We start from the raw sequence: 57,671 nt of genomic DNA, 5'->3' as shown, positions 1-57,671 counted from the left end.
CTCGCAAGCACATGTTTCAGAGAAGTTTAATTTGCCACACAATAGCCTAAATTTTGTATTCCATGGTGGTTCTGGTTCAGAACCTCAAAAAATTGCAGAATCATTGACCTACGGTGTGGTGAAAATGAATATTGATACCGATACGCAGTGGGCCAGTTGGCACGGTATTTTGGGTTATTACGAAAATAAACAAGATTACTTACAGGGCCAAATTGGCAATCCTGACGGCGACGATAAACCAAACAAAAAATACTATGATCCACGTGTGTGGTTGCGTAAAGCTGAAGACTCTATGGTCACACGACTTGAGCAATGTTTTGCTGAGTTGAACTGTTTAAACCGATACGTGTAGCTTTAAGGAATAAAATGAAACGTCTAGTTCCAGTGTTAAAGCAAGATGGGGTCGATACAGACCTAATCATGTTAATTCGTACTATATTGGCTGCATCGAAAGAAATTGCGTTCAGAGTGAGCCAAGGCGCACTTGCCGGTGTTTTAGGTTCAACCCTTGATGAAAATATTCAGGGTGAAGTTCAAAAGAAACTCGATGTATTGTCTAACCAATTGTTAAAAGACATGCTATTGGATGACGATACTGTTCGAGCAATCGCCTCTGAAGAAGAAGACTACGTTGTTGGTGGGCATCCAGATGCACAGTATATTGTAGCCTTTGACCCTTTAGATGGTTCTTCAAACATCGACATTAATGGTCAAATAGGAACGATTTTCACTATCTATAATGCCCGAAACGACGTGCCATTTGATAGTGAGCTGCAATTTGCTCAGGCTGGTTCGGAGCAAGTTTGTGCCGGTTATGTCCTGTACGGTGCATCTACTATGTTAGTAATGACAACCGGTGGGCCAACTCGTTGTTATACATTGGATCTGACTCATGGTGGTTATTTGTTAACGGAAGATAAAATGACAGTGCCGGTCGACAGCAACGAGTTTGCAGTGAATATGGCTAACTATCGTTTTTGGGATAACCTCATTCAGAAATATTTTGATGATGTATTGTATGCCAGCGACGATTATAACAGCGCATCAATTCGATGGAATGCAGCTATGGTCGGTGATGTTCATAGAGTAATTAGCCGCGGTGGCGTATTTGTTTACCCAGGTGATAGTCGACCGGGTATCGAAAACGGCAAAATACGTTTGTTATATGAAGCAAATCCGTTGGCAATGTTAGTGGAGAATGCCGGTGGGTTAGCAGTAACGAGTGGCCAGCAACGTATATTAGACATACAACCAATAACCTTGCATCAGAGAGTACCGGTTTATATGGGCTCGACAAATTTAACTAAAAAACTCAATTTTAGTTAATTGAATATTAAATCGTTACTGTGATTTATTGGCTAGTGATTAATCTGATTGGTCACTAGCCAATTGTCTTGTACTACGTAATAAATGTTAGCAATACATAATCCCGTAACTGCATTTAGCCTTTGCCTTGAATAACTTGAGTTAGGCAACTGTATTGATAATTGATTTTCCCTCGTCAATGCCAAACTTATCGTATAACTGAGCCAGAATAGATTGTTTATCATTGTCACTTAATTCAGTTTCCCCACTTTCCGCTAATTTTTCTTCCATTAATTCAGTAAAATACTCAACTAATGAACTCAGTTCATCGCTCGATTGCGCACTACCAGAAGGTGGTGGCGGCGGAGGGGGCCGATTACCTTGCTGCTCTACATTAGCTAGATCGCCAACGGTTTTGGCGTCATATCCTAACTCACCCATAGCACTTGCTAGGCCTGAACCCGGTGTAATTCCTGCCTCAGAAAACGCTTCAACAATACTTTTTGCGTCTGACTCGGTTAGATTTTCTGGGTCAAATTGACCAAGAACGTCAGATATTTGAGTTTTTTGATCTGCCGTGAGGCTTTGCTCCATTCTGCTAGGTCTGGACATTTCTCCAGAAGAATTGATACCACTAATCATTAGCGTTGTCCTTTTGGTTTTTTACCGTGTGGTGGTTTGTGATCGGTAAACTCTTGTTCACTAATCACGCCGTTTTGGTCGGCGTCAATATTATTGAAAACCGTTTCATGGTCGCCATGAGGAATGTCATGGGAAGAAAATTCGTCAAAACTAATGTCGCCATCGGCGTTTAAATCGAGAGTTGAAAACTGCGGACGTCCTTTGCCTTGGCCGCCCTTATCGCCGCGTCTATCGTTATTTTCGGCAGCTTGACTTGTTGCTGAAATGATAGACATCAATCCAACGATTAAAAATGATTTTGCATAATATTTCATGAGAGTTTTCCTGTTGTTAATCTCAAGTACCAAACGAGAATAACAAGGGAAATTGCAAACATTGTGCAAAAAAAGAGGAAGTGTTTCGCTCTTTGTCCTTTGTGGTTTATTACGGTTTTAAGTGAAATACAACTGAGTTTTTTTTGATCTATAATACTAAGCGGTAGCCTGTACCGTACACCGATTGTACCCAGTCTTTTCCATCACTTATATCAGACAGCTTCTTTCTGAGTTTTTTTATGTGACTGTCAATCGTTCTATTGTTCACGATTCGGTGATCAGAATACATATTTTGCATTAAGTGCTCCCGCGTAAAAATACGCTCAGGCTTTTCTGCAAGGGGTTTGAGGAGTTGGAACTCAACGGATGTTAGCGTCACTTCCTGTTGATTAAACGCCACTACAAGACGGCTTTCATCAAGAATTAAGCCATTGCTCGGTTTGGACTCGGTTAATGTCCGACGTAATACCGCTTTCACTCTTGCGACAACTTCTCTAGGGCTGAAGGGTTTGCAAATGTAGTCGTCTGCGCCAAGTTCGAGACCTATCAGTCGGTCTATTTCATCGACTTTCGCGGTGATCATTAAAATTGGAACATTTGAAAACTGGCGGATCTCCTTGCAGATATCGATGCCATTTTTCCCCGGTAGCATTATGTCGAGCAAAATGGCCTTGGGTTCATGTGTTTTTACCCAGTCAATCACTTCACTACCGTCGTGCAACATATAGGGTATGTAGTCAGTAAGCTTAAAGTAATCGGCGAGTAGGGTTGCCAATTTTATTTCGTCTTCCACAATGAGGATTGAATGTTGCATTTTTGTTCTCTAGTTTTAATTGGACTGATAATTAAATAAGGTGCTATTACACTATGTTGCTAGTTGTCTTAATTGCTGGTTTGCTGTCACGTAATAGGAAGCTTAATCATAATACTTAACCCACCGGAAGCCGCTTTTTCTGCAAAAATGTCACCTTGGTGTCCGGTGACAATATGACGACAAATTGACAATCCTAATCCTGACCCGCCGGTTTTTCGGTTTCGTGAATTATCAACACGATACAAGTGTTCAAACAGGTTTGGCAAATGAATTTCATCTACGCCTATTCCGTTATCTTCGAAGTTGATAACAACAAACTTGTTACCACCCTCGAGTTCTCGACTCACATTCAGACTAATGCTCGTTGCGCCTGAGTACTTAATGCAATTATTGATAATATTTTCAAATAACTGACACAATCGCGTTTGATCTGCATACAAGGTGATGTTTTTATCTTCGACATTGGTGACTAACTTAATGCCTGAATCGGCCAAATAACCACGGTATTTTTCAACTTCACTTTCGATTAGGTCATTTAATTCAATCTGCTCTTTACGATAACGCATACCGCCGATGTCGGCACTGGCCAATAGATTTAAATCGTCGATAAGGCGTTGTAGGTGTTTCACTTCATCGTTTACCGACACTATATTAAACTTTGTTAAAGGCCGAACATCGTCCAACATGGCTTCTAATTCGCCGCGTAAAATGGCGACTGGGGTTCTAAGTTCGTGAGATATATTAGCTAACCAACGTTTTCGTGCTGATTCATTTTCACTAAGTGTTAATGCAAGTTCATTAAAATGTTCACTTAGCTCGCCAAATTCATCTTTACGCTTCAATTGTATTTGCTGGTCGTATTCGCCTTGCGTTAAACCGTGCATGCCATTTTTTATTTGTTTGAGTGGTTGTACTAAATGTCGAGTTAGCGGCAAAGTAATAAGCGCCACTAAGGTCAAAACAAAGGTGGCGATGAGCCAAAAGTAACTTTGTTGTTGATTCACAAAGTCGACTTCATATCCTTTAGTTAGATGACTGCGCTTAGATACGGCAAATTGGCCAATGACAACATCGTCAATGATCATCGGGGTTTTGCTATAGTCTAAATCTGACAAATATTGGCCAACCACAACTTCGCCGGTTGCATTGAGTATAGCGTAATGGATTTGTTTACTTTCATTAGGCGGTGGGGGTTGTCGATCAAATTGTTGTCTAGGGCCACCTTGTGCAATTGGTCCTTCTGCTGCATCGCGAGCGTCGCGTTCATGCGGCGGGGGTGGGCGTCGTGATGGACGCGAACGATCATCCTGTCTATTTTCCTGGCGGTTGCCCTGTCGATTGCCCTGTCGATTGTTAGGGGGCGAGAACTCGCTGTCACTAAGTTGTTCTGATATTAAGCGGCGGAATTTATTGTGTCGGTTGGTCATCGACGACCAGCTGTCGTTTTTCTTGTATTCGACAATTAATTGGGCCACTAAAGGTTGCAAAGCCTGCACTTCTTTGGTGTTTACATATTCCACCATTCCACGACCTAGGCTCCATTGCATAAGTGTTACTAAGCTAGTCACAAGTAAAATACTAAAGCCAAATAGGATGAGAAAAAGCTTATTTTGGATCTTCATAGATAAAAACAACAACCTTTAGATAATAATAATTTCAAATTTACAGCCATAGGATAATGCAAAATTGTGTAAACATTGTGCATATTCTAAGGTTCTACCGTTAAATTTATCATTGCATTCAAACTCTAATCTGAGATTATAGGTATTATTAATAAAACTTATTATTTAAACCACTTATATTAATGTTTACCTCCACTTTCCCATTAACCTCAAAGTTATTAAACAATAAAAATATTGTAACAATTAAATAGGGAAAACGTTTGCCCTTTGTTTTTAGTTCTGTTATTTTTTTGTATGTCTACAATCTAAAAAATACAAACGGGGCAAAAAATGAAACTTGAAATGCTGGATATCGGGATATTTATAACCTATGTATTGGGGTTATTAATATTGGCGTTATGGATCTCTCGAGAGGAGAAACAAGGGGGAAAGAATACAGAAGATTATTTCCTAGCCTCTAAATCATTACCATGGTGGGCAATTGGTGCTTCACTTATCGCGTCTAATATTTCTGCAGAACAAATCATTGGAATGTCTGGGTCTGGCTTTGCTATCGGCCTAGCAATCGCATCTTATGAATGGATGGCGGCAATCACTTTGATTATTGTTGGTAAATATATGTTACCGATTTTCCTAAAAAACGAAATTTATACAATGCCTCAGTATCTTGAGCAACGTTTTGACAGCAAAGTCAAAACAACATTAGCTTTGTTTTGGTTAGCGGTTTATGTCTTTGTTAATTTAACAGCCGTACTGTGGTTAGGCGGCCTCGCAATAGAAACAGTTGCTGGCGTTGATTGGATGTATGGCATGATGTTCTTAGCGATATTTTCAGTTGCCTATTCATTATACGGAGGTCTAAAGGCGGTAGCTTATACTGATATTTTACAAGTTGTGTTGCTTGTATTTGGTGGATTGTTCCTAAGTTACCTAGCGCTTAATGAAGTTTCTGGTGGGGAGGGTGTAATTGCTGGCTTTGGTGTATTAACGACTGAACTGCCTGGTCACTTTGATATGATACTGAGCTCTGATAATGAACATTACATGAGCCTTCCAGGGATTTCAGTTTTGGTTGGTGGCATGTGGATAATGAACTTCAGCTATTGGGGTTTTAATCAGTACATTATCCAACGAGCGCTTGCAGCTAAAAGCCAAAAAGAAGCCCAAAAAGGCATCGCATTCGCGGCTTACTTAAAACTTCTAATGCCTATCATTGTGGTTTTACCGGGCATAGCAGCGGTTGTACTTTATCCTAACTTGTCATCACCTGACCAAGCTTATCCGTCAATGATGGCATTAATGCCTGTCGGGATTAAAGGGCTCGTTTTTGCAGCACTTGTTGCGGCAATTGTTTCGTCGTTAGCTTCGATGACAAATAGCATTTCAACTATTTTCACGATGGATATCTACGCTAGAATAAAACCTGGAAAGTCGCAAAAGCATTATGTGACAACCGGTCGAATCGCTGCGCTTGTTTCACTAGCTATTGCTCTAGTTGTTGCAGAGCCGCTACTCGGTAAATTCGACCAAGCATTTCAATATATTCAAGAGTTCACTGGGTTCTTTACTCCAGGCATTGTGGTCATTTTTGTTATGGGTATGTTTTGGTCTAAAGCAACGTCAGCAGGTGCGCTTTCAGCCGCAATCGGTTCGGCCGCGTTTTCAATATTGTTAAAGGTAATGTGGCCTGAATTGCCATTTATGGACCGAGTAGGTCTGGTGTTTCTATTATGTTTAGCATTGTGTGTTGTGGTGTCATTAATGACTAAAACGACAAGCACAAACAGCAGTGTGAGCTTAGATGAAGTGAGTTTCGAGACAGACAAGAACTTTAATATTGCAGCAATAGGTATCATTTTAGTGCTCACCGGGTTTTACGCGACTTGGTGGTAATACCTTCCCTCATGCTCCTCGCTTAATGAGGTAATTATTATGAGGAATGAGACCAACTAAATTAGAAAAGGCCGATTGTTCGGCCTTTTTTTGTAAACTTTTGCACTAGTTTGGAATGTTATTAATTGAAATTGTTAATTTTATTAAGGAACAATATTGAACAGAGGTGACTCACTGCACTGCAGTGATTGCAAGTCGAATACGAGTTAGGGTTGCGCAACATTATTAACAAGATGTTCACTTTGGTCATATTGTCTTATTAGAATATAGCCAATTCCCGCTGATATAACGGTTCCAACCACTAAAAATATTCGCATAGCCAGAATCGAAAAGTTGCTTTGTTCTGGGCCATTCAACGCTTGAAAGCCAATTGCGTTAAGTGCAATACCAGAGCTTATCACTGCGATGACACTCGACATTGATATGATCCAATTTTGCAAAGAAACAAACAGACCCTCGCGGCGAATGTTATTGTTTGTCTCATCGACGTCTATTTGGTCAGCAATCATTGAGCTAATTATTACCGCCATCGACCCCCATATCGCAGTACACAAAATAGCGTCAACTATCAGCCAAAGTCCAGAACCAGGTTGATAAATAAACCATTTACATAGCCCACCGATAATTGTGATCCGGTAAACCCATTTCATAGTAGCAATTTTACCAATTTTGCCAGACACTTTAGTTAAGATTCCGATGGCGATAATGCCGGTAATTGCATAAGACGAAGACAACACCCCTTTCCACGTCGCGCCAGCACCGACATCACCATCATTCATATAATAAACAAGAACATAATAATCCATGCTCGCAGCAAAACTACCTAGGGTTAACTGAGTGAATATGACGGCTAATAGAATTTTCATATTCTTGTTTTTGATAATGGCTCTTAGACTTTTAAACAATGGTAACTTTTGGTCTGTGTTGGCTGGCTCAAACTTTCGCTCTTTCAAAAATAAACCAGGCAACATGCCACAAAGCCCCAGAAAAATAAGAGCAACACCCCAGCCAACAAATTTCATTCCAATGATGATGCCACCAAAAAAACTCAATTGAGCAATGGGAAATACCCAATGATATAAAATGGCACCAAATTTTAAGAAGTAAGTGACAAAGCCCATCACGCGAGTCCGTTCATGGTAATCCCGTGTTGCTTCGTAAGCCAAGCATTTCATTGGCACTGTCCAAAAAGTATTAAACAAGTAAAACGCCAACACCATCGCGGCAAAATACATCAACTGTGTATCACTACTCCAATGTGATGGAACCATCCAAATCAATCCAAAAAATACACAGGATAACCACGGGAAAACAAACAAAAAGGGACGGCGTCGACCATATGGTGAATTTAGTCGGTCTGACCATTGGCCAACAAACGGGGCAACAAAACTAGCAATAAATACCGGTGCTTTCATCGCAAAAGCCAACAAAAACGGGTCTACCCCTAAGGTCATCTGGTAATACGGGATTGCTAAGATCCCGATGCCTTGATTGGCAAAAAAAATGGCAAAAAAACCGATGCCTAAAAATATTTTTTGTTTGAGTAAGACACTATCTGGAGTGTTATTTGTAGAAAGTAACATATCACTTTTCAAATTTATCTTTTGTTAATTATATTGGGTGAGAGAGAAGGGATAGTAAAGGGAAATAATTTACTTTTGTTTTGACCTTGTTTTACGGCGGCACTGATTGAAATGGACTTGTATTTGGGATAACGTTACATCATATATAACGTATAGCATTTTGGCTTATTAAGAGTTTATTTAAATGGTTACTATTAAAGATGTTGCCCGTGTTGCAGGTGTTTCTCCCTCTACGGTTTCCCGTGTTGTTCGTGGGCAAGGTAAAGTCGGTAAAAAATGTCGTGCCAAAGTACAAAAAATAATCGAAGAAATGGGCTACCGTCCAAATACCAACGCTCGAGCATTAGTAAGTCAACGTGCTGAATTGGTTGGCATTGTAACCCCCGCGTTACATAAACCATTTTTTGGAAGCATTGCATTTGGTGCAGAAAAAGCATCACGACTAACTTCATATCAAGTCATGATGCGTAATTCACAAAACGACCCAGATCTCGAGGTCGATGCAATAAACTCATTACGAGAGCATGGATGTGAAAACATGATTTTGCACAGCAAGTTTGGAGACGCTGATACGTTAAAGTCACTTGCGGACAAAATTCCAGGCTTAGTTTTTATTAATCGTTTTTTACCTGAAATGGCATCACGTTGTGTCTGGTTAGATAATGTTTCTGGTGGTCGTTTGGCGGCAGATTACTTATTTAAGCAAGGCCATAGAGAAATGGCCATTGTTAGTTTTAATAGCAACAACGAAGATCAGATAGACAGGATAAATGGTGTTAAACAAGGGTTAACGGCGCGTGGTTTAACATTGCCTGAAGCCAACATAGTTTTGCGAGAAGATGCCGGTCCAGATGTTAATAACATGCAAGAGTATTGTACTCACGCGGTTAATGAATTGCTTTCTAGAGACGTAAGTTTTACCGCTATCATTGCCTATAATGACGAAATGGCCATCGGTATTATGAATGCCTTATTTGATTTAGGTAAAAATGTACCGGAAGATATCTCGGTAATTGGTTTTGACGACCTAGATATTGCGCAAAAGTGTCGTCCTGCATTAACAACAATTCACTATCCAATTGTAGAAATGGCTGAATATGCCACTAAGTTGTCTTTGCAAATGACCTTAGAAAAAGAAGAAGTAATAGGTAGAACTCATTTATTTATGCCTACAATTGTTGAGCGCAAGTCTGTTAAAAAAATAGATGTTGTCTAGTTTGTAAATTGGCTTGAGTATTGTAATTGCGTAGATAAAGCGTAGATAAAGCGTAGATAAAGCGTAGATAAAGCGTAGATAAAGCGTAGATAAAGCGTAGATAAAGCGTAGTTATATACTTGAGCTAGTCTTTTTTATTCATTTTGATAATTGGTTTTATTCAGCTTAACTGACATTGCGTCAACACCCGATAACACCCGATATTCAACATAGAGTATCATTAGTGCCACTCACACCATTCACTATTTAAACCAAATCCTTTTAGACACTATGTCTGTACCTTTAATTCGTGCAATTAAACTGGCACTTTTGTAGTTACTTCCCGTAGTAATAAGCGCAGTGCTAATACCCCTAGTAGATTTAACACCAATATGATTTTCTGGGTTAACAATAGTAATGTCACCGTCACTGACAAATTCAACCATGATGTCATTAGCTATCGTTTGATTACCATCTACATCCACAATTATCGCGTCAACAAATACGGTATCACCTATAACTAGCGGTACGTTTTGGTGTTTTATTTGCAATCGTAATCCTGCGATACGTTTTGCTGTAGTAACGCTGTGTTGAGCAACTTGTTTTTGACCTATATAGGCTTTGGCGGTCAATGTCCCAGCAATAAATTTGTCTAGTGTAAACATCGCAGGTGGGTGGATTAGCGTATTGTTATTATTTGTTAGGATGTTACTTGTTACTGGGTTTGAAGTAATATTTACCGTGTCGATTAAAATGTCATTAAGAAAAAGCTCAATGCGTTCTGCATTGTGAAAGACTTGCACGGTTAGACTAGAATGTTTATCCCAGTTTGATGCGATATACACCATAGGGCCAGCATCAAATTTGTTTGTTGTTTTTATTGGCGAACGTTGACTTTGAAAAAAGTAATAACTGGGTTTAAGTTGTCGGTCAATACTTGCAATACCCGATGACTCTAAATCTGTAAACTTACCCCTATTATAATCAAACATTGCCCAGTAACCGTCTGCAACTGGGTGCTTTGTTCTGTTGTCGAGGTAGGCTTCTTTTATATTGGTGACCTGTTGCAATAGTCGTGTTTCACCATTGCTGATCAACTGGCGACTGTCCCTATGGTCCGGTTCAATATTGTGCCAATTAGGTTGTGCGACTCCCGCATCAAGTCGGAAGTATTCCCAATCACCATATTCTGATATCAAATAGGGCTTGTTTAATGCTCTGTCATGTGGATATTTAAAAGCATGTTGACGCGATTGAATATAGATATCGTAATTTGGTTGCCAGCCTGCGGAATAACTGCCGGTTATTTCTTGTTTTACAATCGAGTGCAGTTTATTAGCAAACTCCTCAGGCATTTCTGTTTCGTTGAGCGAACATTCCCACCCAAGAACACTTGGATGGTTTCTATCGCGTCTAATTAGGTCACGGCAACGCTGGTATGCATTATTTTTAAATGACTCATCTTCTTGATAATACTGCCATCCCAAGATCGGATTCAAGAGAACCAATCCTAACTTATCCGCTGCATCCAAAAATGCTGGGGAATGCGGATAGTGCGATAAACGAACAAAGTCAAATCCAGCTTCTTTTATTAATTTGGCGTCACGATATTCGGCATGATCAGATTTTGCGTAACCAATGTATGGATAATCTTGATGGTAATTAACCCCCCTTAAAAAGGTTTTTTTACCGTTAATGAGTAATTCGTTTTGTTCGTTAAATGTAAATTCACGAAATCCAAAGGTATTTTCCTGTTGCTGGAGAAGCATATCGCCATGCCACAATTGAGTGCGAAGAGTATATAAATTTGGTTCCTGTGGTGACCATAATTTAGCATGGGAAACTGTAATATTAACAGGTGTTGTTATATTCATTCCCGCATTTAGCTGCGATACAAGGTTCGTTGATGGATAAAGTTGAGGTGGTTTAGATAAGTCGTTATTAGAGCCACTATGGTGCACTATTTCACCATCAAAAAGTAGGGTATGTTTAACAGCGAAATCAACATTTTCTAAACTGGCATTATTAATATGTGTGTTAATACTTACTACTGACAAATCTTTAGATACAACAGGTGTTGATATAAATATTCCACCACCTGAAACAATATCAGCGGCTATTGGATCGGTGACATGAACTAAAGGTTTAGAAACCAATTTGACTGATCGATAGAGCCCACCATACATATTAAAGTCGAGACTTTTTAAAGGCTGTGGTCCTGTAATAGCACTGTCTGTGTTATCGAGTTTAACAAGGATAATGTTGGCCTGACCAAATTTAAGTGCTTGAGTTAAATTGACAACAAAGGGCAAATATCCACCATTGTGCTCGCTAAGTTTTGTGTCGTTCAACCAAACCTCGGCACGATTCATTGCGGCACCAAAATGCAGTTCGAGAATTTTATTGTGTTGATCCTTGGGTATGAAAAACTGCTTTTTATAAAAAGATATTCCTTGCCATTGGTCATTCTCTGCGGATATCACTTTGTTTTCAATTTGAGTCGTATGGGGAAGCGATATCGGCTTCCAATTATTCGAATCTGGTTCAAATTTGATAGATAGCTTAGGTCCTTTTTGGAACATCCAATTGTCATCAAAATTGGTCTCGGCGTATTGCTGTCCAGTCTGCTGGGCTTTATTTTGGCAGCCAAAAAGCATTAAACAAGTTACAACAACAATGGTGAACATTTTAATCATTATTACTAAGCCTCAACTTTTGATATATCAATCTTCCTATCTATATCGTTTATCGTTTTCCTTGGCAAGACCAAATAATTAATTGACAGATAAACTAACTATGGTTATCTTTTAGGGATAACGTTATCCCTAATACTGGTTGGTGTGGATATCTATGTTGAAACAGGAATACATATGACTCTATTTAATTCTTTATATTTTAGTAGGTTAGCTAAATCTATTTTGATTTTGGTGACCTTGGTAAGTACAAACTTGTGGGCGAAGGTTGACCGTGAAAGTTTTAATAATGATTGGTTGTTTTATAAAGGGCAGCAACATGGAGCAGAGCTGGCTAACTTTTCAGATGATAAATGGCGAAAGCTCGATTTGCCACACGATTGGGCAATAGAAGGACCATTTGATAAGGCTTATAGCGCTAGAAATGGAGGCCTACCGGTTTTCGGTACCGCCTGGTATCGTAAACACTTTAAGCTACCTACAGACTTAAGCCGGAAAGTAGTGTCTCTTACATTTGATGGTGTTATGGCGAATAGCCAAGTATTTGTTAACGGTCATAAAGTTGCTGAGCGCCCGTTTGGATATATCGCATTTCAAATCGATATTACACCTTATATTAACTTGCATGGAAAGGATAACGTTGTCTCAGTTAAGTTGTCACCAGAAAACTTCTCAGCGCGTTGGTATCCCGGTGCCGGAATTTACCGCAATACCTGGTTAGAAATAAATGACGAAGTACACGTGAAACAGTGGGAAACCGTCGTATCCACGCCAATAGTTAAGCCATCAATTGCAGTTGTCGATTATAAAACAACTATTGCAAATAGTGGTTATTCAGACCAAAACGTTGAAGTTATTACTGAAATAGTCACGACCGAAGGCAAAGTCATTACCCGGGCTAATAAAGCGATTGCCATTGCCGGAAAAAGTGAGCTAAACGTAAGTCACAAACTTGATATTAGTAAACCTCGTTTGTGGGACATTAACGACCCTTACCGTTACCGAGTTGTCACTAAAATTATGCGAAATGGCGCTATTATCGAACAGGAGTCTGAGCCTTTAGGTGTTAGACAAATAGAATATAAAGCCAATGACGGATTTTGGTTAAATGGTCGACGTGTACAGATCCAAGGGGTATGTTTGCACCATGACAATGGCCCACTAGGGGCAAGTGTCAATACGCGGGCGATTGAACGTAAATTTGAAATTATGCAAGAGATGGGCGCTAACTCAGTTCGTACCTCTCATAATCCGCCGTCACCTGAATTAGTCGAACTTGCCGATAAAATGGGTGTATTACTTCAAGTTGAAGCATTTGACATGTGGGAAATTGAAAAACCAAGTGTGATTAATGGCTATAACAAAGACTTCCCTAAATGGCATGAAACAGACTTACGAGATATGGTGAAACAATATCGCAATAACCCATCAGTTATAATGTGGAGCTCTGGAAATGAAGTACACGAACAAAAAGAAAAGGATGGGTGGAAGTTAGCCAAACGACTAAACGACATTATCCACGATGAAGATCCAACTCGACTCGTAACCCATGGGATCAGCATGTATCCATTTCCGGTAGAAAATGGGTTTGCCGAGCAAGTCGATATCAAAGGCTTTAATTATAAGGCTTATAAATACGGCGAGTTAAAAGAAAAACATCCTGATTGGATCATGTTAGGAACAGAAACTTCGTCTGTTGTGAGTACCCGTGGCGTGTATCATTTTCCAATTGAAAAATACCGTAAACACGTATCAAAATATGTAACTAGTTTTGATGTCGTCACACCTCCATGGGCCTATGTACCTGACCTTGAGTTTGAAAACTTAAAAAATACGCCTGCGGTGATGGGCGAATATATCTGGACAGGCTTTGACTACCTTGGCGAGCCTACCCCCTATGGTGGTCGTGACCATGGTAATAAGTTTTATTGGAACCAGGATTGGCCAGCACGCAGTTCATCGTTTGGTGCTGTTGATTTAGTTGGCTTTAAGAAAGACCGATTTTACCTTTATCAAAGTCAATGGACCGACACACCTATGGTGCATGTGTTACCACATTGGAATTGGCCAAACAAAATTGGTGAATCAATCCCAGTAATGGCTTACACCAATGCTGAAGAAGTCGAGTTATTTGTGAATGGCAAATCAATGGGGAAAAAAGTGAAAGGTGTTGATACAGTTCGCTTGCCCGTGAGTTTAAAATATGACAAATCAGTGAAGCATTTTGATTCTCCTTACCGTTTACGTTGGGATGTAAAGTACCAACCCGGTACAGTTAAAGTCGTTGCATACAATCAAGGTAAAGTGGTTGCAGAAAAAACTATTCATACCGCAGGTAATGCAGCAAAACTATCACTTACACCTGATAGAACTGAAATAGATGCTGACGGTTATGACGTTTCTTATATTACCGTAGAGGTCCAAGACAAAAACGGCAATATGGTCCCAAATGCAGATAACAAGATTCAATTTAATGTAAGCGGCGCAGGTGAAATAGCTGCGGTTGGGAATGGTGATTCAGCCACGGAGGAACCGTTTATTGCAGACTACCGTCGAGCGTTTTATGGCAAAGCGATGTTAATTGTTAAAAGTAAGAAAAATACTGCTGGTGAAATCAAAATAAGTGCTTTTGCAGACGGCCTAGATTCTCAGCCTATTAGCATTCAAGCTAAGGCTTTAAAAGCGTTTAGTGAGTAAGAGTTGATTATGTTTAATGTCAATAGATTGGTGCTGAGTATAGGCATATGGGCGGGAATTTCCGCCTGTTCTGTCACTGAAAATTCGATACAACAAAAGCGGGATGTAAGTGTTAAGCCAAATGTTATTTTCATCTTAGTTGACGATATGGGGTATGGCGAACTGGGAAGTTTTGGTCAGACCATAATCAATACGCCAAACTTAGACCAAATGGCAAATGAAGGTATGAAATTGTCGAATTTTTATGCCGGTAGTGCGGTTTGTGCCCCATCTAGAGCGTCATTGATGACAGGGCAACATACTGGGCACAGTCAAATTCGCGGTAATTATGATATGGGTGGTAATTTTGAAGACGAAACTGAATACGGCCAATTACCGCTTAAAGCAGGAACAACCACTTTAGCAACGTTGATGAAAGATGCGGGTTACGTAACGGGCGCGGTTGGTAAATGGGGCCTGGGAGGACCGGGCTCTCAGGGCGAACCTAATAAACAAGGGTTTGATTATTTTTTCGGTTATCTAGATCAGAAACAAGCCCATAACCATACACCTACACATTTATGGCGAAATACCGAATGGGTGAAGTTGGATAACGAACCGATTAAGTTGCATAATTTAATGCTGGAAAACTTTGATTATGATAACCCATTGAGTTATGAACAGTTTACAGGTGGAGACTTTGCTCAGGAACATCTAAATGCAGCCGCATTAGATTTTATCGACAGTAATAAAAACAAACCTTTCTTTTTATATCTTTCATATGCAATGCCACATGCTGCATTACAAGCGCCGGACGAAGAAATCGAAAAGTACTATTTTGAAGTCGACCCACCAAATAAAGGAAGTTATTACAATCCAACTTTCAAGCCGCGAGCAACACGTGCTGCAATGGTAACTTATACCGATAAACACATTGGCAAAGTAATGACTAAATTGAAAGAACAAGGTTTAGACGATAATACCTTAGTCATATTTACTAGCGACAATGGTGCGGCGCAAGAAGGGGGTGTTGACTTAGAGCTTTTTAACGCGAATGGGTCTTTCAGAGGCCAGAAACGTCAGCTTTATGAAGGAGGTATTCGCATGCCTACTATTGCATGGTGGCCAGGCAGAATCGAGCCAAGTACAGAATCCAAACACATTGGAGCTTTTTGGGATGTTATGCCAACACTTGCCGAACTTGCAGGGCAACCAATCGTTGAAAAAATAGATGGTATTTCTTTTTTACCAACATTAATCGGCGGCAAACAAGTTGAACACGATTACCTTTATTGGGAATTTCCACATGGTAAAAAATCTGCTCAAGCCATTCGTGATGGCAAATGGAAAGCGCTCCGACTGTTTAAAGGCGACAGAGTCAAAGGTTATAAAGAAATTGTTGAGTTGTACAACCTATCTGTTGATGACGCGGAGAGCAATAATCTTGCAAAACAATATCCAGAACTAATGAAAAAATATACAACTCTAATGGACAAAAGTCGTTCACGTTCAGAAATTGATAAATGGAATTTCGACTAAAAATATTCAAGTCTCTTGAGGTTCAAGAAACTTGTTACTTTATATTTCGAAGTAATACCGTGTTAAATCTAGTAAAAATAAGGTCGTCACAATGTGGTCAAAATTAATAATTAGTACAACGATAATATTGTTAGCAGCATGTGCCAATCAAGATGTACAAAATGAAGTACAATCGGTTGATGCTAAAACGATAACCGAGCCTCACTCTAAACCAAATATTTTGTGGATCTACATTGAAGACCAAAATGCATGGAACAATGCGTATGGTGATTTTACCGTCTCGACGCCAAATATAAAAAAGTTTGCCGAAGGTGGTGTACGATTTACAAATGCTAATCAACCTGCACCTGTCTGTTCAGCTACGCGCTCAGCACTTATTACAGGTAAGTTTCAAACGACATTAGGCGTACATGAACATCGTTCAAACCGCAGCAGCTATAATGGCTTATTTCTCCCTGAAGGATACAAAACTGTACCTGAGGTGTTTATAAACGCAGGTTATCAAACGTTTAACATTGGTAAAGACGACTATAACTTTAAATACGACAGGAGCAAATTATATAATGCTCATCGCGGTATTAAAGGGTTTCAAGGAAGTCACGACGGTGAAAAATTTGATTGGGCAACAAAGCTTAAAGATAAACCGTTTTTTGGTCAAATCCAATTAAAAGGCGGTAAACATAACAGCATGAAGAAAAAGAATATTGCTGACGTCGATTCAACAAAATTGATACTACCCCCATATTATGCCGACACGCCAGCGACTCGCCGCGAATGGGCAAAACATTATCAAACGCAAATCATGTCTGATAATGAACTTGCTGAAATTTTGCAACAACTAGAAGTTAATGGCATTTTGGAAAATACAGCGGTATTTTGGTTTTCAGATCACGGCATGGGTCTGTTGCGCCATAAACAAGAGTTATACGAAGACGGTGTTAAAGTACCACTTATTATTAATTGGCCAGCGGGTCAACAAGCACTGCAACAAAAAGGCAAGGTACGTAACGACCTTATTAGTGGTTTAGATATCCCAGCAACGTCATTGGCCTTGGCTGGAATATCAATACCTGAATATTACGATGGAAAAAATATATTTGCTGACGACTTTAAAGGTCGTGAATATGTTATTTCAGCAAAGGATAGAATGGACTTTACCTTTGACCGTTCAAGAACAGTTCGATCGGAACGATTCCGCTATATTCGTCAGTTTCATCCAGAGTTATCGCGATCTCAACCGCAATTCCGTGATAAAAAAGACTTCTCCATTGAATTTCGTGAACTATTTGAACAAGGCAAACTAACACCTGTACAGGCTGAATACTTTGCTCCAACTAAACCTGAAGAAGAATTATATGATTTAGTTGCAGATCCACATCAGATAAACAACCTTGCCTCCGATAGCAACTACAAAGAAACGTTATTGCAACATAGACAGGTTCTTAATCGTTGGATTAAGGAGACCGATGACAAAGGAGCTTACCCAGAATCTGAAACAGCAATTAAAGAAACGTTAGACTTGTGGGGGCGCTACTGCGTTAGTGTCCAGTGTGAATCCTATCGTAAAGCGCATTCGGATACTTTGAAGATCCGAGGCGATAAGCTGTATCAACCTGTTGAGTGGCCAACATGGATGCCAAAACCACAGGATAGTTATTATGAAGAAATTGAAGATGTTTATCGTAAAAAATTTCAATAGGTTACCGCAAAGGTTTTACTAAAATTACGAGTTGTTATTCAAAACAGTATTTGCCGCGATTATTTGTGGCAAGTACTTTTTGAAAGCGATTGTTGAGTGTAGCCATTTAGTTGAAGTTGATACTTCTCACCCAATTCCCCATCATATTTAATCTAAACATCGCTAAAAAATTCCATTTCTGACTCTCATTAGTAAAAAGTTGATTAAGCAGTAGACATTCACTAAACCTATCGTTATATTTAGGGATAACGTTGTCCCTTTGTTTTAAGGTTTAAAAAATTGCTAAGGCAATTGTCCTCTCATAAAGCGTAAACAACTGTAAATGTGAGCTAGGTGATGTAAACGGCAAACGCTTGATAAAAGCCTTAGGATTATGAATGTAAGAGCTAAGCGAGCAATTAAAATAACAATTCTGAAAAAGTACTACCGCAAATGGTCGTAGTACAAAAATAACTATAAAAAGATTCGAGGATCGACAGATGAAAACACGATGCAGTTTAAAGTTAACGTTAATTGGCTTACTAGCGTTATGTTCCACAAGCGTAATGGCCAAACAAACATTAGTGTTTGAACCAACCTCAAATGACATGACACCAGTGGTTCGTGCAGCATTAGAAAAGGTTAAAGACGATGAAGTTAAGATTGTTTTCAAAAAAGGCATCTACAAATTTCTACCTGATTTCGCGACTTCGCGATACAGCAAAGTAACTAATCATGGTAATGGTGTAAAAAACGTTATTTTTCCGTTAGACAACTTTAAGTCGGTAGAAGTTGACGGTGGAGGTTCTGAATTTATTTTTCACGGCCAGTCAGCGCCTTTTCAGCTATACAATAATGACAATGTTACAATCCGAAACATCATTGTTGATTGGGACATACCGTTTACCTTTGTATCAGAAATTGTCGCTGTAAATGAAAAAAAAGGTTACCGCGACGTAAAACCTTGGTCTAATTCGCATCAATGGTCTTTGGAAAAAGGACAAATAAAATTCCCCAACGTAGATGGTTTTAGCTTTACTGAGTTGGGTTCAACGTTAGCTTGGACTAAAAAGGAAAAACGACCAGTTCATGGCGCGTTGGATAGTAAAAGCAAACCTCAAAAAGTTGAAAAGCTTGCTAATGGTCTATTACGTATCCACGAAAAATTGAAAAGCTATCCACCAGTTGGTTCATTAACAAGCTCTAAAGGTGATCGCCACCTTCATCGTTATGCACCGGCCTTTCAAACCAAAAATTCTAGCAACGTGATATTTGACAATGTCGTGGTATACCACGCTTTGGGCATGGGGTTTTTGTTTGAGCGTAGCGACAATATTCAAGTACTAAACTCAGGCGTGCATTTACGTGACGACGCACAGCGGCTAATTTCTACTATTGCAGACGCCACGCATTTTGCAAACTGTAAAGGTAAAATTTTAATTGAAAATAGTCGTTTTGAGAACATGTTGGACGACGGTACAAATGTGCATGGTACATACACCATTGTTGATAAAGTGATTGACGAAAAAACACTACGCATTAAGTTTGGTCACTTTGAGCAAACAGGATTTGATTTTGTCGGCAAGGGAGACGAAGTTTGGTTTATTCACCAACCAAACGTCGAAAGAGCCAGTGTCGCTACAGTTGATTCTGTTCGTGTAATAAACGAAATGTATACAGAGATCCGCTTCAAGCATAACCTTCCAACACAGTTGGCTAAAGGGGATTTACTAGAAAATAAAACATGGAATCCGGAGTTCACTATGCGTGGCACCGTAATTCGTGATCATAGAGCTCGCAATGTAGTGGTGAAATCGCCGTTAAAAACGATTATCGAAAACAATCAATTTTCGTCAATGATGTCGTCAATCCTATTGCGCGGAGAAACGTATTTTTGGTATGAATCCGGCAGCGTTGAAGATGTCACTATTCGCAATAATTCCTTTGAGTATGTTGCTTCATCTGGCAAAGAACACGCAGTTTTATATATCACACCAAGACTTGGTAAAAGCTTTGATCAATCCCAAAGTTATGACAAAAACATCAAGTTTATCGATAATACAATTAGTAACTTTGGGACTCGAATTGTTTGGGCTGACCGAGTTGATGGCCTTTTAATCAAAGACAATGTTATTGATCAAAGTTTACCGCAACAACAGTTACATCCAAAAGCCGCTTTATTTGAATTTGCTAATAGCCACAACGTAACATTAGAAAACAATACTTATACAGGCAAACCACGTACGGCAGTTAAGGCTGATTTGGTTTCAAAACAAACTCTAAATAATGACGATTCCATTCGTTAATTAACTTTTTACTCAAGTGGTAAGGGACGACAACGACAGTCTCCTTTTCCACCTGAACAAAGTTAGTTCTTAACTTACAATCCAACGGATAATAACAAATTACTTATGCCCACAGTAATTGCAATCAATAGGAAAAGGTTAATGTTGAAATTAGCAACACAAAAAACCGTAGAGTTTTGTTTTGCCATAGGTATCTTGTTTTTCAGCAATCTACTGTTGGCCGATTCAGTCCTCAATGTATCTGAGTTTAATGTTGAAAAAAATAACGGTACGGACAGTACTTATGGTGTCTACCAGGCGATTATAGCCGCTAAACAACAAGGTGCGAGTAAACTGATATTCCCAAAAGGCACTTACCACTTTTATGGTGACAGAGCAGCCGAAAAGGTGGTGTATATCAGTAACAATGACCCTGGAGTTAAACGGATTATCTTTCCGCTTTACGATATACAGGGGTTAGAAATAGATGGCCAAGGTTCTGAGTTTATCTTTCATGGTGGCGTAAACCCATTTGTTATTGATAGCAGCAGTAATATTACATTTAGTAACTTTTCTATGGATTTTTCCAGAAGTTTTCATTCAGAAGGAAGCGTACTTGATGGTGGCGAAGGGTATTTAGATCTGCATTTTTCTGATTTATTCCCGTATAAAATAAACGAAGCTGGTTTACTTAAATTCCAAGCGAAAGTTGAAAACCCTCCGGGTAAATTAACGATCAACAAGCTAGAACGCCGCAAAGCCGTCGAAAAAGAAACTGACTACCAGTATAAACGTGTCCTAGAGTTTGATTCGCGAAAGCGTGAAACAGCTTATATGGTCAAAGATATCAGCACTGGCAACGGGTTGTCGGCGATAAACCTACCTGGTAAAAATAATGTACGGGTGTTTCATCCTAAAATAACCGCCCAAATTGGCAATGTATTGGTGTTTCAATTTAAACATCGTAGCTATCCTGCGGTTGTTATTTCAGACAGTGCAGATGTCATTCTCGACAACATTACAATTCATCATGCCGGTGGTATGGGAGTATTAGGGCAGCGTTGCCATAATGTCACTGTGCAAAATTCTAAGGTCACACCAAGCAAAGGTCGAATGGTTAGTACGACGGCAGACGCCACTCATTTTGTAAATTGCACTGGCAAGGTTCAGTTAATAAATAATCTATTTGAAAACCAAAAAGATGATGCGACCAACATTCACGGTATTTATGTTGCGGTTGATAAAGTGATTGACGATAAAACCATAGAAGTTAGATTGCAACATCCCCAACAATATGGCTTTGACTTTATCGACAGTGGCGACATCTTAGAATTGGTGGATGCACCAAGTATGACAACGTATGCCACGATTGAAGTGGCGTCGAGTCACAGGATCAGCCAAGAAATAACGCGAGTTGTTTTTACTCAACCGTTTAATAAAAAGCTCAAAGTGGGTGACTCAATTGCTGAAGTTAGAGACTACGCAGAAGTTACTATTCGAGGCAATATTATACGACAAAACCGCGCGCGGGGCATGCTGTTAAATAGCCGTGGCAAAACCTTGGTCGAAGACAACTATTTTCACTCTCCTGGTTCAGCCATTTTGTTCGAGGGTGACGCTAATTTTTGGTACGAACAGGGTGGTGTAAGCCATGCTGTTATTCGCAATAATGTATTTGACAATAGTTTTTATAGTCAATGGGGGCGCGGGGTTATCGCAGTTGCCGCAGGTATTGATAAAAAATATCAACACACATCACGATATAATAAAAATATTATTATCGAAAACAACTTATTTAAGGTGTTTGATATGGCGCCAATTTTAAATTTGTTTTCAGTTTCCGGTGTTACATTTCAAAACAATAACATTGAAAAAACAACCGAATACCCAGAGCGTGACCAATATCAATCGTTATTTGTCGTTGACCACAGTGATGGCGTCAACATTTCAGAAAATAACACGTTTGTCGGATTCGACCAGAACAAAACCCAGTTATTAACTCCAACTAAACCACAGTAAGGGATTAAAATGTCTAAAGTAAAATCAACATTGTTAGCAGCCGGTTTAGTTAGTTCCTATATTCTTAGTGGCATGATAGCGGGTGAAGCAGATGCTGCAACTCTATTTAAGTCGAAGCAAAAGCAACCTAACGTTGTCTTGTTTTTTGTTGACGACATGGGTTGGGCGTCACGTACAGCGAGGGATGACGTATATGAAACCCCAAATATTGACCAGATAGCTACTGATGGTATTGAATTTGAAAGTGCCTATATTCCAACACCAACTTGCAGCCCAAGCAGAGCTGCTTTGGTCACTGGTCAACATCCTGCACGAATAGGTATGCCAAGGCATATTCCACATAAACCACAACACGGGTTTGACAAATTTGGCCGTACTGAGACTAAATTCAATTTTTGGCAAAAAGATCCGGCTCAAGTACCGAGTGTAAATTGGCTAGAAACCGATTATGTAACTTACGCAGAAGCGCTCAAAGAGCAAGGTTACTTTAATATGTTTATAGGTAAATGGCACTTGGGCCACGAAGGCTATCATCCAATCGATCAAGGGTTTGACGCACAGATTGGTGCTACAAACTGGGGACACCCTCATTCTTACTACCCACCATACTTTAAAAATTCGGAAGTATACAACGAGGTTAAGGAACGTTATCTAACAGACAAGCTTACCGACGACGCGGTCGAATTTATTGCAAGTTATGATAAAAACCAGCCATTTATGATGTCTATGTGGTACTACGCGATTCACACTCCATTTCAAGGTCGTAAAGACCTAGTTGAACATTTTGAGAAAAAAGGCTTGAGCGGCAAAAAAGCGCATCATGCTGCGCTGGTAAGTGGGATTGATGAGTCAATCGGTCGAATTCGTAAGGCATTAAAAGCTAGTGGGTTAGATAAAAATACGGTGATTATTTTCCTATCTGATCAAGGTGGGATTTTAGAGAATAAACCACTTCATGGCGGTAAGAAGCTGGACACTTTATATGAAGGTGGTGCTCGCGTACCGTTATTTGTCAGTTGGCCCAATGTCACTAATCCAGGAACAAAAATTTCGACGCCAGTTCAGTCAACAGACTTGTTCCCAACCCTTGTCGAACTTGCTGGCGGCGATCCCAAAAACTACCAAAATTTAGATGGTATCTCATTGCTTTCAGCGATAACCAATGGAACAAAAATAGAACGCGGAGCGCCTTTATTTGGTTATCGTGCTTACGAAGATTTGTACGCGTCGGTGCGAGAAGGTGACTGGAAGATTGTCGCCTACAGAAGCGGCATCGTTAAACTTTATAATGTGGTACTAGATGTAAGTGAATCAAATGATGTTGCAAAAATTTACCCGAAAAAATTGCAAGAGCTAAAGGCTAAGTTAATTGATTGGGAAAAAGACTTAAATATTGACAAATACTCAGGTGTTCAATAGTTCGACTATTGACTAATAGGAACAAAAATGAAAAAAATATTAATTGCTGCAAGTGTATTAGTGATGAGTGTTGCGGCGCACGCCAGCACATTTGTTACTGACGGTAACGGGTTGCGTCAGGTAATCATTGGTAACGTAGCGGGTGAGTCAGTTGTGTATGTGTCAGAACTTGACGGTGTAGTGGGAAGCTATAGGGTCGATGGTCAGAAACGCTGGACAGCGGCCACAGATAATAAAGCCGTAATGTTCGAAATTAATACCGCGGATTTAAATGGCGACGGTGCTGACGATCTAGTTGCTGCAAGTGGAGATGGCAGTATCTATGCGTGGGATAGCAATGGTACTCGACTCTGGACATTTACCCCGAGGGATAAAACTCGTCTAAATGAAGTCGCAATTACTAAAGTTGATGGTGAAGTTCGAGTTTATGCTGGTGGTAACAACTACATACTTTATGAATTAAACAGTAAGGGGGAGCTGTTAAGCGAAACTAAGCTTGATGGTGTAGTGAGAAAAATTGAAGCTGGTCACTTTAATGACAAAACTAAATCTGACTTATTTGTCCAGACTTCGGTTCACGATATCTACCGCTGGCAATTTTTAGGATTTATCGACCCTAAATCTAAAAAGGTGATCCGTCAGTTTAATAACAAAGACAAAAAACTAAAAGAATTGGCAAAAGGCGTAATGATCACCGACATTGATATCGCTGATTTAGACCAAGACGGCTTGGATGATCTGTTATTTTTTGCTGGAGGTAAAACTTCAAAAAATACTGTAGGTAAATTTGTTGCGTATAACAGTAAGTTTGATCTACTTGCACATTACAATATTAAAGGTAAAGAAAAGCAACGTTACGCCCATGCATACGGCAGCTCACTTTTGCCTTTGCGTAATGAAATAATGTTTCAATTTGGCGGTGTGATGTTTTTAGTTGATCCCAAAGGCAAGTTACTTAAGCAAACGGGAGAACGCCACCGGGGGATAATTTTTAACGACTTTGCACTTGATGAAAACAACAAAACCTTACTAGGTGGCGGCCAAATCGGTGGCGGAAATACTGTTTATGAATTTGATCTAAAAAATAAGAACTGGATTGACGTCGAACATAAATTACAGGGCCGTTTGGCTGAAGTTGAACAAAATTTAAATACGCTTTATCAGCAAACACTTGATTTTAAAATGCCAAGTTATCAATCAAAGTCTGAAAAACCTTGGGTTATGTTGACCAAAGCACAACTTAACAAAAAAGTTCAGGCATTAGACGGTGCTAACTATTTACATGTTACTCAGGAGCGTTGGACGGAAAATTGGGATCGCCAATCATTAGTCCCCAAGCTGGGAAAAATAGCATTGAAAAAAGATCGACGAGGAAAGTACAAAGATACACAGGCTACCCTGATTAAAAAAGCAAAAGCGTTTGAAAAGAAGGGGGAAAACTTTGTTATATGGTCTGGTCATGGCAACGACCCGTTTGGGGTAAGCATTGATACAATGGAAGCTATTTTAGAAGCCGCACCAACTACAGCAATGGGCTTTTTGTATGCTGAAATGCATAACCCTAAAGATCCTCGGGTGATTTATTTTATTGAAGAGTACATGCCCCGTTTAGCAAAAGCTTTACGTAAACATGGCAAAGGTAAGCTTTATTTTAGATATAAAAATATTTTCTGGGCGGCGACGTCACATCAACAACCTTGGAAAGACATGTTCTTCTCAGGTAAATATAGCGACATCTTAGTTCCGTCTGCAGAAGATACCTCTTCACGGACGCAAGAAGTAAACTTGTCCGGCCGTGTCGGAATGTTACTTGGCGATTATATCGATGACTTTGCTATGAGGTTAGTCGATGATAATCCGACGACTTGGCGTCCATTAAGCCCTGGTGGGCAACGTAGTGTTTCACCTTATTTACGTAATGGTGTATTAACAGCTGCTTATGGTTCTCGCATGGGGATCATATTTGACATCAATTATCTGGAAGGCCCTGGTCTAAATATTCTGTTTGCATTAATGAAGTCTGGTGTTTTACCTATTGTTGAAAAAGATGCAATGTTATCCGTAGGTTCATGGATGTTAATGCAAGATGTAGATAACCATTTAGTGCATTCGATAGATAATATTCATGAGACAAACCACTACAATAAAGCAGATGAAGATGCCATCATCTCTGTAGCGCAAATGCATTGGGCTGGTGCCAATATTCCAACATGGGATTATTCTAGTTCTGCACTTGGTGCGGAGTATCGTTGGCTTAACTTTGTACCAGAACTACCTAATGGTATGGTTCCAATCGCGCCGATTGAATCAAAAAATAAGCTAGATAAATTAGAAACTAATTATTTTATAACAGATGGTATTTCAGGTTTTAGCGGTAATAAAAAAGTGTCCGCAAAAAACTTTGAACCATCTATGAAAGCCGTTATCGATAGTGGTCGTGTAAAAATGCCAATTGAAGTGACCGGTGCATCATGGAGTGTAGTTAAATTAGATGACAACCACAGTCGCATTATTTTAATAGACCCTGGGTATATTAACCCGCAGGAACGTGTAGCAACCATAAAGTTTAATAATAGACAGCCAAAGTGGGCTAAAGATATTTTGTCTAATCAAGGCATCGAAACAGGCAAGGGCACGAGCTTAGTAACGGTTCCTGCAGGTTCGGTGCGGTTTATTGACGTAGGGTACTAACAATATTAAACCTAATGTTGTTGTAAGTTGAGGCTCCTTCGGGAGCTTTTTTATTGCCTCAAGTTTTAGGGCCAATCATTAGTAATGAATAGAATATTCAACGAATTAATTAGAAAGGCATGGATAGTTTTCAACTAGACGTTTTGAAGACTTCTCCAGTTGGCTAAAAACAATATTTGAAGGAATAAGAGGGGGTTCTCCTACGTTCTATTTTAAATAAGCCCTATTCTAATGTTAGGGATTTGTAGAATAAAATAGAAGCGGATGTTGTTATATTTCAACCTTTTGATTCACCTAGTGGTGATTTGTCGGTTTTAGCAGTGTTTTTAGTGATAATAAGAACATGGTATAAATTTAAGTGTCGATAATAAGGGGTGGTGCTAGCTATTTTTTGTTGTGAATTTTTTAATACCAAAAGTCAAAATAGAGTTTTAAATTTTAATTAGGTCAAACGTTTTCCTTTTTGTTTGTTTTGTAGTATTTTATCTTTATTAACTTAATTCTAGAATAAAATTATGCGTTGGTTTTAAGAGTATATATTTAATAAATATGGATTTTATTGCAAGCCTTGATGGTGAGTTTAAAATTAGCAATAAATTGATACTCTAAAACACCAAGGTTGTCAGGGGATAAAATGAAAAAGCCATCGGTGACTAAGTCGGCAATTTTATGTTTTACGTCAATTGTAAGTTTGTTGATCTTATCAGCGTGTGAAAACACTGATAGAAAAACGGCAGTCGAGCTCGAATCAAATACTGTGGTATCACCCAAAAAACCAAATTTTGTATGGTTGGTATCAGAGGACAACTCGAAGAACTACCTCAAATTGTATAATCCGAAAGGCGCATCAATGCCTAATATTGAAGGATTAGCGGCACAAGGGCTGGTATTTAACAATGTTTTGTCAAATGCACCAGTATGCTCTACGGCAAGAACCACATTGGCTTTAGGTGCCTATCCTGCGCGTTTGGCAATGGAATATCATCGCCCTTATCAAACTATTTCATTACCAAACGGGATGACAACCGTTAATGAATATCTAAAAGATGCTGGATACTACACCACTAATAATCACAAAGAAGATTACAATTTTGTTGCACCAGAAGCGCACTGGGCCCAATCCGCAAAGGGAGCTGATTGGCACGGACGTAAAGCTGGCCAACCTTTTTTCCATATGCAAAGTTGGAAAGAGACCCATGAACATAAATTACACTTTCCGATGTCAGACGTGCAGGACAGGCCCACAAAAAATGATCCAGCAAAGGTTGATTTGGCGCCTATTTACCCAGATACCGAACTATTTCGTTATACCCATGCACGCTACCTAGACCAACATGAAATTGTAGATGTCGAAATAGGCAAAGTGATTAAACAACTCACTGACGAAGGTTTGTTAGAAGATACGTTTATTTTTTATTTTGGCGACCATGGCGGTGTCATGCCAGGGAGTAAAGGTTACGCATTTGAACGGGGGCTAAACCCGCCATTGGTTGTGCGAGTGCCAGAAAATTTCAGACATTTAGTGCACGAGGACTTACAGGCAAAGTCAACAACATGGGTTGATGGTTTTGTTAATTTTATCGACTTTGCTCCAACGTTATTAAAACTCGCTGGTATCGAAGCTATGCCAGGACACGACGGGCAATCGTTTTTAGCTAAAAAATTAAGCTTAACAGAGCTAAATAAGCGTGATACAAATTTTGCGTTTGCCGACCGTTTTGACGAAAAGTACGACATGGTGAGAACTCTTCGTAAAGGTAAATACAAATACATGCGTCATTATTTGCCGTTTAATCCAGACAGTTTATTTGCCAGTTATCGCTATAAACAGGCTGCTTTTAGGCAGTGGCGCGAAATGTTCGATAATGGTGAGCTAACATCTGTACAAGCCGCATTTTTTGAAACCAAGCCTGTTGAAGCACTTTATAACCTAGAGACCGACGAATTCGAAACCAAAAATTTGGCACATGCTGCGGAATATCAATCGGTCCTTCAATCGATGAGAGCTGAACTTAAAAATAAGCTTCAAACCTTGCCTGACCTTGGGTTTTACCCAGAGTATTATTTAGTTGATGAAGCAAAAGACGATCCTATTAAGTTTGGAGCAAAAAATAAGTCAGAAATTGCCAAGTTAAACGAAATTGCCGATCTACAACTACAGGATTTTGATTCTGTTAAGTATAAAATTAAAGCGAGTCTTACGTCTGAAAACGAATGGATCCGATATTGGGGATTAAATGTAGCGCTGGCATTTGGCCAACAAGCTAAAATGCTTAAACCGATAATTTCACAAATGAAATATATGGATCCAAACGATTTAAATCGTGCTCGCGCTGTGCAATACCTAGCCTTGTTTGACGATCAGCCGGCAAAACAAGCTATCGAAAAAATTATTGCTGGGAATACTAATACGGTACAAATATTAGCGATACTCAATATTGCAACACAATTGCACGATGTTGTGGGCGAAAACTTCGAAATTCCCTTTAGAAAATCCTGGAAAAAACCTGCCAAAGGTACGGTTGATTCGCCAGATACTTGGCGTCAAAAAAGCATCTATAACTGGTTTTCTGCACGAGTTGATTATTTAAAAAAGTAGATTAGTTCTGGCCGTGATTTACCAAGGGTCATGCGGAAAGTGAATGTAAACGTTAGAAGGGCCTAGATACAATCTAGGCCCTTTTTTGTCGATATTACCTTTGTTCAGATATTAAATATGATGATTCAAAGTGGTCAAGCTTAAATTAGCGCACCAAAACTAATACCAATACTTATAGTTAACTAATTAGTTCAAAGTGTTGCCAGGTGCGGGGGAATAAGCCAAATCTTCATTGGTTTAGTCTTCGGCTTTGTCTCCTGAGTCGCTCTACCTCCCACATCCATGTGGTCGTCGGCTTTGTCTCCTGAGTCGCTCTACCTCCCACATCCATGTGGTCGTCGGCTTTGTCTCCTGAGTCGCTCTACCTTCCACATCCATGTGGTCGTCCAAGTGAAAAGATTGGTGTGCCTTTTATAGCTATTGCGCAGCGCAGTGTGAATTAGTGAAAGGCTCTAGAGGTCGCGTTTAAACGCCTTTTCCCTGAATGACTTATTAATTATCAGGGTAGGTATAATTTGTTTGGTAACAAACAGATATAAAAAAACACGGAAGCCAACGTTGGGAACTGAATAAATGGCTTCAAGTTCACTTTGCTGTTTTCCGTGTTGCAGTATTTAACGTGTCGCTTTTTAAGGTGCCGAATTAGCGTTGCGTTATTTGCCCAAGTCGGACATGAATTTATCCCAAAAGGCTAAATATTCATCGGGGCCAATGTCCGTTGATAACCCACGCGCAGCCATTTGGGTTTGATAATGTTTATTAAAAAAGTCATCCCAATATTTAGAAACTTTAGGATCTTCATCTATCATTCCTAAATCACCTGTTTTTAGTTGCCAACGTGCCAGTTCTTGTCTCATTGTTACAAGTTGGGTCTGGTATTGTGGTTGTGCCGCTAAGTTATACACTTCATCTGGATCGGTACGGGTATCGTATAGTTCTTCAGGCGGTCGTTGTTTGGCAAAAAACGTGACTTGTTCAGGCGTTAGTTTACCTTCGTTATGTAACTTTTGCATAAGTGCCAAAACAGGATATTGTAGTTTCTTGTAGGCATTAAAGTCGGTATATGGTTTTTCTGGATAGAAGTTGCGAATGTATTTAAATCGGCTATCACGCACTGCTCTAACTCTGTCGTCAGTTTCATCACAACGGTCTTTATGAGCATAAATATAATCACGAGGTTTGGTGTTATCACCTAAAAATACATGTCCTTCAATGTAGTCAGGTACATCAATTCCAGCAATATCTAATGTTGTTGGCATAACATCGATTAAGCTCACTAAGTCGTGGTTTGTTTGACCTCCTTCAATGCCTTTCCCCCAAACAATAAGTGGTACTTGCAGACCACCGTCGTATAACCATTGTTTGTCTCGTAACATCGCTCGGCCATGATCCCCAAAGACAAATACAATTGTATTATCCAACACTCCAGCTTCTTTTAATTCGGCAAACAAGTTGCCGACTTTTTTGTCTACAGTCTGCACTGTCTCTAGGTATAGGGCCCAGTCACGGCGAGTGATGTCGTGATCTGGATAGTAGCTAGGTAACTTAACTTTGGACGGATCAATCGGATCATCTTTATCAGCGATAAACGTACGATGAGTTTCACTGTAGTTGATTTGGGCAAAAAACGGTTTGTCTTGTTGGTTCTTTATGTAACTTTGCCATGCAGGTCTTTGTAAGAGTTTCATGTCGATTGGAGCGTGTGTATATGCGCCCCCAGAGTATTTTATTTCGCCATCTTGCGCATCAAAAGCCTTTCCTGCATGAGAAAAGTTAAAATCGGTTTTTTGTTTTGGCCCCATCAATAAACTAAAGTAACCGGCGTCACGCATATATTCAGACGCCAGTTTGACGTGATTTGGTAAACGATAGTTATCTTTGAGGTGACTACGGTGATGGTGGGCGCCTATACTGGTGGCATGCATGCCGGTAAAAAATGCCGAGCGTGAGGTTGAACAAACTGCAGCGGTAGCATAGGCATTTGTGTATTTAATACCTTCATTTGCTAATCTATCTAGGTTAGGGGTTTTTACTTCTGGTGTACCGTACACTCCTAAATCTAAAGAGATGTCTTCTAGGACTAGCCAAATGACATTTGGTTTTTTTTCGGAACTAACTTGTTCAAAATTAGTTGTTTTTTGTTTGTCGTTACAGCCCGCTAAGAGGTTAATTAACATAATGACTGATATGAATTTAAATATGTTCACAGGATTGCCTTTTTGTTTAAGTAATTTAGTTAGCGTAATTAATTTCGGGTGCGTTTTTGCTCAATAAGTTTTAATTGCTGTTCAAGCTCTTTAACGATATTGGGGTATTGTTGTGCAAGATTATGTTCTTCCGCAGGATCGCTAATTAAGTTAAATAGTTGCGGCGACTTAGCCAGGCCGGAATCAATATTTTTATTAGCTTTAATCCAAGAGTTGACTTTTTTAACCGGGCGTATGTATTTCCAATTACCGCTGCGCAACCCTTCGGTATGAGGTGTTTCTTCAGCAAGAGTGGTACGTGCGGGCAGTGCCGCATCAAATAGCGGACCAAGATGGTTTACACTGTCAATTGCTTCATTATTTTTTAAGTTAATATTTAATAAAGCTGCAATTGAAGCGTACAGGTCAATTTGACTGAACAACGCATGACTCAGTCCTTGCTTTACTTTATTTGGGTAGTGAACGATAAATGGGACGCGAGTTCCACCTTCCAATATACTGTATTTGCCACCGCTGTAGGGGCCATTTGGCAAATGTTCGCCTATACGCGTAAGGGCATTGTCATTGTAACCGTCTGTAAGCACAGCACCATTATCGCTGGTAAAGATAATTAAGGTATTTTCTAACATATCGAGCTTTTTGAGATGGTTGACAACTTGACCTGTTATCCAGTCCATTTGGACAATTGCGTCGCCTCGTACACCCATGTTTGTAGCACCTTCAAACATTTTGTTTGGTAAGCGCGGCACATGAATGTCATGGAATGAGAAAAATAGAAAAAACGGTTGAGACTTGTTTTTAGAGATAAAGTCATTGGCTTTTTGTGTAGTTACAAAAGGGAAGTCCTCGTCTACCCATTCCGCCGACTTACCACCTTGCATCCAACCAATTCGACTTATGCCATTTATGATGGTTTTGTTATGTTGGCTGTCGGCTCCCTGGCGCAATAGTTCAGGGTGTTCGTAGCCGGTAGGGCGGTTACCAATTTTTTTAGTATAGTCGACAAAAAGTGGATCATTGGGAGTTAGATTTAATACATTGTGGTTTTCTAAATAAACTGAGGGAACTCGGTCACCCGTTGCTGGTAATAAAAAGCTGTAATCAAAACCAATTTCCAATGGACCTGGTGTGACATTTTTATTCCAGTTTATTGGGGTTACGCCATCGCCTAATCCCAAGTGCCATTTACCGACAACAGCGGTTTTATAACCTTCGGTTTGTAACATTTTAGGTAGTGTTGGTTGCTCCGGTGCAATTACCATTGCCGCATCACCTTTTAGGATACGAACGTTTTTCCTAAAGGCGTGTTCACCTGTTAATAATGAGTATCTCGAGGGGGTGCACGTTGCAGCTGAACTATGAGCGTCCGTAAAGCGGATCCCATTGTTAGCGAGGGCATCAACATTAGGAGTTTGTACCGCTGTGGCACCATAAGAACTTAAATCGCCCCATCCCAAGTCATCGACATAAAAGATTACGATGTTTGGTTTGTTTGAAGACGGCTCTATTTTATCTGGCGATATTTCGTTGTTAGAGCATGCAACCAAAAGGCATAGCCCGGCAAAGTTAGCTAATAGTTTAAGTGAGTTCATGGTAGTGTCCCTATTCGTTTGCATATGGGAAGTGCGCTGTATATGTAGACGAATCGGCAAACAATTGGCGGTAACGTTTTACTTTTTCAGGGTACTTTTTGGCGAGATTTGTTGTTTCTGACATATCGTCTTTAAGATTGTAAATCTCAATGGCATTTGCAGTACCAACCTGCACCGCTTTCCAGTCACCTTCGCGGATTGCACGTAATAATGATTTTTTTGGATCGCTGTTTCGTTGTTGTTCCCAATACAAATATTTGTGTTCAACCTGTTGGTTGGTTTTCCCTAGATAGATTGGCAAAACTGAAATGCCGTCGGTAAATTGTGGTTTTGAGATATTGGCAACCTCAGCAAATGTCGGCATAAAATCCTGAAAACCACCGATATGTTTAGAAACCACGCCCGGTTTGATTTTTCCGGGCCATACCGCAATGTGCGGAACTCGAATTCCACCTTTGTATAGGTCTCGCTTAAAACCACGTAAAAGGCCATTACTCGTAAAGAACTTATGGTCATGACCTGCCGCACTATGGCCACCATTATCACTAGTCAAGATAATTAAAGTATTGTCAAACTCGTCAATCATTTTAAGGTGGTCAATTAAACGGCCGACTTGCTTATCCCACAAGGTAATTTTACGTGCGTGGTGTTTTTCAGCTTCGGCCCAGTCTTTGTCGGAAAACATCGACTTGTTTCGTAACATGGGCTCATGCGGGGGCGGTGTACGGTACGACATAACTAAAAAAAATGGTTTGTCGTCAGACTTAATATTGTCTAAATATTCAGTGGCAAAGTTTGTACGAAACTCGTCAATGTTGTCCCACTCAGTATAGTCGTAAAGTTTTTTGTCATTAACACCATTAATCCAATGGGTTGTTTTATCAAAATAAATTTTACTGTCGGCCCGCTGCCATTGCTCTTGAACAGCGTAATCAAATCCTCTGGCGTACGCCCATGTATCGAGGTCATTGGGGTTTTCTAAATGCCATTTACCAATAAATGCTGTTTGGTACCCAGCATCTTGCATCATGTTACCTAATGTAAGTTCGTCTTTACGCAGTGAAACTCGGCCCCAGCGGCCAGTGTCGGCATAGATGCCTTTATTGCCCCGAATAGTCGCATGACCAGCATGTTTCCCTGTCATCAATACGGCTCTAGAAGGCGCACAAACAGCATTACCTGCATAGAAGTCGGTAAACTTAAGCCCATTATCAGCGAGGTTGTCAATTTCAGGGGTCTTAATGGTTTGTTGCCCATATGAGCCCAATTCGCCATAACCTAAGTCGTCGGCCAAAAGAAACAGTATATTAGGGGTTTTAGCCTGCTCTTCAGCTAGCAATGAAAAGCTGGTAATAAGGGTCAAAGCGGAAAGTTTGAGCATTCGTCTTAATGTCATTCTCACAAATTCCTATAAAATTGATTACGCTCTCTTTAATTGATACTAGTGCAGTTAAAAAGTAGTTGCAAGATAAAATGCAAACGTTCTCCCTTGTTTTGTTTTATCTGCGTCTTTTTGTATTATTTTTGTCTGGTCAGAGGTGTAAATGCTCCACGCTTATGTAAAGGGTTTAAGTGGGTTTTAACTGTTGGTGATAAGAGTAGGGACATCGTTTTATCTAAAAAAGTGTGCAATGTGACAAAATATTTTGTAGTCTTTAAAAATGCCACAGGGAGAACGTGTTCCTTTTGGCGCTTTGGGGTGAACTTTGGTTACTTAATTGAGATACTGACCAAAAGGACTCTCACTAAACTAACAACAACAGGGTGATGGGAACGATTATGAACACAAGCTTTAAACTCAAAGCCGTTTCAGCCGCAATATTGGGTACATTGATATCTGGTGTTTCGTATGCTGAAGATACATCCGCGAAAAACCAAGAAAAAATAAAAAAAGAAAAAGACATCGAAATCATTACTGTGACTGGCTTTAAAGGCAGTTTGCAAAAAGCATTAAATGGTAAACGTTTCTCCGATGGCGTGACCGACCAAATACACGCGGAAGACGTGGGTAAGTCAACAGACCAAAATATAGCAGACGCTTTATCTCGTGTTACCGGGGTCACGGTTCAAGAGTCTGATGGCGAAGGTACTCGCATCGCCGTTCGTGGTGCAGGAGCCTCTCTTAACCAAATTTCGATGAACGGTGTTTCATTAACATCAGGTTTAAGCGGCGGTGCAGATAACCCAGTTGCAGAGCAAAGTGTTGACTTAAGTTCGTTTTCTTCAGACATACTGGCTTCAATTGTTGTCCAAAAGACTTCAGCAGCCGATCAAGATGAAGGCTCGTTAGGTGCGAATGTCATTCTTAAAACGGTTAAACCTTTAAATTTAAAAAAACCGAAACGTAATTTTGAAGTACAAGGCCGCTACAACGAATTCTCAAATGACACCGACAGAAAGCTATCATTTAGCGTATCAGACAAGTTTTTTGACGATAGATTTGGTGTTATTTTAACTGTATCTGATGAGACTCAGCATACACGTACAGATGAATATAAGGCCAGTTGGGACGAAGCTGCTGAGGCCGTCGAAGATGGCAAAGCGAGAGATGCTGAAACGGGTAAAATAATCCGCATTGTAGGAGCTGACCAAAATACAGCTGACTTTGATCCAATGATTGCAATACCTGGTTTTGATGCAGCTAATGAGATTGTCCAGTTTGGTGATCTAAATGTGATCACAATGTCTAGTGCAAGCCAAGTGCTTAACTTGGATGAACGTAATCGCCAATCTATCACCGCAGGGTTTCAGTTTGCCCCTACAGATGACACCGATATTCAGCTTGATTTAAGTCATTCACGACAGGATATCTTAGAAGACAACCAAGATTTTAATATGCAATTTGGGTTGTTAGAGGCAAATGAAGCTGACGATCCTCAGCAAGATTGGTGGACTGTAAATCGTGACAACAATACGTTAGTCAAGCGATTAGCTAGGCATTCAAAAGGGCGTTCATATCGTAATGTTGGCGGTTATGAGCAAGATACTAATGTCGCTACACTTAATATTGAACAATGGGTCACGGACGATTTAAAAGTTTCATTTTTGGCCGGTTATTCAAAAACTGAAACCGAAAGTAAAGACAATGTTGGTATTTTATTGCTTCCGGTTGGTGTAACTGCTGGCAGCATGAATGACATTCCTTTGTCTTCAGATGATCCAAATGTCGTTACATTGGAACCGGCAGGGTACGATTGCACAGGTTCAAATTGTCGAATTAATGTTGCGACACAATTGGCTCAAATATTACCAGGTGAAAATACGCAATTTAACCGAGCACCTAGTTTAACAAATATATTGGATCCACAGTTATTTGCAGCCCGTAGCTTGTTTAAATACGATAATCGTAACTCAGATACCAATAAATCGTTTTTCTTAGATTTTGACTGGTCAGTTGATTTTGCTGGAATTACTAAAGTAGAGTTTGGCGCAAAATATACAAATCGAGTTAAAGATGTTGTGACGCAACGCGATACGTTTTCTGATGGTTCATTTGTCTTTAACGACGAAGGCGAAGAGGTCGCAATTAATGGTATCACTAGCATAAAATTAGCAGATATCATTGATGATCATGCATTCCCAGTTGACAATTTTATGGAAGGTATTGTTGATGGCACAGACCAGGCTTACTTGTCAGGTTGGGCGCCAGTTGACCCGTTTAAAGCTCTCGAAATGGTAACGCCTTCAAGCGGTGCTGGTGGTAAAGACGTAAAGCTTAAAATTGACAATTCAGGTTCGCGATTAATAGACCAGGATGTTAAAGCATTATATGGCAAACTAAATTTTGAGCTACTTGACGGTAAGTTAACGGGTAATGTTGGCCTTCGTTTTGTTGAAACAAAAACCTATGCAGAAGCCTATACCAAAATACAATTCCAAGGAGGGTCAAACGTTTATGACCCTATGCAACTATTACGTTTTACAGATCTTAGTAAACCTCAATGTGAGGAAACTATTTATCACGTTACACCTAGTGGGGCGGATGATAAAACTAGTTATCCAGTGAATGTGCAGGACCCAGACACTTGCTCAATGTTCCAGTTAACCCATAATTTCAATCGTAATCAAAGTGATACTTTGTTAGCTGCTCCTGGTGAGTATGTTGCAGCTGAGCACCTAGATCCATCAAATGTCGATTACATTTTGCAAGTATTGCACGATAACAATGGCATGACCGTGTTAACCAATGGGTCTAATACTAACGGCAATAATGGCCGATTTTCGTCCACTGAAGAAATCAAGGGTATTGCAGATCGCACAACTAATGACCAAGTGGTTTGGGACGCTCAAGGTAATTTGGTTAATGGCGGAGACAGTTTTGGAACGTTAGCCAATATCCGTCCGTTTTTGGGAAGTGGCGAATCGACTAACCGATTGTTGTTACCTAGCCTAAATTTAAATTATCAAGTTAATGATGAATTAATGACTAGATTTTCTGCAACAAAAACAATGGCTCGACCAAAATTTGATTCAACAACACCCGGTGGCCAAGTACGAGAGGACGCATGGCAAATTCGAGGTAATGGTCAACTTAATAATGTTGCACTAGAGCCTTTAGAGTCAGTAAACCTAGATTTGTCTATTGAGTGGTATTTTGACGACAGTGGTTTGCTATCAATGGCATTTTTCCATAAAGACATGACAAATTTTGAAGAAAAAGTAAGTGAAGTATTTCTTTGGAAGGACTTACGTGAAAACTATGACTTAGATGGTGTGGCTTCATTGGACGACGTACTTGTTGTACCAAACCAACTCGTTGACGAAAATGGTAATGCAGTTGTAAATGAACATACTGGGTTATCAGAATGGCAAGAAACGCCATTTAATTCAGACTGTTTGCCTGACCGCATGATGCATCGTCAATTAAGAGATCCGTTAACAATAAATTGTCATTCACTTAATGTTGATGTGGTTCGAAATGGCTCTGGTGCCGTCACTAAAGGAGTTGAGGTTTCATATACTCAGAGTTATGACTTTTTGCCAGGCGTGTTAGGTGGGTTGGGTTCGAGTTTAAACTATACCTACGCAGACTCTGCATCAGATGCTGAAGTCTCTGCAACTACAGGTCAAGTAATTAATCCGTTACCACAACCTTACACGCCTAAACATTCATCAAACGTTACTGTTTTCTGGGAAATGGACGGTGCAATGATCCGTATTGCTAATCGTTACAACTCTACGCAGTTGGTATCACGAGGGTTGGCAAGTGGTGCTTCGTGGCTTGATTCAAATAACAGATTGGACCTAAGCGCATCGTATGAGCTAACCGATAATTTATCTTTTACATTCCAAGCGCTAAACCTAACCGATGAAACCCGACGGATATTTTATACCAGCACACGAACTGTGCTTGGTGTAACGGAAGACGGCACTCCAATTGTATTTGACGAAGGCAATGCAATGGAAGGGGAAGGTGACACAAGTCGAACGATGTCTGAATATAAATCTGGGCGTCAGTACCGCGTAGGTATTCGCGGCACATTCTAATCGACTGTCTTGGGATCATAACTGCCCGCTTTGCGGGCAATTAAAAAAAGTATTGGAGAAAGTAAGATGAATAAGAACTTACTAACAAAAGCAATCGCTTTATCACTTGTATCAGCCACGGTTATTGGTTGTAACACAGTTGAGGAAGGCACTGATTTTTCAGTTAGCGCTAATGAAGCCGTTACATTTGATACAACCAAAATGGTTATCGCAGTCACAGAGCAACCCGCTACAGTAACTGGTGATTCGGTAACAAGAGTTAATCTAGTTGCAGGCGCAAGCTCAGATGGGGAAGCCCTTACAGTTGATTCTAAAAATGTAATTATACGTGATATGAGCGAGGTTTCAGTTGAATCTGAACTACTATCACCCCGTACAATTGAGTTTTCACTAGAGTCACAACCGCCTGCTAAAGTGGTTGGTAACGAGTTGTTATTTGATGCGGCAATATTTGACGATTTAATACATAGCAATGAGTCTATGACATTTACGTATCAATATTGGGTTGATAATGGATATCAGTTTAGTTGTGCAAATATGTTCCAGCACCCAGCTAATTGCACAGAAGAAGAAAAAGCGGCTAATCCGAATTTACGTTTAGTAGAAATTACGGTAAGTGCTGTTGATGATCCGATCACCGCTATCGAAATTGATGACTTTGTTGTTAACCTAGATGGCACTCTAACGGCACCTCTAGTTGTTGTGCCTAGTTATGCAGCCAATCAAGATTTTACGACTGATTTTATCTGGGAAATTGCTGATACAACATTAGCTACAGTTACCGATGGCGTCATATCTGGTCTTGTTTCGGGAACTACAACACTAACTGTTACATCGGTTGCAAACTCTGAAATTACTCAAACGGTTGAAATTGAAATTGCGAACCCACCACAAAATGTGGCTGGCTTAGAGTTGAAATCTCCAGCGGGGAATGACTTACCAGCAGTTCTAACTATTCCAACCTGTACAACGTATGCAGCTATGGTATCGCCTATAAAAGAAGATGATAGCAAAGACTTTAGCGGTAGTTTTGTATACACCTTAGAAGCGACTAACAACACGTTTACTATTGACGGTTTTGCTGCAAATTCAGGTTTTGCACAAAGCGGTACATTTACCCAAGGTTCAGTAGATTTCAACACTCAAGCGTCGTATACGGACTCACTTAATGTTGTGCTTGAAGGATATGACGGTGGCGCTCTTAGTACTGAAGTCGCACTCGTGGACAATGTGTTGTGTAATTATGTGGCAGAAACAAGTGCCGGTACTGGTGCGCTAAACGAAGACTTTAAAATATATTGGAACGCTGGCGCGGGCATGAAAGATGGTTTCGCTGCGAGCACGTTTATTCGCAATGGTGACGGGGCAGACGCAACTGTGGATACGTCAATTGCTACCAGTGTGGTGTTGACCGAGGGCAAAGATGGCACCGCAGGTTTGAAGGTTACTGCGATAGGTAGTGAGCATTCTGCAATACATTCTTACCACAAAAATGACGGACGAATTTATGGTCAGTCACTTATAGACGGTGGTAAGTTTAAAGTGTCATATTGGGTAAAAAACAATACTGCTAACTCCGTTACTATTGGTAACGAGTTTATGCCAAGCAACGATACTAAATCTGCAAATGCTACGATTGGGCAATTTGACCTAAGCTTATTGGCAACATCCCCAGACTTTGTCTTAGCGGCAAATTCAGACTGGACGTTAGTTGAATTTGATTTAGATCTTCCAGCACGAGCGAACTCTCAACGCGGACCAAAATGGGAAATCATTTTCACGCCAAGTGAAACTGAGGGGACTGGTAATCCGCTAGACCTAATTATTGATGACTTTTCAATTTCAGTAATAGAATAGAGGCATCACGATTAAAAGCCGTCTTTGTTCAACAAAGGCGGCTTTTCTTGTAAATAAAGATCACAAATCAATTGACTTAATGCAGTGTTATTTATAAATTGGGATAACGTTCTCCCTTGGGTTTTGTTATTTGTAAATAATTAAAGTCAAAGTAAAAAATATGAGAAGCATTATGAAAAATAAAATTGTTAATATGTCACTTATGACTAGTGTGTTGGTTAGTTCTGCATTTTTAATGGGATGTGGTGAGAAAACTAAAGTTGTATCCGACGTAAGTAGCAAACCAAACGTCGTGATATTTTATGTAGATGACTTAGGTTATGGTGATGTTAGTAGTTATGGTATGACCGTAGCTCAAACCCCAAATGTCGATGCATTGGCAAAAGAAGGAATACGATTTACCGACGCACACAGCTCAGCTGCCACATGTACGCCGTCACGTTATTCTATGTTAACAGGGCAATATGCGTTTCGAAATAACGCCGCTATTTTACCCGGTGATGCGCCTTTAATAATTGATCATACTAAGCCTACATTACCAAAGATGATGCAAGCTGCTGGTTATAAAACAGCAGTGGTGGGTAAGTGGCATTTAGGGTTGGGCGATGGATTTGTTGACTGGAATAAAGACGTTAAACCTGGCCCTATTGAACTTGGGTTTGATTATAGCTTTTTAATGCCTGCGACTGGTGACCGAGTGCCGACCGTTTATCTGGAAAATCACACTGTCCTTAATTTAGACCCATCTGATCCAATAACAGTGTCTTATGAAAAGCGCATAGGTAGCCGACCTGTAGGGACTGAACGTCCTGAATTATTAAAGCAACAAGCCGATTTACAGCATAGCGCAACAATAGTTAATGGGATTAGCCGAATTGGTTGGATGGCTGGAGGTAAATCAGCTGAGTGGAAAGACGAAGACTTCCCATTTGTATTTACTGACAAAGCAATCAACTTTATTCGTTCGTCGAAAGATGAACCATTTATGCTGTTTTTCCCGTTTCATGACATTCATGTACCGCGTGTGCCTAATGAAATGTTTGCAGGTAAGTCAGGTATGGGACCCCGAGGTGACGCGATTTTACAGATGGATTGGATGACAGGTCGCATAGTTAATGAATTGAAAAAACAAGGTGTCTATGACAATACGATTATTATATTTTCAAGTGACAATGGCCCCGTGATGGACGATGGTTATGCCGACCAAGCCGATGATTTACGTGGTGAACATGACCCTGCAGGCGGATATCGAGGTGGCAAGTACAGTGCATATGAAGCGGGAACACGTGTTCCAATGATTGTGACGTATCCAAATGGTTTGGTTAAATCTGGAGACAGTGACGCGTTGGTTAGTCACATCGATATATACAAATCGTTGGCAGCACTGGTCGGTGGCACGTTGACTGCTGGCGAAGCAATAGACAGTCAGAATATACTACCTGCGTTTTTAGATGCGTCGGCAGACGGTCGTGAAGAAATGTTGGAAGAGTCTTTCACATTGTCACTTCGTAATGGCGACTGGAAATATGTTGAACCATTTAGTGGCCAAACACCTGCATGGTTAGCAAATAAAACAGCAATCGAAAATGGCTTACAATCAACACCTCAATTGTTTGACCTAAGTAAAGATCAATACGAACAACATAACGTTGCTTCGGAACATCCTGAAGTAGTTAAAAAGCTTCAGTCTCGTATCGATGCAATTCGTTTGAAGAAGTAATTAACTTTGTTGTTAGGCTTTGGCCCTGTTCGCAGGGCCTTTTTAAGCTGTGCTCATTTTATAAGTAAAGCCCAACATGGCGAAATCAGCTCAATATTCGATTTTTCAATTACAAAGTGGACTCTATAGGACTTTTTCCGTTCAGGAGCAGAGAAATCAAATCTGCAGTAGCAACAACCAATTGCTCTTGCAAAAACTAACATAACCGCTGCGCTCAGAATATCCGTTTTCATCAACCACAATGTTTGTCGTCTTGTTTAAGTCAGTTTTATAGTCGAACTTATTTTGACTTTCATGCTGTCAGTGAATACTCCCCTCACACCAAGTTACATTGATACAGTAATAAGTATAATTACAGAAAACCTTGCCCGTAATTTTAGAATGATTGATGGGTACTACATCGGTATTGATTCAGGTATAATTCTGGCCATTGAAATTAATAGGCCAAAAAGACTGAATTTTTGGTGCGTTTCCAGCACCATTATCTAAGAAAATTATGACAGACTCTCAACTTGCCAAAGAAATCGAGTGCCGACGCACTTTCGCCATCATTTCTCACCCAGATGCCGGTAAAACAACCATTACTGAAAAAGTATTGTTGTACGGACAACACCTGCAAACTGCCGGTACAGTAAAAGGTCGTGGCTCAAAACAGCACGCCAAATCTGACTGGATGGAGATGGAAAAAGATCGTGGTATCTCTATAACAACGTCTGTTATGCAGTTTCCTTATAACGATAATTTAGTCAATCTGCTAGATACTCCAGGACACGAAGACTTCTCTGAAGATACTTACCGTACGTTGACGGCGGTGGATTCTTGCTTGATGGTGATCGACGCCGCTAAAGGTGTTGAAGACCGAACGCGAAAATTAATGGAAGTCACCCGTTTACGCGACACGCCAATCATTACCTTTATGAATAAACTTGACCGTGACATCCGTGATCCGATGGAAGTTATGGACGAAGTTGAAGATGAATTAAAAATTGCCTGCGCCCCGATTACTTGGCCAATCGGTTGCGGTAAATTGTTTAAAGGCGTTTACCATATTCATCGCGACGAAGTTATTTTATATAACACAGGTAAAGGGCATACGATTCAGGACGTTCGCACAATTAAAGGTGTTAACACACCAGAATTGGACGAAGCCGTTGGTGAAGACTTAGCAGAGCAACTGCGAGAAGAGCTTGAGCTTGTTATCGGTGCGTCAAACGAATTTGATTTAGAACTGTTTTTGGCGGGCGAATTAACCCCAGTATTTTTTGGTACAGCCTTAGGTAACTTTGGCGTTGACCATATGCTAGACGGCCTAACTGAGTGGGCGCCAACGCCTATGCCTCGGGATACTAATGAACGCCAAGTTGTTGCAAGTGAAGCTGATTTCAGCGGTTTTGTATTTAAAATCCAAGCCAACATGGACCCTAAACACCGAGACCGCGTGGCATTTATGCGGATTGTCTCAGGTAAATATGAAAAGGGCATGAAGATGAAGCATGTACGTTTAGGTAAAGACGTACGGATTTCAGATGCCTTGACCTTTGTAGCCGGAGACCGTTCAGCCGTTGAAGAGGCATTTCCTGGGGATATTATTGGGTTACATAACCACGGTACGATTCAGATTGGCGATACATTCACGCAAGGTGAGGCATTTAAGTTTGCGGGCATTCCAAACTTTGCGCCGGAATTATTCCGCCGTATTCGTTTAAAAGATCCACTGAAACAGAAGCAGTTATTAAAAGGCTTAATCCAGTTATCGGAAGAAGGTGCTGTGCAAGTATTTAGACCAATGCAAAACAACGATTTGATCGTTGGTGCGGTTGGTGTCTTGCAGTTTGACGTTGTTGTTCAGCGTCTTAAATCTGAATATAACGTTGAGGCGATTTACGAACCTGTCAATGTTGCTACAGCACGCTGGGTTGAATGCGAAGACGTGAAAAAGTTTGAAGACTTTAAACGCAAATGCGCGACAAACTTAGCACTCGATGGTGGTGATAACTTGACCTATATCGCGCCGACTCGCGTAAATTTAAACCTGTCGATGGAACGTTATCCAGAAGTCTCATTCTTGGAAACAAGAGAGCACTAAACCAAACAAATGAGATGCAGCCTTAGGCGTTGCATCTGTTTTTACTTTTTCTCGCGACGAGCAAAGGCATTTTGAATATGAACATTTTTCAGTTAGTACAAGATAGATTTAAACAAGCGTTAACAAAAATTGAAGGAGCCGCAGGTGCTGCTGCGCCAATGGCTCGAAGCAATCGCCCTGAATTTGGAGAATACCAGTTTAATGGTGCTATGGGGTTAGCGAAAAAGCTAAAATCAAACCCTCGAGAAATTGCCGCAAAAATTTTGGACGCTGTTGAATTAGACGATTTAGCTGAAAGCTTAGAGATTGCCGGTCCTGGTTTTATTAATGTAAAGCTAAAGCCTCAATGGCTAGGTGAGCAAATTACTGCTGCGTTAACCGATCCAAGATTAGCGGTAGAAAAAGAGCCTGAACAAACAGTAGTAGTTGACTTGTCGTCACCAAATTTAGCGAAAGAAATGCACGTTGGCCATTTGCGTTCAACTATCATTGGTGACTCAGTGGCTCGAGTAATTGAGTTTTTAGGTCACAAGGTTATTCGTCAAAATCACATGGGTGATTGGGGCACACAATTTGGTATGTTGATTGCGCATTTGCAAGACAAGTTATTGTCTGAAAACGTTGCAACAACTGCGTTGTCAGATTTGGAAGACTTTTATCGCGAAGCTAAAATTAGGTTTGATGAAGAAGAAGGTTTTGCCAATCGAGCTCGCGAGTACGTGGTTAAATTGCAAGGCGGTGACCAAGAATGCCTTACGTTGTGGCAACAATTTATCGATGTATCGATTCAACACAGCGAAGAAGTTTACGCCAAATTGAATGTTAATCTAAAACACGAAGATATCATGGGTGAAAGTGCATATAACCCAATGTTAGCTGGCATAGTTGCAGACTTGAAAGAGAAAGGCATTGCCGTTGAAGACCAAGGCGCTCAGGTTGTATTTCTTGATGAAATGAAAAATAAAGAGGGCGAACCTGCCGTCTTTATTATTGAAAAATCAGGCGGTGGTTTTTTATATTCAACAACCGATTTAGCGGCAATGAAATACCGTTCATTTGACCTAAACGCAGACCGTATCATTATCTTCACTGACGCTCGTCAAGCATTGCACTTTAAGCAAGCTGAAATGGTTGGCCGTAAAGGTGGATTGCTAAAAGCTGAAACGAGCTACGAACACGGCCCATTTGGTATGATGTTAGGTAAAGATGGCAAGCCATTTAAAACCCGTACTGGCGGCACAGTTAAACTAGCGGACTTGTTAGATGAAGCGGTTGAGCGTGCAGAAAAACTACTGTCAGAACGCGAAAGCAATTTAAGTGCAGATGAGCAAAAAGAAATTGCTCGTAAAGTTGGTATTGGCGCAATTAAGTACGCTGACTTAAGTAAAAACAGAACGACCGACTACATTTTCAACTGGGAAACGATGTTGAGCTTTGAAGGCGATACGGCTCCTTATTTGCAATATGCTTATACCAGAGCCATGAGTGTGTTCCGTAAAGCAGAAATTGATGTTGCTACGTTTAATGCCGAAGTCATTATTACTGAAGCCCAAGAAAAAGCACTGGCCGTTAAGTTATTGCAATTTGTTGAAGCGATTGCTGGTGTGAGCGCTAATTCAACGCCACATTTGTTGTGTACTTACTTGTATGAATTGTCGAGCTTATTTATGACTTTCTACGAAGCTTGCCCAATGTTAAAAGACGGCGTAGCAGAAGAAACCAAGTTAAGCCGTATGGCATTAAGTTTGTTAGTTGCCCGTACCCTGAAACAAGGTTTAGAGCTACTCGGCATCGAAACAATGGAAAAAATGTAACCCTCTGATTATTGCCCTTGTTAGGGCATGATTAAGAAGATTAAAAAGCGGGTGATGAAAGTACAATTTCATCACCCGCTTTTTTTGTCGCTATTGCTTTAATTCTGCGGAACCCTTGTAGGCTAGTATGACTTAGTCGTTAACTTAAATGCTGTTGAAAGAAGTTTACGGTTCTTTCCCACGCTAGGTTGGCATTTTTAGGGTCATACCGACCTGTGGAATCATTATGGAAGCCATGGTTTGCGTTTTCATACATAAACATCTGGTAATCCACCTTGTTCTTTTTAAGAGACACCTCGTACTCAGGCCACGTGGCATTAACTCGTTTATCAAGTTCAGCCAATTGGATCATCAATGGCGATTTAATGTTGTCACGAATTTCGGAGGCGGCAGGCGTTCCATAAAATGGTACGCCAGCATTTAGACTATTAGGAATAGTTGCAGCTAACATGTTGACGATATAGCCACCAAAGCAAAAACCAACAGCACCGAGCTTGCCGTTACTGAGGGCATGGGCTTTTAAAAATTCAGCAGCGGCGACAAAATCTTGTTGAATTTTCGCTCTATCTAGGGAGCGTTGCATTGCTTTCCCTTCATCGTCATTGCCAGGATATCCGCCTAAAATATGCAGTGCATCGGGCGCAAACGCGACAAAACCGGCTTTGGCTAAACGGCGAGCAACGTCTTTAACATAAGGATTAAGTCCTCTATTTTCATGAATAACTAGAACAACGGGTAATGGTTTATCAAGGTTTTTTGGGGTAACAAAGTATCCTCGACCTTCGCCATGACCTTTTGGCGAACGGAAGGTCAGATAACTCGCTTTGATGGCATCATCATTAAATGAGACTTGCTCGGCAAGGGCATAGTTAGGTAATAACGCAGCTGAGAGAACCGACATACTTAACCCTATGGTGGCAAGCGTGCCTAAACGTTTTAAAAACGTTCGGCGGTCAATCATGCCGTGCGCGTATTCATCGTACCAATCAAAAGCTTCTTGCGGAATAATCGGAGCGGTTTCATTTACTGGTTGAGTCATTCTTTTCCCCTATTGTAGATTGTTAGGCCATAGAACTTTTAAGTCATGACTTTACGTCGTAGGTCACAGAAATAAATAATAGAGCAGAACAACAAAGAAGGCTTATTTTATTTCAGCAAAATATTCTATTGCTGAGGTTTATTGTTTTTTGACTTTCGTTTCGTAAACCATCGGCCGATATTTTTAATACAAACATAACCACATAACACGCTAAAAAATAATCGTACCCCTAGGGTTTCGCTAACTGTTGATGCAACGCCATCGAGGTAATTTTTAATGTCTGTCATTGGGAAAATTAATATAGCGAGACAGCCACAAATAAAGCCATAAACTAATGGGTCCATGCCTTTAACTAAGCTCATGGATACGGGTTCGTTTTCGACATGAAAAAATTCTTTAATGGCAGGTTCTGTTTGTTGAGTTTCAAACTTGGTTAATTCAAGTTCGATAAGCGCGATTTCCTGAGGAGATGGTTTAACATCCGTATTGGCCAATGCTTCGATGAGTTGTTGTTTGCTGTATTGGGTAAAGTCGGGTGACGTCATTTAATAAATCCTTCCTTAGGATGAGAACTAAGGAATATACCTAGTCTGTTGGCTACTATCTATTTTCTATTATTTATTTATAAAAAAAGGAAAACAGATAATAGCCAAATTTACACTAGGTCAAACATTAGCAAGGGCCGCTTAGTGCTACTAATGCTACTGGTAAAAGCGAACAAAAAAGTTATAGCTCTCACGATCATTTAGTTTTTGCGAGAAGTTTAACCCCAACTCAACTAACTGGCGTTGATATTGGTATTGTTTTAAAACACGTTTAAGTTCGTTAAGGGCCACGTTTGTTTTACCAACGTTATCCAAAGCGAGGAAATACAGATACACATATTGGGTATTTGTATTGTCGTATTTTACGGCGGTTTTAAACGAAGCCACCGATTCGGCTTTTGCGCCATTACGGATTTGGTACATGCCATAGGCGTAATGCAATGTCGCTGACTTTGGATTCGCCTTAAGTCCATTTTGATAAATTTCACCCTCTCGTTTTACCTGATTATTGTTACGGTAAAGATCGGCAAGGTTAATGTAGTTTGGTTCAAAATAAGGGTCGACGATTAAACCATGTTCCAATGCCGCGATAGCTTGTTCAGTGCGACCTTGACGTTGGTAAATTATGCTTCGGTTTAAGTTACCTTCGCCGCGCCAACTGCTAACTTCATTAGCGATACTCAATTCGTTAAGAGCTTGTTGGACAACCGCAAGATCTTTGATTTGAACATCAACAAAATGATTCGCCGCCGCAGTACGTACCGCTTTAAACTCATCTGTTAATAACGCTTTAAATGACTTTAATCGGTCTTCAGGTGAAAGGATTTGGCCCACAAGTCCGGTGGCTAATCTTAGTAAGGGCAATTCTGAACTAACCCAAGGGGCGATAACTCTGTCGGTTAAGATTTGAGTGGAATTGGGCAGCAGGGCAATGGCACTTGCTCGTTTGATATCACTCATTGAACTGTCATTAATGAGCGCTAAATGTTGCTCCAGTGGCAAGGTTCGATTGTGCAATAACGTAATGAAATACTGCTCACTAACTGCTAAATCTTTAGGTGCGCCAAAGTTAGATTTAAGCGCGGCAGTCGCCCATTTGTTGTCTTTGTCAGTGTGACAATTTACGCAGGCATTTGGCGTATTAAATTGGTCACTAAGGTCAGGACGTGGAATTTTAAAGCTGTGGTCCCGTCGCGCATCAACGCCCATATAGGTGGTTTGTGGCATGTGGCAATTGACACACTGACCGCCATCGGAGTCAAGTGGATGAATGGTATGTTCAGGTTGTTGGTACACTTGAGCATTGTGGCACTGTAGACACAAGCCATTGCCTTGAAGTTTTACTTTCATGGTGTGTTTATTATGACAGTCAAGGCAGTTAACGCCTTTGTCATACATTTTGCTTTGTAAAAATGAACCGTAAACATAAACCTCATCATTGATTTGACCATCGGCGTGGTACAAAGGCTGGGTCAATAAACTTGGTGAAAACTGATCTAAAAATCGGGTTTTAGGCTCAATGCCATCGGTCAGAGGAGAGCGCAGTGAATGACAAGAAAAACACGTTTCCATAAATTGGTTATCGCGCGGCTCGCCTTGCCATTCGGCAACAGGTTTACTTGGGTCAAGTAACCAGCCCATGGCTTTTTGTTTATCACTTGAGGTTAAGTGACCTGCGATACTGCCATCGCCAGCTTTATAGGCGGTGTTTTTGGTGTGATCTGTCATGTCGTTGTGACAAGACTGACAACCAACATTGATGTTGTCCCAGTTGGTGTCGAATTGTTTTTTAGGGATCGAATAATTCCGTTTTAACCCATCTGAATGACAATCGGCACACATGCCATTCCAATTTTGCATCGGTTGTTGCCAGTGTAAACGGTCCGCGCTTTTGATGTCTTCATCGGGATAAACAGGATACCAACGTTGACCATTTTCCGATTTAGGACGACTGTCCCAGGCAAAAGGAAAGACTTGCATTTTGCCATCATCGGTTTTGATCAAATATTCCTGCAAAGGAAAGTGCCCAAACGTATAGGCTACAGTGTATACCTTGGTATTTTGTTGTTCGGTAAATTCAATTTTAAAGGTGTTGTCTTGTTTAAAAAATCGGGCTTTTTGGGTGAAGTGATCAAATGTCGCGTTGTTAAAATCCCCTAACACAGTGGCAGACGTTGCTTCTGCCATCGCTTTCGCGTGGTCAGATTGTTGCCAGTCAGAAACCGCAGATTGGTGACAAGACACACAATTTTGTTCTGGTGTGTTTGCCAGCGCTGAGAAGCAAAACGCAGTGGACATTATAAAAAAACAAATAAGACTTTTCATTAAGGGCATGATCACATTTTCTATGTATCGATTGGGTTTAACTAAGTTGATGACTATGGGTAAATGCGAGCAACTTAGGCTTGGCATATAGAGTAAACCAAACTGCTTATAATAAACCGCAAAATTAACGATATGTTGAGTTCAAAGTGAGGGACAGTTTAAACCAAAGTATTCTAAAATTCATAAAAAAACCCCGATTATCGGGGTTTTATTTGTTCGCTTAATAAAGCTCGCTTCTGATGCCTACCGCCACACAACTGGCATAAATACGGTCATCTCAGCGGTGCCACGGTTACTCCATGCATAATAGGGAACCAATTGGGTGCTTAGCTCCTGCCATTTAGGTTTGCTAACATTACGATACATAGCATCGCCTTCGTTTTCTCGAAGCAATAATTTGGCTTCAATGGTGGTTAACCCGCCTAAAAATTCTGGCTGACTTTGCGCTTTTAGAGGTTCTTCACCGTCAATGTACACATCTAAAATATTGGTACCTTCTGGTAAATCTGGTGATTCAATGCAATAAACCACAGGACCACGTTTAACCGCGACTTGATTACGGACTTCTTCAATTCTAGGGTGACCTTCGATAAAGGTGGTTTCCATAGGAATGTCGATAACAATTACGTCGCCCACTTGCCATTCTCGATTTAAAACAGCGTAGGTGGCTGGAGTTGCGGTCACGCCGGCATCTTTGCCATTGACGGTAATGGTTGCGCCTGTCGACCAACCTGGTACACGCAATGCAATATCAAACGCGCCGGACTTACATTCATCAACGGTAAGTTTAACCAAACCTTTCCAAGGGTAGTCTGTGTCTTGGCTTAACTTAATCGCTGAGCCATCTAACATGGTAGTTGCAAGATTATTGCTGCCGTACAAGTTAACGTGTACACCATTGTCGGTTAAGCTATATGCCCAGCCAGATAAATTAGAAATAGTACGCACTAAGTTTGGAGGACAACAAAAACACGCTAAATAACCTTCACGGTCTGGTGTTTCGGTAACGTCGGCGTGGGCGTCGTAGTCTCGAACGCCGTGTAACATTCTTAGTGGGTTTGCATAAAAGTAGTCTTTACCTTCAATGCTTATGCCCGAAAGTCCACTGTTATGCATAACAAGTTCTATTATGTCGGCGTATTTTGCTTCACCGTGAATACCCAACATTCTAAAGCTAAACATGGCATTACACAGGTTTGCGCATGTTTCGTTGTAAGCCGTTAGATTTGGCATCATGTAGTCGTCGATAAACCCTTCTTCAATCATGTCACGATTAACACTCGCACCATAATGCGTCTGGCCTACGGCACCTGTGGCATACATTTTTTTCTGTGTAACACTTTCCCATAAACGATTGAGGGCTGTGATTAGCGCTTCTTCACCGGTTTCGGCAAATACATCCGCCGCACCGGCGTAGTAATACAAAGCGAGTACAGCATGCCCAACAGGATCTGTCTCTTCACGCAGTGGTGTGCGTTCTTGCACCATGTCGCCAATTGGGTAACCCACAGTGGTTGAGTCATGCACTATGTCGTAAGTCCCGCGACGGTCGATAAATTTTTGGGCCAACGTTAAGTACTTTTTGTCACCGACAGTACGGTATAGCTCAACCAATCCCATGATCTGAGTTTGGTTAAAACCAAATCGGCGGTAATGTTTTGTGTCTGGAAAAAAGATGGTGTAAAGCAACTCTGCATGTTTGATTGCAACATCTAAGAAGTTGCGTTGCCCGGTGATCCGAAAATGGGCACAGGCACTAATAAACAAATGCCCTGTGTTATACATCTCGTGGTATTTACGGTTTTCGTAACGATCTGCGTCTGGATCTAATTGGATTTGAGTTTGTAGATAACCATCGGGTTCCTGCGCTTTGGCCAAAATATCAATGTACTCGTCAAGTTCGGTTAGTAGCGCCGCATCTTTTGAAAGTCCATAGGCATAGATTTTGGCTTCCATAAATTTATAAAAATCGCCATCGTGCCAATACATACCTTTGTGCTCACCGGTTTTTAGTCCGGCGGCTATTTTAAAATTGTTAAGCGCGTGGCCGACGTCACCACACAGTACATCACCCATGTAGGGGATCATAACGTCGACTGCTTTTTGGGTTTTCTCAGCCCAAAAGCCTTTTGTCCACTGACAGTCACCAAAATTAATGGCGTGTAATTTTACAAACGGGCTTTCAGAGTTTGCAACGATTGCTTTGTTATGTGCATGCAATGAAGTCATGACGTCTTCCTCATAAATTGTATTTTCACCATTTGCTTATCACTCGCCATCGGTTTTTTTGATGTTAAGGGCTAAGCGTAGCAAAACTATTTGTTATTTAGTTAAATCAAAATTAAATGTTGCCAAATCGATCACTGATAAGGTGTAAGGTGCTGAATGTTTAGTGTTTCTAAAGCCTTTTTGAACCATGAGATCAAAGTTTGAAATGATCAATTTATTGTTATAAACGATCAGATCTGCGGGTTGGTCGAGTTGGCCATTAGAGCCGTCGTTGTCCAAATATTCCGCGATAACGGACACTTGTTTATTGGTGTCAATTTTTAAAATTTGGTTTTGTGCAAAGCCCGCTAAATAAAGATTATCTTCGCTGTCAAATGCCATCCCATCAATACCAGACTCAGCTGGCGCCTTGGCATAAACCTGTTGGCTGTTAATATTTTGCTGTTCATCAAAAGTAAAACGATAAACCGTACCGTCACTAATATGGCCTGCATACAAACTGCCTTTAGAGTCGAAGGCAATGCCATCGAGACCTGGTTTATTGGTTGTTGACTCGGCGGTAAAGATCAGTTGTTTGTCGTTTAAGGTGTTGTTGACCATGACATTTCTGTTGGTTGCGTTAAATTGGTAAATGCCACTTGTCGGGTTTTTAGACTTAACTTTTGGTAAGTTAAGTTGGGTTGCGTATAAATAGCCATTATGAAAACGCAGACCATTAGGATTAAAACCAGAGGCGATAACTTCGGTTGATAATAAGGTATCATCACGAAAGTTCATTTTTAAAATTCGACCATGTTTGGCACCACGGGCATCTGCGATATATAAGCCACCATCGGGTCCGTATGCGATACCCATCGGGTTTGCTTTAGTCTTAAGGTTTAAACTAGGCACGGTTGCAAGATGTTTAACAGTGCCGTTTTGGGTAAGCGAAAATAACTCCCCCTGCAGTTTTCGATTGGCAAAGTTAGGGCAACTTAATGTTAACGAGCCATTTGGCGCAACAGCAAATGCGTCTGGTGTCACACATTGCTGTGGTAAGTTTGCAAACAAAGTTGCCGGTTGTGGCATTGCCTGACTAGTGCCACTTATTATAAGCAACCCCAATAGGGCAGTTGTTGCTTTAACAAAATTGTTGGTCAATAACATAGTTGTTGCCTAATTTAGTATTTTCGAATTTATTGGTTGTGTTCCGAATTGTTTAAACATAATATGTTTAAAATAATAGTATGTATATAGGTTTGAGTAAAATTATGGAAAAAAGTCCTAATCAACGCGTCACCCAATATTCATTAATTGCTGCTTTTGGTGGTTTTGTTTTTGGTTTAGACGCTGCAAATATTTCTGGTGCGGTACGTTTTGTCAGCTCTCTATTTGAACTCGACAGTATTCAGCAGGGTACGGTTGTTGGCTGTGCTTTACTTGGCGTTATAGTTGCGTTGTTATTTACCGGCACGTTATGTGACAAGTTTGGCCGTTCTCGTGTTTTATTAGGTATCGGCTTAACCTATTCTTTATCGTCATTGCTGTCGGCTACGGCATTAAATTATGAAATGTTAATTGTGGGCCGATTTATTGGTGGGGTCGCATTTGCGTCTATTACGGTGTCGGCTATGTATATAGGTGAAATTGCACCAGCAGCCCAACGCGGTAAGTTTGTATCAATTAACCAGTTTATGATCGGCCTAGGCTTATTACTGGCCTTTATCGTCAACTACTTTTTAGTCAAGTTAATAGGTGATATTAGTTGGCTTACTAATGACAATGTCTGGCGTGTGATGTTAGGCGCAGAGCTCATCGCTAATGCGATTTGGGTCGCGTTATTGCTAACCATTCCTGAGTCGCCTCGTTGGTTAATAAAGCAGGGACGTACAGAAGAAGCCAATGCGGTTTTTAATCTAATCGCTCCGGCAGATCAAGTAGCAACACTTTCTGCACAAGTTGAAAAAAGCCTAGAACAGGACACAAAACTCGACACATTAGGGCAACTGAAGTCTTTATTTAGTAAGCGCATGAGGTTTGTTTTATTTATTGCGGTAAGTTATGCCATCGTCCAGGGGGCAACCGGGATGAATGCCGTATTGTTTTTTGCACCAATGGTATTTGAACAAGTGGGAATGAGTGTTGAAGATACATTTATGCAAACCATTACTACAGGCGTTATAGGTTTACTGGCAACGTTAATTGCCATCGGTTTTGTTGAAAAACTCGGTCGACGATTTTTAACCGTTGCTGGTTTGGTTTTGGTAGTGGTTGCTCATACCTCTACTTATATTGGTTTTGAACAAGCCAATTATGTATTTAGCGATAATGCAGTTGACGCATTGTCAGTACAGTTGAACCAAGAGGGGGTTGATACCGCAAAGATAGAGACATTACGCGGCGTTACCTTTGACGATGACGTGGCATTAAAACAAAAACTGGGTGAGTTATTTAACAAAAAAGAACTGCCAATTGTTAGTGGTCCTATTATTAACGAAACCATACAAGGCATAAATGCACCGCTTGTTTTGTTTGGCATTTTTGCATTCTTAGCCGCGTTTAACTTATCCATTGGACCAATAATGTGGGTGGTATTTTCCGAGATATTTCCTAACTCCGTACGCAGTGTGGCACTGCCAGTGGCAGCTTTGGTTCAAACTATCTCGTCTTGGTCTATTCAACAATTTTTCCCGTGGCAGCTCGACAATTTAGGGGTCGCGAGCATCTTTATGTTGTACGCCATAATCGGCGCTGTTGGCCTTGTTGTTATGTACTTTGCATTGCCTGAAACCAAAGGCAAAACTATCGAAGACATTGAACAAGAATACGCAAAAGCATAAGGGATTTTTTGATGGAAAAGGCACGAGAACAAATACATCATCTGATCATTGACTGGGGAACGACAAACTTCAGAGCGTTTGCGATGTCAGATACCGACCAGTTAATTGAGACAAAAGAAGCGCCAATGGGACTTTTACAAGTCCCAAATAACGAGTTCGCAACAGCATTAGAAGCACTTCTTAATGATTGGTTAGACGACTACAAAAGTCTGCCAATCTATATGGCTGGCATGGTGGGCTCGATGAAAGGTTGGGTTAATGTCGACTACGCGCATGCGCCCGTTTCAGCCCCTGATTTAGTGGCCAAGGCACATGTTTTTGCTTTGCCATGGGGGCCACAAGCCGTGATTATTCCCGGTGTGTGTTATGGCTATCGCGATCTGCTCGACAGCAGAGCTGCTGAAAAAAGCAGTCTTGATATAGCTGAAGTTGATAAATACGACGTCATGCGCGGTGAAGAGGTACAAATATTGGGACTAGCCGCGCAACATAGTCAGACAGAATTAACGGCTGTGTTACCCGGCACTCATTCAAAACATGCCCATGTAGTTGACGGCAAGTTAACGCAGTTTTCGAGTTATTTAACGGGAGAATTGTTTGATTTATTAACCAAACATTCATTGCTTGGTAAAGGCCTGCCATCAGATGCCTCAAGTGATAACGAGGCGTTTATCAAAGGAGTTGACGACGGCCAAAGTGGTGAGTTTAGTAATCGCATATTCCTCGCGTGGACACAACGGTTGTTTAATTCGTTAAACGAAGCACAGATCCCGGACTATTTATCTGGCATGTTAATCGGCATGGAACTTAAAAAGCTACCGCAAAAACACATCTACATCGTTGGTGGAAAAGGTCTATCACTGCGTTATCAACTTGCTGCAGAACATTTAGGTAAAACCACAACACTCGTTGCTGGTAATGATTGTTTTCTAGCTGGCATGGCAATACTAATTAAGAGCATAAAATGAAACCCACTTTTGACTTAACTAAACACTTACCTTTAATTGCAATTATCCGTGGAGTTACACCACAGGACGTCATTGAAGTTACCCAAATCCTTATTGATGAAGGATTTACTATGATAGAAGTGCCGCTTAACAGCCCCAGTGCGATTGAGAGCATAAGCAAATTGGTACAACAATTTGGCACTCAAAACTACTTGTTAGGCGCAGGTACTGTGACCAATATGGATTTGGCTAAACAAGTTGTCGCCACCGGCGCAAACTTGGTTGTTACCCCTAATTGCAATACCGATGTGATCCGCTTTTCTGCAGATGCCGGTTGTGCGGTATTTCCTGGCATAGTGACGCCAACTGAAGCTTTTGCCGCATTAGACGCAGGTGCTACAGGCTTGAAGTTGTTTCCGGTTTCTATGGTCGGTCTAGACGGTTTTAAAGCATTAAAATCGGTATTACCAAAAGGCACAGGGTGTTATCCGGTAGGGGGCATTGACGCATCGGTGGCAAGCATGAACCCATACGTAAAAATTGGTGCTGCCGGATTTGGTTTAGGCTCTGCTTTGTATAAACCTACGATGTCGATGGCAGAGATTAGAACGCAAGCCAAAGCTTTTGTCGCTCAGTACAAACTTTGTTTAAATAACATAAGCCATGGCTAATTTAGTCACTAAATAAGTAAATAGGCTAGGTTATATACAATCGTTACTCACACAGGCGTTGTGTAGCAATGTTTTTGTATTATCATCGAATTAAACATGATATGTTTAAAAATCAGTTTATTAGGAAGAAACTCTGACAATATGAGTGAATTAGTATATTACGATTTAAAACGAGCCAAGAAAATGACGCCGAGTCTTTCTGTGCAAGTTGCTAGAGAGTTAGGTAGACGTATTGTTGCAGGGTCATTTGAAGCCGGAGCCTTAATAGAAGACGAAAATGCACTGGCAGATCGTTTTCAAGTGAGCCGAGTTGTTATCCGAGACGCGGTTAAAATTTTAGTCGGTAAAGGTTTACTCGACGTTCGCCGAGGCATAGGCACCAAAGTAAGACCGCGACACGAATGGATTTTACTCGACGATGACGTACTTGCTTGGCATATCACAGCAACCCCAAGACTCGAATTTATCAGCCAGTTAATGGACATTCGATTAGCGTTTGAACCAAAAGCCGCCCGTTGGGCCGCAGAACGTGCAACCGCTGAAGACATCAAAGTCATTGACGATGCTTGTCGACGAATGGAAGAAGAAACCGGTTCCCTAGAAAAGTTTGTCGTTGCTGACGCTTTATTCCACCAAGCGGTGTTACGCGCAGCTCACAACGAATTTTTAAATGCGATGGAAGGGGTTATCTACTCCGCATTGTTAGTCAGTGTTCGCATTACGAACCAAGACCCTCGCAAAAATAGTGACTCTGTCGAGTTTCACCGTGAAGTTTGTGATGCTATTTCTACCGGCGATGCCGATAAAGCTGAAAAGCTTACAGAGAAGCTTTTAAGAGACGCAATTCGTCGTTTAAAAGAGGCCTTTGGTGATAAATTTAAAGATACGCAATTGATGTAATTAATTGGGTCTTTTTCTTTTCTTAAAAAAGCAAACCTTAGGTTTGCTTTTTTTGTAGCACAATTTCATTCCAAATACCCAGAACAAAAAACGTCATTTCAATTAGACAGAAAAAACGTCATCCCCGTAGCTTGTAAAATTACGCAGCCTTAGCGATATTCAGCACCTCCAACCGAGTGCAGAGGAATCACATAATTCACATTGCAGGCTTCGCCTTTATTTGCCTTGCAGGCGGCTTTTCGCCTAAAGGCGAGTCACTTTTCTCAACAGCTAGAAAAGTAACCAAAAGAGCCGCCTTCGGCTAAATCCCTAATCCTTAATTAAGATTTATATTATCGTCGAAGACGGAATGTACGCACATCCCTATGCACATTCCTTGCAACGGCGTCCCTGCCGTTCACTTCGAGATATAAATCTCAACTAAGGGGGATTTAGACGAAGGAAAATGTCGCCTGAACTTTAGGTG

At 40.6% G+C, this 57,671-nt stretch carries 35 protein-coding genes (1 of these 35 running past the window's edge); 21 read left to right on the top strand and 14 right to left on the bottom strand.

Annotated elements, in window-relative coordinates:
* Positions 1–352, top strand: the 3' end of a protein-coding gene (gene fbaA, locus KO525_RS11950) for a class II fructose-bisphosphate aldolase (RefSeq protein ID WP_215964050.1). 728 nt of this gene lie to the left of the window's left edge; the window shows 352 of its 1,080 coding nt (coding positions 729–1,080); its start codon lies off the left edge, out of view; it ends in the stop codon at positions 350–352.
* Between the two features lie 14 nt (positions 353–366).
* Complete coding sequence (locus tag KO525_RS11945) at positions 367–1,326, top strand: class 1 fructose-bisphosphatase (RefSeq protein WP_215964049.1); 960 nt, start codon at positions 367–369, stop codon at positions 1,324–1,326.
* Between the two features lie 141 nt (positions 1,327–1,467).
* Here KO525_RS11945 and KO525_RS11940 read toward each other — a convergent pair whose 3' ends face one another.
* The 4 genes from KO525_RS11940 to KO525_RS11925 form a co-directional block, all read right to left on the bottom strand.
* Positions 1,468–1,947 carry a hypothetical protein gene (locus KO525_RS11940; protein WP_215964048.1) on the bottom strand — a complete coding sequence of 160 codons (480 nt, stop codon included), beginning with the start codon at positions 1,945–1,947 and terminating at the stop codon, positions 1,468–1,470.
* Positions 1,947–2,261 (bottom strand): EF-hand domain-containing protein, encoded by a 315-nt coding sequence (locus tag KO525_RS11935; protein ID WP_215964064.1) that lies wholly within the window; start codon positions 2,259–2,261, stop codon positions 1,947–1,949. The genes KO525_RS11940 and KO525_RS11935 overlap by 1 nt, the downstream gene beginning before the upstream one ends.
* 148 nt (positions 2,262–2,409) lie before the next feature.
* Positions 2,410–3,075 (bottom strand): response regulator, encoded by a 666-nt coding sequence (locus KO525_RS11930; RefSeq protein WP_215964047.1) that lies wholly within the window; start codon positions 3,073–3,075, stop codon positions 2,410–2,412.
* Positions 3,076–3,161: 86 nt separating this feature from the next.
* Positions 3,162–4,697 carry an ATP-binding protein gene (locus KO525_RS11925; protein ID WP_215964046.1) on the bottom strand — a complete coding sequence of 512 codons (1,536 nt, stop codon included), beginning with the start codon at positions 4,695–4,697 and terminating at the stop codon, positions 3,162–3,164.
* Positions 4,698–5,027: 330 nt separating this feature from the next.
* On the opposite strand from KO525_RS11925, the gene KO525_RS11920 reads away from it, so the two are divergent.
* A complete protein-coding gene (locus tag KO525_RS11920; RefSeq protein ID WP_215964045.1) occupies positions 5,028–6,590 on the top strand; it encodes a sodium/sugar symporter in 1,563 nt (520 codons plus the stop codon).
* Between the two features lie 206 nt (positions 6,591–6,796).
* On the opposite strand, the gene KO525_RS11915 is transcribed toward KO525_RS11920, so the two are convergent.
* Positions 6,797–8,173 carry an MFS transporter gene (locus KO525_RS11915; RefSeq protein ID WP_215964044.1) on the bottom strand — a complete coding sequence of 459 codons (1,377 nt, stop codon included), beginning with the start codon at positions 8,171–8,173 and terminating at the stop codon, positions 6,797–6,799.
* Between the two features lie 184 nt (positions 8,174–8,357).
* Between KO525_RS11915 and KO525_RS11910 the strand changes: the two genes are divergently transcribed.
* Positions 8,358–9,389, top strand: coding sequence for a LacI family DNA-binding transcriptional regulator (locus KO525_RS11910; RefSeq protein ID WP_215964043.1), 1,032 nt, complete (start codon positions 8,358–8,360; stop codon positions 9,387–9,389).
* Between the two features lie 242 nt (positions 9,390–9,631).
* On the opposite strand, the gene KO525_RS11905 is transcribed toward KO525_RS11910, so the two are convergent.
* Positions 9,632–12,064, bottom strand: coding sequence for a glycoside hydrolase family 2 TIM barrel-domain containing protein (locus KO525_RS11905; RefSeq protein ID WP_215964042.1), 2,433 nt, complete (start codon positions 12,062–12,064; stop codon positions 9,632–9,634).
* A 174-nt stretch (positions 12,065–12,238) separates the two neighbouring features.
* Here KO525_RS11905 and KO525_RS11900 point away from each other — a divergent pair, with 174 nt between their 5' ends.
* The 8 genes from KO525_RS11900 to KO525_RS11865 all read left to right on the top strand — a co-directional run bounded on the left by KO525_RS11900 (position 12,239) and on the right by KO525_RS11865 (position 28,967).
* Positions 12,239–14,758, top strand: coding sequence for a glycoside hydrolase family 2 TIM barrel-domain containing protein (locus tag KO525_RS11900; RefSeq protein ID WP_215964041.1), 2,520 nt, complete (start codon positions 12,239–12,241; stop codon positions 14,756–14,758).
* Positions 14,759–14,767: 9 nt separating this feature from the next.
* Positions 14,768–16,276, top strand: a complete 1,509-nt coding sequence (locus tag KO525_RS11895) for an arylsulfatase (protein ID WP_215964040.1) — start codon at positions 14,768–14,770, stop codon at positions 16,274–16,276.
* A 91-nt stretch (positions 16,277–16,367) separates the two neighbouring features.
* A complete protein-coding gene (locus KO525_RS11890; protein WP_215964039.1) occupies positions 16,368–17,975 on the top strand; it encodes a sulfatase in 1,608 nt (535 codons plus the stop codon).
* A gap of 479 nt (positions 17,976–18,454) precedes the next feature.
* Positions 18,455–20,260 carry a right-handed parallel beta-helix repeat-containing protein gene (locus KO525_RS11885; RefSeq protein WP_215964038.1) on the top strand — a complete coding sequence of 602 codons (1,806 nt, stop codon included), beginning with the start codon at positions 18,455–18,457 and terminating at the stop codon, positions 20,258–20,260.
* A 141-nt stretch (positions 20,261–20,401) separates the two neighbouring features.
* Positions 20,402–22,258: a right-handed parallel beta-helix repeat-containing protein gene (locus tag KO525_RS11880; RefSeq protein WP_215964037.1), complete on the top strand. Its 1,857-nt coding sequence runs from the start codon at positions 20,402–20,404 to the stop codon at positions 22,256–22,258.
* A 9-nt stretch (positions 22,259–22,267) separates the two neighbouring features.
* Positions 22,268–23,677: a sulfatase gene (locus KO525_RS11875; protein WP_215964036.1), complete on the top strand. Its 1,410-nt coding sequence runs from the start codon at positions 22,268–22,270 to the stop codon at positions 23,675–23,677.
* A 27-nt stretch (positions 23,678–23,704) separates the two neighbouring features.
* Complete coding sequence (locus KO525_RS11870) at positions 23,705–26,368, top strand: hypothetical protein (RefSeq protein WP_215964035.1); 2,664 nt, start codon at positions 23,705–23,707, stop codon at positions 26,366–26,368.
* 634 nt (positions 26,369–27,002) lie between these two features.
* A complete protein-coding gene (locus tag KO525_RS11865; protein WP_215964034.1) occupies positions 27,003–28,967 on the top strand; it encodes a sulfatase in 1,965 nt (654 codons plus the stop codon).
* Between the two features lie 653 nt (positions 28,968–29,620).
* Here the strand turns inward: KO525_RS11865 and KO525_RS11860 are convergent.
* From KO525_RS11860 to KO525_RS11850, 3 genes are read right to left on the bottom strand one after another with little or no spacing between them, the layout of a single operon-like run.
* Positions 29,621–31,174, bottom strand: a complete 1,554-nt coding sequence (locus tag KO525_RS11860) for a sulfatase (RefSeq protein ID WP_215964033.1) — start codon at positions 31,172–31,174, stop codon at positions 29,621–29,623.
* 38 nt (positions 31,175–31,212) lie between these two features.
* A complete protein-coding gene (locus KO525_RS11855) occupies positions 31,213–32,766 on the bottom strand; it encodes an arylsulfatase (RefSeq protein ID WP_215964032.1) in 1,554 nt (517 codons plus the stop codon).
* 10 nt (positions 32,767–32,776) lie between these two features.
* Positions 32,777–34,162: a sulfatase-like hydrolase/transferase gene (locus tag KO525_RS11850; RefSeq protein WP_215964031.1), complete on the bottom strand. Its 1,386-nt coding sequence runs from the start codon at positions 34,160–34,162 to the stop codon at positions 32,777–32,779.
* Between the two features lie 383 nt (positions 34,163–34,545).
* Here KO525_RS11850 and KO525_RS11845 point away from each other — a divergent pair, with 383 nt between their 5' ends.
* From KO525_RS11845 to argS, 5 genes are all read left to right on the top strand, one after another.
* The gene (locus KO525_RS11845; protein WP_215964030.1) at positions 34,546–38,253 is read left to right on the top strand and encodes a TonB-dependent receptor domain-containing protein; all 3,708 of its coding nucleotides are present in this window, start codon (positions 34,546–34,548) and stop codon (positions 38,251–38,253) included.
* 66 nt (positions 38,254–38,319) lie between these two features.
* Positions 38,320–40,110, top strand: a complete 1,791-nt coding sequence (locus tag KO525_RS11840) for a hypothetical protein (RefSeq protein WP_215964029.1) — start codon at positions 38,320–38,322, stop codon at positions 40,108–40,110.
* A 193-nt stretch (positions 40,111–40,303) separates the two neighbouring features.
* On the top strand, positions 40,304–41,830 hold the full coding sequence (locus KO525_RS11835; protein WP_215964063.1) for an arylsulfatase: 1,527 nt from the start codon (positions 40,304–40,306) through the stop codon (positions 41,828–41,830).
* A gap of 496 nt (positions 41,831–42,326) precedes the next feature.
* A complete protein-coding gene (gene prfC / locus KO525_RS11830) occupies positions 42,327–43,916 on the top strand; it encodes a peptide chain release factor 3 (protein WP_215964028.1) in 1,590 nt (529 codons plus the stop codon).
* A 77-nt stretch (positions 43,917–43,993) separates the two neighbouring features.
* Positions 43,994–45,730: an arginine--tRNA ligase gene (gene argS / locus KO525_RS11825; RefSeq protein WP_215964027.1), complete on the top strand. Its 1,737-nt coding sequence runs from the start codon at positions 43,994–43,996 to the stop codon at positions 45,728–45,730.
* A gap of 139 nt (positions 45,731–45,869) precedes the next feature.
* On the opposite strand, the gene KO525_RS11820 is transcribed toward argS, so the two are convergent.
* The 5 genes from KO525_RS11820 to KO525_RS11800 all read right to left on the bottom strand — a co-directional run bounded on the left by KO525_RS11820 (position 45,870) and on the right by KO525_RS11800 (position 53,014).
* Positions 45,870–46,769, bottom strand: a complete 900-nt coding sequence (locus tag KO525_RS11820) for a dienelactone hydrolase family protein (RefSeq protein ID WP_215964026.1) — start codon at positions 46,767–46,769, stop codon at positions 45,870–45,872.
* Positions 46,770–46,894: 125 nt separating this feature from the next.
* Entirely contained in the window at positions 46,895–47,314 is a 420-nt protein-coding gene (locus tag KO525_RS11815; RefSeq protein WP_215964025.1) for a hypothetical protein, read from the bottom strand.
* 156 nt (positions 47,315–47,470) lie between these two features.
* Positions 47,471–49,558, bottom strand: coding sequence for a multiheme c-type cytochrome (locus KO525_RS11810; protein ID WP_371744406.1), 2,088 nt, complete (start codon positions 49,556–49,558; stop codon positions 47,471–47,473).
* Between the two features lie 324 nt (positions 49,559–49,882).
* Positions 49,883–51,868, bottom strand: a complete 1,986-nt coding sequence (locus KO525_RS11805) for a glycoside hydrolase family 127 protein (protein ID WP_215964024.1) — start codon at positions 51,866–51,868, stop codon at positions 49,883–49,885.
* A gap of 93 nt (positions 51,869–51,961) precedes the next feature.
* On the bottom strand, positions 51,962–53,014 hold the full coding sequence (locus tag KO525_RS11800) for an SMP-30/gluconolactonase/LRE family protein (protein WP_215964023.1): 1,053 nt from the start codon (positions 53,012–53,014) through the stop codon (positions 51,962–51,964).
* 104 nt (positions 53,015–53,118) lie between these two features.
* On the opposite strand from KO525_RS11800, the gene KO525_RS11795 reads away from it, so the two are divergent.
* The 4 genes from KO525_RS11795 (at position 53,119) to KO525_RS11780 (ending at position 57,205) form a co-directional block, all read left to right on the top strand.
* Complete coding sequence (locus KO525_RS11795) at positions 53,119–54,687, top strand: MFS transporter (protein WP_215964022.1); 1,569 nt, start codon at positions 53,119–53,121, stop codon at positions 54,685–54,687.
* 11 nt (positions 54,688–54,698) lie between these two features.
* Positions 54,699–55,655: a 2-dehydro-3-deoxygalactonokinase gene (locus KO525_RS11790; RefSeq protein WP_215964021.1), complete on the top strand. Its 957-nt coding sequence runs from the start codon at positions 54,699–54,701 to the stop codon at positions 55,653–55,655.
* Positions 55,652–56,305, top strand: a complete 654-nt coding sequence (locus KO525_RS11785) for a 2-dehydro-3-deoxy-6-phosphogalactonate aldolase (protein ID WP_215964020.1) — start codon at positions 55,652–55,654, stop codon at positions 56,303–56,305. Before KO525_RS11790 ends, KO525_RS11785 begins: the two co-directional genes overlap by 4 nt.
* A gap of 141 nt (positions 56,306–56,446) precedes the next feature.
* Entirely contained in the window at positions 56,447–57,205 is a 759-nt protein-coding gene (locus tag KO525_RS11780; RefSeq protein ID WP_215964019.1) for a FadR/GntR family transcriptional regulator, read from the top strand.
* Positions 57,206–57,671 lie beyond the last annotated feature (466 nt).

Origin of the sequence: Psychrosphaera sp. B3R10 (genome assembly GCF_018861025.1) — a bacterium.
Classification (GTDB): domain Bacteria; phylum Pseudomonadota; class Gammaproteobacteria; order Enterobacterales; family Alteromonadaceae; genus Psychrosphaera; species Psychrosphaera algicola.
This window is presented reverse-complemented; position numbering and strand designations above follow the sequence as displayed.

Coding starts and splice junctions, on each gene's coding strand:
- KO525_RS11945 (WP_215964049.1), top strand. CDS start 367: ATGAAACGTCTAGTTCCAGTGTTAAAGCAAGATGGGGTCGATACAGAC.
- KO525_RS11780 (WP_215964019.1), top strand. CDS start 56,447: ATGAGTGAATTAGTATATTACGATTTAAAACGAGCCAAGAAAATGACG.
- KO525_RS11895 (WP_215964040.1), top strand. CDS start 14,768: ATGTTTAATGTCAATAGATTGGTGCTGAGTATAGGCATATGGGCGGGA.
- KO525_RS11885 (WP_215964038.1), top strand. CDS start 18,455: ATGAAAACACGATGCAGTTTAAAGTTAACGTTAATTGGCTTACTAGCG.
- KO525_RS11855 (WP_215964032.1), bottom strand. CDS start 32,766: ATGAACTCACTTAAACTATTAGCTAACTTTGCCGGGCTATGCCTTTTG.
- argS (WP_215964027.1), top strand. CDS start 43,994: ATGAACATTTTTCAGTTAGTACAAGATAGATTTAAACAAGCGTTAACA.
- prfC (WP_215964028.1), top strand. CDS start 42,327: ATGACAGACTCTCAACTTGCCAAAGAAATCGAGTGCCGACGCACTTTC.
- KO525_RS11905 (WP_215964042.1), bottom strand. CDS start 12,064: ATGATTAAAATGTTCACCATTGTTGTTGTAACTTGTTTAATGCTTTTT.
- KO525_RS11815 (WP_215964025.1), bottom strand. CDS start 47,314: ATGACGTCACCCGACTTTACCCAATACAGCAAACAACAACTCATCGAA.
- KO525_RS11790 (WP_215964021.1), top strand. CDS start 54,699: ATGGAAAAGGCACGAGAACAAATACATCATCTGATCATTGACTGGGGA.
- KO525_RS11935 (WP_215964064.1), bottom strand. CDS start 2,261: ATGAAATATTATGCAAAATCATTTTTAATCGTTGGATTGATGTCTATC.
- KO525_RS11805 (WP_215964024.1), bottom strand. CDS start 51,868: ATGACTTCATTGCATGCACATAACAAAGCAATCGTTGCAAACTCTGAA.
- KO525_RS11910 (WP_215964043.1), top strand. CDS start 8,358: ATGGTTACTATTAAAGATGTTGCCCGTGTTGCAGGTGTTTCTCCCTCT.
- KO525_RS11870 (WP_215964035.1), top strand. CDS start 23,705: ATGAAAAAAATATTAATTGCTGCAAGTGTATTAGTGATGAGTGTTGCG.
- KO525_RS11845 (WP_215964030.1), top strand. CDS start 34,546: ATGAACACAAGCTTTAAACTCAAAGCCGTTTCAGCCGCAATATTGGGT.
- KO525_RS11915 (WP_215964044.1), bottom strand. CDS start 8,173: ATGTTACTTTCTACAAATAACACTCCAGATAGTGTCTTACTCAAACAA.
- KO525_RS11920 (WP_215964045.1), top strand. CDS start 5,028: ATGAAACTTGAAATGCTGGATATCGGGATATTTATAACCTATGTATTG.
- KO525_RS11850 (WP_215964031.1), bottom strand. CDS start 34,162: ATGACATTAAGACGAATGCTCAAACTTTCCGCTTTGACCCTTATTACC.
- KO525_RS11865 (WP_215964034.1), top strand. CDS start 27,003: ATGAAAAAGCCATCGGTGACTAAGTCGGCAATTTTATGTTTTACGTCA.
- KO525_RS11835 (WP_215964063.1), top strand. CDS start 40,304: ATGTCACTTATGACTAGTGTGTTGGTTAGTTCTGCATTTTTAATGGGA.
- KO525_RS11800 (WP_215964023.1), bottom strand. CDS start 53,014: ATGTTATTGACCAACAATTTTGTTAAAGCAACAACTGCCCTATTGGGG.
- KO525_RS11820 (WP_215964026.1), bottom strand. CDS start 46,769: ATGACTCAACCAGTAAATGAAACCGCTCCGATTATTCCGCAAGAAGCT.
- KO525_RS11880 (WP_215964037.1), top strand. CDS start 20,402: ATGTTGAAATTAGCAACACAAAAAACCGTAGAGTTTTGTTTTGCCATA.
- KO525_RS11785 (WP_215964020.1), top strand. CDS start 55,652: ATGAAACCCACTTTTGACTTAACTAAACACTTACCTTTAATTGCAATT.
- KO525_RS11900 (WP_215964041.1), top strand. CDS start 12,239: ATGACTCTATTTAATTCTTTATATTTTAGTAGGTTAGCTAAATCTATT.
- KO525_RS11875 (WP_215964036.1), top strand. CDS start 22,268: ATGTCTAAAGTAAAATCAACATTGTTAGCAGCCGGTTTAGTTAGTTCC.
- KO525_RS11925 (WP_215964046.1), bottom strand. CDS start 4,697: ATGAAGATCCAAAATAAGCTTTTTCTCATCCTATTTGGCTTTAGTATT.
- KO525_RS11890 (WP_215964039.1), top strand. CDS start 16,368: ATGTGGTCAAAATTAATAATTAGTACAACGATAATATTGTTAGCAGCA.
- KO525_RS11795 (WP_215964022.1), top strand. CDS start 53,119: ATGGAAAAAAGTCCTAATCAACGCGTCACCCAATATTCATTAATTGCT.
- KO525_RS11930 (WP_215964047.1), bottom strand. CDS start 3,075: ATGCAACATTCAATCCTCATTGTGGAAGACGAAATAAAATTGGCAACC.
- KO525_RS11940 (WP_215964048.1), bottom strand. CDS start 1,947: ATGATTAGTGGTATCAATTCTTCTGGAGAAATGTCCAGACCTAGCAGA.
- KO525_RS11840 (WP_215964029.1), top strand. CDS start 38,320: ATGAATAAGAACTTACTAACAAAAGCAATCGCTTTATCACTTGTATCA.